47 protein-coding genes (2 of these 47 only partly in view) are annotated in these 57,671 nt (G+C 57.7%); 19 read left to right on the forward strand and 28 right to left on the reverse strand.

Annotation, left to right across the window (positions count from 1 at the left end; translation table 11 throughout):
- From QN399_RS06710 to QN399_RS06745, 8 genes are all read right to left on the reverse strand, one after another.
- Positions 1-548, reverse strand: the 5' portion of a protein-coding gene (locus QN399_RS06710) for an SDR family oxidoreductase (protein WP_219060158.1). 199 nt of this gene lie to the left of the window's left edge; 548 of the gene's 747 nt are visible here — the first part of the coding sequence; its start codon is at positions 546-548; its stop codon lies beyond the left edge, outside the window.
- 80 nt (positions 549-628) lie between these two features.
- Positions 629-2,731, reverse strand: coding sequence for an EAL domain-containing protein (locus QN399_RS06715; RefSeq protein ID WP_322216028.1), 2,103 nt, complete (start codon positions 2,729-2,731; stop codon positions 629-631).
- A gap of 180 nt (positions 2,732-2,911) precedes the next feature.
- Positions 2,912-4,381, reverse strand: coding sequence for an efflux transporter outer membrane subunit (locus tag QN399_RS06720; protein ID WP_323568949.1), 1,470 nt, complete (start codon positions 4,379-4,381; stop codon positions 2,912-2,914).
- A complete protein-coding gene (locus tag QN399_RS06725) occupies positions 4,378-7,485 on the reverse strand; it encodes an efflux RND transporter permease subunit (protein WP_322179405.1) in 3,108 nt (1,035 codons plus the stop codon). Before QN399_RS06725 ends, QN399_RS06720 begins: the two co-directional genes overlap by 4 nt.
- The gene (locus QN399_RS06730) at positions 7,482-10,592 is read right to left on the reverse strand and encodes an MdtB/MuxB family multidrug efflux RND transporter permease subunit (protein ID WP_330200735.1); all 3,111 of its coding nucleotides are present in this window, start codon (positions 10,590-10,592) and stop codon (positions 7,482-7,484) included. Before QN399_RS06730 ends, QN399_RS06725 begins: the two co-directional genes overlap by 4 nt.
- A complete protein-coding gene (locus QN399_RS06735; RefSeq protein ID WP_330200736.1) occupies positions 10,589-11,893 on the reverse strand; it encodes an MdtA/MuxA family multidrug efflux RND transporter periplasmic adaptor subunit in 1,305 nt (434 codons plus the stop codon). Before QN399_RS06735 ends, QN399_RS06730 begins: the two co-directional genes overlap by 4 nt.
- Before the next feature lie 161 nt (positions 11,894-12,054).
- The gene (tpx, locus tag QN399_RS06740; RefSeq protein WP_322216020.1) at positions 12,055-12,555 is read right to left on the reverse strand and encodes a thiol peroxidase; all 501 of its coding nucleotides are present in this window, start codon (positions 12,553-12,555) and stop codon (positions 12,055-12,057) included.
- A gap of 65 nt (positions 12,556-12,620) precedes the next feature.
- Positions 12,621-13,544, reverse strand: a complete 924-nt coding sequence (locus QN399_RS06745) for a LysR family transcriptional regulator (protein ID WP_322216018.1) — start codon at positions 13,542-13,544, stop codon at positions 12,621-12,623.
- A gap of 155 nt (positions 13,545-13,699) precedes the next feature.
- Here QN399_RS06745 and QN399_RS06750 point away from each other — a divergent pair, with 155 nt between their 5' ends.
- Positions 13,700-14,695 carry an aldo/keto reductase gene (locus QN399_RS06750; protein ID WP_322179410.1) on the forward strand — a complete coding sequence of 332 codons (996 nt, stop codon included), beginning with the start codon at positions 13,700-13,702 and terminating at the stop codon, positions 14,693-14,695.
- Between the two features lie 59 nt (positions 14,696-14,754).
- Here QN399_RS06750 and QN399_RS06755 read toward each other — a convergent pair whose 3' ends face one another.
- The 3 genes from QN399_RS06755 to QN399_RS06765 form a co-directional block, all read right to left on the reverse strand.
- Complete coding sequence (locus tag QN399_RS06755) at positions 14,755-18,426, reverse strand: translocation/assembly module TamB domain-containing protein (RefSeq protein ID WP_330200737.1); 3,672 nt, start codon at positions 18,424-18,426, stop codon at positions 14,755-14,757.
- A 14-nt stretch (positions 18,427-18,440) separates the two neighbouring features.
- A complete protein-coding gene (locus tag QN399_RS06760; protein ID WP_330200738.1) occupies positions 18,441-20,180 on the reverse strand; it encodes an autotransporter assembly complex family protein in 1,740 nt (579 codons plus the stop codon).
- A 66-nt stretch (positions 20,181-20,246) separates the two neighbouring features.
- A complete protein-coding gene (locus QN399_RS06765) occupies positions 20,247-20,897 on the reverse strand; it encodes an N-acetyltransferase (protein ID WP_219060168.1) in 651 nt (216 codons plus the stop codon).
- 199 nt (positions 20,898-21,096) lie between these two features.
- Here QN399_RS06765 and xthA point away from each other — a divergent pair, with 199 nt between their 5' ends.
- Together xthA and QN399_RS06775 are read left to right on the forward strand one after the other, a co-directional pair.
- A complete protein-coding gene (gene xthA / locus QN399_RS06770) occupies positions 21,097-21,909 on the forward strand; it encodes an exodeoxyribonuclease III (RefSeq protein WP_330200739.1) in 813 nt (270 codons plus the stop codon).
- A gap of 99 nt (positions 21,910-22,008) precedes the next feature.
- Positions 22,009-23,379, forward strand: coding sequence for a phosphate ABC transporter substrate-binding/OmpA family protein (locus tag QN399_RS06775; protein WP_322179414.1), 1,371 nt, complete (start codon positions 22,009-22,011; stop codon positions 23,377-23,379).
- Positions 23,380-23,427: 48 nt separating this feature from the next.
- On the opposite strand, the gene QN399_RS06780 is transcribed toward QN399_RS06775, so the two are convergent.
- On the reverse strand, positions 23,428-24,660 hold the full coding sequence (locus QN399_RS06780) for an acyl-CoA dehydrogenase (RefSeq protein WP_322179415.1): 1,233 nt from the start codon (positions 24,658-24,660) through the stop codon (positions 23,428-23,430).
- Between the two features lie 161 nt (positions 24,661-24,821).
- On the opposite strand from QN399_RS06780, the gene QN399_RS06785 reads away from it, so the two are divergent.
- The 3 genes from QN399_RS06785 (at position 24,822) to QN399_RS06795 (ending at position 27,281) form a co-directional block, all read left to right on the forward strand.
- Positions 24,822-25,769: a LysR family transcriptional regulator gene (locus QN399_RS06785; RefSeq protein ID WP_322216010.1), complete on the forward strand. Its 948-nt coding sequence runs from the start codon at positions 24,822-24,824 to the stop codon at positions 25,767-25,769.
- A gap of 166 nt (positions 25,770-25,935) precedes the next feature.
- Complete coding sequence (locus QN399_RS06790; RefSeq protein ID WP_219060173.1) at positions 25,936-26,337, forward strand: MerR family DNA-binding transcriptional regulator; 402 nt, start codon at positions 25,936-25,938, stop codon at positions 26,335-26,337.
- A gap of 26 nt (positions 26,338-26,363) precedes the next feature.
- Positions 26,364-27,281, forward strand: coding sequence for a hydroxymethylglutaryl-CoA lyase (locus tag QN399_RS06795; RefSeq protein WP_330200740.1), 918 nt, complete (start codon positions 26,364-26,366; stop codon positions 27,279-27,281).
- Between the two features lie 535 nt (positions 27,282-27,816).
- Here the strand turns inward: QN399_RS06795 and QN399_RS06800 are convergent.
- Positions 27,817-29,496 (reverse strand): AMP-binding protein, encoded by a 1,680-nt coding sequence (locus tag QN399_RS06800; RefSeq protein WP_322179418.1) that lies wholly within the window; start codon positions 29,494-29,496, stop codon positions 27,817-27,819.
- Between the two features lie 271 nt (positions 29,497-29,767).
- On the opposite strand from QN399_RS06800, the gene QN399_RS06805 reads away from it, so the two are divergent.
- The 5 genes from QN399_RS06805 (at position 29,768) to QN399_RS06825 (ending at position 36,752) form a co-directional block, all read left to right on the forward strand.
- Positions 29,768-30,931, forward strand: coding sequence for an isovaleryl-CoA dehydrogenase (locus tag QN399_RS06805; protein ID WP_322179419.1), 1,164 nt, complete (start codon positions 29,768-29,770; stop codon positions 30,929-30,931).
- A gap of 26 nt (positions 30,932-30,957) precedes the next feature.
- Entirely contained in the window at positions 30,958-32,565 is a 1,608-nt protein-coding gene (locus QN399_RS06810) for a carboxyl transferase domain-containing protein (RefSeq protein WP_322179420.1), read from the forward strand.
- A 24-nt stretch (positions 32,566-32,589) separates the two neighbouring features.
- A complete protein-coding gene (locus tag QN399_RS06815) occupies positions 32,590-33,426 on the forward strand; it encodes a gamma-carboxygeranoyl-CoA hydratase (RefSeq protein WP_322179421.1) in 837 nt (278 codons plus the stop codon).
- The gene (locus QN399_RS06820) at positions 33,423-35,396 is read left to right on the forward strand and encodes an acetyl/propionyl/methylcrotonyl-CoA carboxylase subunit alpha (protein WP_330200741.1); all 1,974 of its coding nucleotides are present in this window, start codon (positions 33,423-33,425) and stop codon (positions 35,394-35,396) included. The genes QN399_RS06815 and QN399_RS06820 overlap by 4 nt, the downstream gene beginning before the upstream one ends.
- 204 nt (positions 35,397-35,600) lie before the next feature.
- A complete protein-coding gene (locus QN399_RS06825; protein ID WP_322217754.1) occupies positions 35,601-36,752 on the forward strand; it encodes a M14-type cytosolic carboxypeptidase in 1,152 nt (383 codons plus the stop codon).
- A 36-nt stretch (positions 36,753-36,788) separates the two neighbouring features.
- On the opposite strand, the gene QN399_RS06830 is transcribed toward QN399_RS06825, so the two are convergent.
- Together QN399_RS06830 and QN399_RS06835 are read right to left on the reverse strand one after the other, a co-directional pair.
- Complete coding sequence (locus tag QN399_RS06830; RefSeq protein WP_330200742.1) at positions 36,789-38,681, reverse strand: propionyl-CoA synthetase; 1,893 nt, start codon at positions 38,679-38,681, stop codon at positions 36,789-36,791.
- 105 nt (positions 38,682-38,786) lie between these two features.
- Entirely contained in the window at positions 38,787-40,001 is a 1,215-nt protein-coding gene (locus QN399_RS06835) for an MFS transporter (protein ID WP_330200743.1), read from the reverse strand.
- A gap of 105 nt (positions 40,002-40,106) precedes the next feature.
- On the opposite strand from QN399_RS06835, the gene QN399_RS06840 reads away from it, so the two are divergent.
- Both QN399_RS06840 and QN399_RS06845 read left to right on the forward strand, forming a co-directional pair.
- Positions 40,107-40,664 (forward strand): TetR/AcrR family transcriptional regulator, encoded by a 558-nt coding sequence (locus QN399_RS06840; protein ID WP_322179425.1) that lies wholly within the window; start codon positions 40,107-40,109, stop codon positions 40,662-40,664.
- 2 nt (positions 40,665-40,666) lie between these two features.
- Positions 40,667-41,977 carry a leucine-rich repeat-containing protein kinase family protein gene (locus tag QN399_RS06845; RefSeq protein WP_322179426.1) on the forward strand — a complete coding sequence of 437 codons (1,311 nt, stop codon included), beginning with the start codon at positions 40,667-40,669 and terminating at the stop codon, positions 41,975-41,977.
- 27 nt (positions 41,978-42,004) lie between these two features.
- Here the strand turns inward: QN399_RS06845 and QN399_RS06850 are convergent, their stop codons facing one another.
- The 4 genes from QN399_RS06850 to QN399_RS06865 all read right to left on the reverse strand — a co-directional run bounded on the left by QN399_RS06850 (position 42,005) and on the right by QN399_RS06865 (position 46,328).
- Entirely contained in the window at positions 42,005-42,925 is a 921-nt protein-coding gene (locus QN399_RS06850; protein ID WP_322179427.1) for a LysR substrate-binding domain-containing protein, read from the reverse strand.
- Between the two features lie 114 nt (positions 42,926-43,039).
- Complete coding sequence (locus tag QN399_RS06855) at positions 43,040-44,359, reverse strand: OprD family porin (protein ID WP_322179428.1); 1,320 nt, start codon at positions 44,357-44,359, stop codon at positions 43,040-43,042.
- 635 nt (positions 44,360-44,994) lie between these two features.
- On the reverse strand, positions 44,995-46,035 hold the full coding sequence (locus QN399_RS06860; RefSeq protein ID WP_330200744.1) for an Ldh family oxidoreductase: 1,041 nt from the start codon (positions 46,033-46,035) through the stop codon (positions 44,995-44,997).
- Positions 46,036-46,139: 104 nt separating this feature from the next.
- Positions 46,140-46,328 carry a hypothetical protein gene (locus tag QN399_RS06865; RefSeq protein ID WP_219060186.1) on the reverse strand — a complete coding sequence of 63 codons (189 nt, stop codon included), beginning with the start codon at positions 46,326-46,328 and terminating at the stop codon, positions 46,140-46,142.
- 288 nt (positions 46,329-46,616) lie between these two features.
- On the opposite strand from QN399_RS06865, the gene QN399_RS06870 reads away from it, so the two are divergent.
- Complete coding sequence (locus tag QN399_RS06870) at positions 46,617-48,425, forward strand: monovalent cation:proton antiporter-2 (CPA2) family protein (protein ID WP_330200745.1); 1,809 nt, start codon at positions 46,617-46,619, stop codon at positions 48,423-48,425.
- A gap of 311 nt (positions 48,426-48,736) precedes the next feature.
- Positions 48,737-48,943, forward strand: coding sequence for a hypothetical protein (locus QN399_RS06875; RefSeq protein ID WP_322179431.1), 207 nt, complete (start codon positions 48,737-48,739; stop codon positions 48,941-48,943).
- 143 nt (positions 48,944-49,086) lie between these two features.
- On the opposite strand, the gene glp is transcribed toward QN399_RS06875, so the two are convergent.
- A complete protein-coding gene (glp, locus tag QN399_RS06880) occupies positions 49,087-50,301 on the reverse strand; it encodes a gephyrin-like molybdotransferase Glp (protein ID WP_322179432.1) in 1,215 nt (404 codons plus the stop codon).
- A 6-nt stretch (positions 50,302-50,307) separates the two neighbouring features.
- Positions 50,308-50,847: a molybdenum cofactor biosynthesis protein B gene (moaB, locus tag QN399_RS06885; protein ID WP_322179433.1), complete on the reverse strand. Its 540-nt coding sequence runs from the start codon at positions 50,845-50,847 to the stop codon at positions 50,308-50,310.
- Between the two features lie 175 nt (positions 50,848-51,022).
- On the opposite strand from moaB, the gene QN399_RS06890 reads away from it, so the two are divergent.
- On the forward strand, positions 51,023-51,247 hold the full coding sequence (locus QN399_RS06890) for a YgdI/YgdR family lipoprotein (protein WP_322179434.1): 225 nt from the start codon (positions 51,023-51,025) through the stop codon (positions 51,245-51,247).
- Positions 51,248-51,339: 92 nt separating this feature from the next.
- On the opposite strand, the gene QN399_RS06895 is transcribed toward QN399_RS06890, so the two are convergent.
- Positions 51,340-52,230 carry a pseudouridine synthase gene (locus QN399_RS06895; RefSeq protein ID WP_322179435.1) on the reverse strand — a complete coding sequence of 297 codons (891 nt, stop codon included), beginning with the start codon at positions 52,228-52,230 and terminating at the stop codon, positions 51,340-51,342.
- Positions 52,231-52,647: 417 nt separating this feature from the next.
- On the opposite strand from QN399_RS06895, the gene QN399_RS06900 reads away from it, so the two are divergent.
- From QN399_RS06900 to QN399_RS06910, 3 genes are all read left to right on the forward strand, one after another.
- Positions 52,648-53,280 carry a c-type cytochrome gene (locus QN399_RS06900; RefSeq protein ID WP_322215979.1) on the forward strand — a complete coding sequence of 211 codons (633 nt, stop codon included), beginning with the start codon at positions 52,648-52,650 and terminating at the stop codon, positions 53,278-53,280.
- Between the two features lie 10 nt (positions 53,281-53,290).
- Positions 53,291-54,208, forward strand: coding sequence for a c-type cytochrome (locus QN399_RS06905; RefSeq protein ID WP_330200746.1), 918 nt, complete (start codon positions 53,291-53,293; stop codon positions 54,206-54,208).
- A gap of 167 nt (positions 54,209-54,375) precedes the next feature.
- Complete coding sequence (locus QN399_RS06910; protein ID WP_322179438.1) at positions 54,376-54,696, forward strand: hypothetical protein; 321 nt, start codon at positions 54,376-54,378, stop codon at positions 54,694-54,696.
- A 231-nt stretch (positions 54,697-54,927) separates the two neighbouring features.
- Here QN399_RS06910 and QN399_RS06915 read toward each other — a convergent pair whose 3' ends face one another.
- From QN399_RS06915 to QN399_RS06940, 6 genes are all read right to left on the reverse strand, one after another.
- Complete coding sequence (locus QN399_RS06915; protein WP_322182706.1) at positions 54,928-55,308, reverse strand: rhodanese-like domain-containing protein; 381 nt, start codon at positions 55,306-55,308, stop codon at positions 54,928-54,930.
- 211 nt (positions 55,309-55,519) lie between these two features.
- Positions 55,520-55,960 (reverse strand): group II truncated hemoglobin, encoded by a 441-nt coding sequence (locus QN399_RS06920; RefSeq protein ID WP_322215973.1) that lies wholly within the window; start codon positions 55,958-55,960, stop codon positions 55,520-55,522.
- Between the two features lie 11 nt (positions 55,961-55,971).
- Positions 55,972-56,259 carry a cyd operon YbgE family protein gene (locus QN399_RS06925; RefSeq protein ID WP_322179440.1) on the reverse strand — a complete coding sequence of 96 codons (288 nt, stop codon included), beginning with the start codon at positions 56,257-56,259 and terminating at the stop codon, positions 55,972-55,974.
- A complete protein-coding gene (cydX, locus tag QN399_RS06930) occupies positions 56,256-56,378 on the reverse strand; it encodes a cytochrome bd-I oxidase subunit CydX (RefSeq protein ID WP_322179441.1) in 123 nt (40 codons plus the stop codon). Before cydX ends, QN399_RS06925 begins: the two co-directional genes overlap by 4 nt.
- A gap of 22 nt (positions 56,379-56,400) precedes the next feature.
- Positions 56,401-57,537 (reverse strand): cytochrome d ubiquinol oxidase subunit II, encoded by a 1,137-nt coding sequence (gene cydB / locus QN399_RS06935; RefSeq protein WP_322215970.1) that lies wholly within the window; start codon positions 57,535-57,537, stop codon positions 56,401-56,403.
- Positions 57,530-57,671 carry the 3' portion of a cytochrome ubiquinol oxidase subunit I gene (locus QN399_RS06940; protein ID WP_322179443.1) on the reverse strand. The gene runs 1,430 nt beyond the window's last position, so the window shows 142 of its 1,572 coding nt (coding positions 1,431-1,572); its start codon lies off the right edge, out of view — the gene reads right to left on this strand; the stop codon is at positions 57,530-57,532. The genes cydB and QN399_RS06940 overlap by 8 nt, the downstream gene beginning before the upstream one ends.

A 57,671-nucleotide genomic window follows, 5' to 3' on the forward strand; every position in this document is an offset into this window, starting at 1 on the left:
TTGACCCGAATCCCTTCACCCGCCACTTCCCGCGCCAGGCCTAGGGTAAACGTATCCAGCGCGCCTTTGGAGGCGGCATAGTCGACGTATTCCCCGGAAGCCCCAAGCCGGGCCGCGACCGAAGAAACGTTGACGATGCTGCCACCTTTGCCACCATGACGTGGCGACATACGCAGCAAGGCGTGCTTGGCGCACAGCATCGGTCCGACCACGTTGGTTTTCATCATTCGGAGCATGCGGAACTCGGACATCTCTTCGACCCGGGAGGCCTCCGCGACGGTGCCCGCATTGTTGACCAGCGCCGTCACAGGCCCCAACTCCGCGTCGATCCGGGCGAACAATCCGATAATTTCATCTTCATCGCTGACATCTGCCTGCACTGCCATCACCTGCGCCCCGAGTTTGCGAATGTGTGCGCACACCCGCTCGGCCGCTTGATGGTCGGACAGATAATTGATGCAAATACGATACCCCTGCTCTGCGGCAAGCAAAGCAGTTGCAGCCCCGATGCCACGAGAGCTGCCGGTGATGAGAAGAACTTTTTCCATGGGTGAGCTTCCGATCAATCGCTAATGGTGGTCAGCCTAGCGCAGGCTTGGGGCGAGAGAAAGCCATGATCCGACACAGATCACGCTTCATCAAGCACGCGCTTAACCTCCTCTTTCCGCTTCGCACGACTGATATCCGCCATAAAGCGTTCCGCCGGCAACGGATGACCTAAAAGAAAACCCTGCAGGGAGTTGCAGCCGAGTTCGGTCAGGAAGTTTTGCTGCTTATCGGTTTCAACGCCCTCGGCGACGATGCGTAATCCAAGCGCCTGGCCCAGGGCGACGATTGCCGAGACGATCGCCGCGTCGTCGCTGTCGTGCTCCAGGTCGCGAACAAAGCCCCGGTCGATCTTCAGCTCGTTAGCGGGCAGGCGTTTGAGGTACATCAGGCTGGAATAGCCGGTACCGAAGTCGTCGATGGACAGGTCCACGCCCATATCTGACAGTTGCTGCAACACGGTCATGCTGACGTCAGCGTCACTCATGGCGGTGGTTTCGGTAATTTCCAGGGTCAGGCTGTTCGCTGGCAGACGGTGCAGCGCCAAGGCCCTGGCGACACTGGTGACCAAATCGTTGTGGCAGAACTGCAACGCCGAGAGGTTCACCGCAATCCGCCAGTGGCTGTAGCCCTGCTCATGCCAGACGCGCATTTGCCGGCAGGCTTCGTTGAGCACCCATTCACCAATCGGAATAATCAACCCGGTCTTTTCCGCAAGCCCAATGAACGTGTCCGGCAGCAGCAAACCCAGCTGTGGATGGTGCCAGCGCAGCAAGGCCTCCGCGCCTAATGGCAGGCCACTACCGGCATCGAATTTTGGTTGGTAATGCAAGCAAAACTGCTCTTGTTTGAGCGCCCGACGCAAGTCCTGCAACAGTTGCAACTGGTTGCGCGCATTGGTGTTCATCGACGCATCGAAAAAACAGTAGCCGTTTTTCCCCGCACCTTTGGCGTGGTACATCGCGGCGTCGGCGTTCATCAGCAGCTCATGCTGGGTCTGGCCATTGCCGGGGTACAGGGCTATGCCAATGCTGGCGGAGACTTGCAAACTATGATCGGTGACCATAAAGGGCTGGGCGATCAAAGCCACCTGACGAGCTGCGACGCTCGACGCGTCTTCTGTCTCGCTCAGTTCGACCAGCAGGACAAACTCATCACCACCGATACGTGCCAGGGTATTTTTGCCGTGCAGGTCTTCCCGCAGCCGCAGCGCGACCTGGCGCAACAACAAGTCGCCCATATGGTGACCAAACGCATCGTTGACGGGTTTGAATCCATCCAGGTCCATGAACATCAGTGCAAAACAGCCGCCATGCTCGTCGACCTTGCCCATGGCGTGTTCGATACGGTCCGCCAGCAACACCCGATTGGGCAGGCCGGTCAGCGTGTCGTGCAGAGCCAGTTGGGTCAATTCTCGATTGGCCACGCTCAGCGAGTTGGACAGCTCGGCAGTGCGATCCTCCATGCGAGCATCAAGGATCGACGTCAGCAAGGCAATCGTCAGAACCGCAAGGCTGGTGACCAGCACGAGCGTGTCCAGGCCATCAACCCGCAACCCACTGCCGACCGCACCACAGAAACTGCCATCGGCAAAACCTGCCGCCGCCATACCGGTGTAATGCATGCCGACAATGGCCATGCCCATGAATACTGCGGCCCCGCCTCTAGCCAAGCGCACATAGGGCGTTTGCCGACGCAGCCGAAAGGTAATCCATAATGCTGCCGCTGAAGCACTGACCGCGATCACCAGGGAACCCACAAACAACGAGGGGGCGTATTCAATGCCCGGCTGCATCCGCAACGCCGCCATGCCGCAATAGTGCATGGCGCTGATTCCGGCGCCCATGACCAGCGCGCCAAAGCTCAGTTGCAGGGCTGGCAGTTGCGGTTGGCTGACCAGCCACAGGGCAAAACCGCAGGACAAAATAGCGAGTGCCAGCGACAGCAAGGTAATCGGCAAGTCGTAGCCGAGTTCGACTGGCAGATGGAACGCAAGCATCCCGATGAAATGCATGGACCAGACGCCAATGCCCATCGCCAACGCCCCGCCACCCATCCATAGATAAACCGCGCGGCCCTTGGCCGTGACAATACGCCCTGCAAGGTCCAGCGCCGTATAAGACGCCAGGATTGCGACGAAAATCGAGATCAGAACCAGCGAGGGTGTGTAACTGCCAATAAGCATGAGCGTTCTCGTGACCGTGGCAGATGATGAGCATTCATGCTGCTGAAAGGCCGAGAATTGTACTCAACTTGTACAAAAAATCGCAGTTTGTTTAATTGTTTTTTTCGTGCCCGTTACAGCCTGGATCCAGTGTAGGAGCGAGCTGCCTGCAATAGCGCCAGCTCTGGTGCATTATGTCGATCACTCTTGAATATTCAATCCGCTCTCGGCATTCCAGCCACCACCCAACGCCGCGATCAGTTGCACACTGGCGATCAGCCGACTTTGCAGCAGGGTCAGCACGCTTCGTTCGTTACTTAGGGCAGTGGTTTGCACGTTGACCACATCCAGATAAGCAATAAGGCCGGCTTTATATTGGTTGTTGGTCAAGCGCAAGGACTCACGCGCCGACATCAAGGCCTCGGTGCGCACGCCAGCCTCATCTTCGTAGACCTTGAGCTGCACCAGATAATTTTCCACTTCCTGAAAACCGTTCAACACGGTTTGACGGTATTGGGCTACGGTCTGGTCGTAAACCGCTTCAGTGCGATCGACTTCCGCCGAGCGTTGGCCGCCATCGAACAGGGTCATCGCCAGTTGCGGTCCGACAGACCAGAAACGGTTCGGCAAGCTGATCCAGTTAGTGAACGTGGAGCTGCTATAACCGCCCTTCATACTCAACGTGAGGTCGGGGTAGTACGCGGCTTTGGCGACACCGATATTGGCGTTGGCCGCCATTACTGAGCGTTCGGCCGCAGCGATGTCCGGGCGACGTTCGAGCAACTGCGAAGGCAACTCCAGCGGGATCTGCGGCAACGCAGGAATGACGGTCGTGGCCGCCAGATTGAAGTCCGCCGGGGCTTGGCCCATCAGCACGGCGATTGCGTTCTCGAACTGAGCACGCTGCCAGATCAAATCGATCAAATCAGCCTGGGTGGTTTTTAGCTGGGTCTGCGCCTGCGCCACCGCATCTTTGCCGGAGATACCGGCACGGTACTGGTTCTGCGTCATGGTCAGCGAGCGCTGGTAAGCGTCGACCGTCGATTCGAGAAGGCGTTTTTGTTCGTCGATCACCCGCAGTTGCAGGTAGTTCTGCACCAATTCCGACTGCAAACTCAGCTGCATCGACGCCAGATCGGCAAGGCTGGCCTGAGCGCTGGCCTTGTCGGCCTCCAGACCACGACGCAGCTTGCCCCAGACATCGGCCTCCCAACTGACACCCAGCTGAGTGCTGTAAGTGTCGCGGATACCACTGCTGGAACTGGTCAGGCTCGAACTGCTGCTTCCGGTCCCCTGACTGGAGCGATTCTTACTCGCACTGAGATCAAGCGTCGGAAAGAACGCACCGCGAGCACTGCGCACCAAGGCCTTGGCCTGCCGGTACTGCGCTTCAAACTGAGCGACGGTCTGGTTTGAGCTGTTGAGTTTTTCCACCAGTCCGTTGAGTTGTGCATCGCCATACAACTCCCACCAAGCGCCCCGGGCCAGCGCATCGCTGGGCGCAGCCTGACGCCAGCCTTCGGCTTGTTTGAACTGCGCGGGCGTGGTCATTTCCGGCTTTTTATAGTCAGGACCGACCGCGCAGGCACTCAGGAACACGGCACAAAGCCCCAGACCGAGCCAACGCACAGGCCGCTGTAAAACGGGTTTGATTTGCAGGCGGTCGGTCATAGCGGAGTTTCCAAAGCAGCATCGGTGCGCACGCCACGCCATTGGTTGACGCGACGGCGCAAACGGTCGAGATAGAGGTAAACAACGGGGGTGGTGTACAGGGTCAGGATCTGGCTAAAAATCAGGCCGCCGATAATCGTCAACCCCAGCGGGTGACGCATCTCCGCCCCTTCGGCACTGCTCAGCAGCAAGGGCAAGGCGCCAAGAATAGCGGCCAGCGTCGTCATCAATATCGGTCGTAGACGTTGCAGGCACGCGCTGCGGATTGACTCCAGTGGCGTCATCCCGGACTCACGTTCCAATTGCAGCGCGAGGTCGATCATCAGAATGGCGTTTTTCTTCACCACCCCGATCAACAGAAACAGCCCGAGCAACGAGATCAGGCTGAACTGGCCACCCAGCAGATAGATCGACAGCAACGCGCCGACCCCCGCCGATGGCAAGGTCGAGAGAATGGTCAGCGGGTGAATGTAGCTTTCATAGAGGATCCCAAGCACCAGATACACCACCACCAGCGCTCCCAGAATCATCCACGGCTGGCTTTTCTGGGCGGCGGCGAACGTGTCGGCTGTCCCCGCCATTTTGGCGATGACATCGGTGGGCAAACCCACTTTGGCCACGGCGTGCTCAATGGCAGTAGAGGCTTGTTCAAGCGTCACGCCCTCCGCCAGGTCGAAGGAAATATCTTCGGAAGCGAACTGACCGTCATGGGTCACCCGGTCATTTTCCAGGCTGCGTTCGTAATGGGTGAAACTCGACAACGGAATGCGCTCGCCTGCGGCCGTGATCACCTGAACCTGCTCAAGTGTGACCGGGTCCTGAGCGTATTTCGGGTTGACCTCCATCACCACCTGATACTGGTTGAGGCTGTCATAGATGGTGGAAACCTGCCGCTGACTGTAAGCGTTGTTCAGCACTGCCGTGACCATGTTCATGTCAACGCCCAGTCGTTTGGCGGTATCACGGTCCACTTGCAGGGTAACTTGTTGCGCGCCACGACCTTCACGCCCATCGATAGCGGTCAGTTCCGGCAATGACTTGAGCGCCGCCAGCACTTTCGGGTACCAGAGACGCAGGCTGGTCAAATCGCCGCTTTGCAGGATGTATTGGTATTGCGAGGTGGTCTGCTCGCGTCCACCGCCGAATTGCAGGTCTTGATCGGCCATCAGAAACAAACGGCCACCGGGAACTTGCGGCATATTTTTACGCAAACGCTCAATGACTTTATCGGCGGCAATATTGCGTTCCTTGATGGGCTTGAGCCGCACAATCATCGTGGCATTGTTGGAGCCACCGTTGCCGCCAATAAAGCCGGCTACGCTGTCGACGGCGGGATCAGCCAGCACAGCCTTGCGGTAAATTTCCATCTTGGGCTGCATCACTGAAAACGAAAGGCCGTTGTCGCCCCGGATAAAGCCGATCAGTTGACCGGTGTCCTGTTGCGGCATGAACGTCTTGGGCACTACCACATACAGCGCGATGTTGACGCCGATGGTCAGCAGCAGGCTCAACAGGGTCAATCTTCGATGACGCAACGCCCAGCCAAGGCTGCGGTCGTAGCCCGCGACCATCCGCTCGTTGAGTCGACGACTCCAGCGTTGCAACGAATTTTCCCGATCCGGATCATGGGGTTTGAGCCAGCGGGCGCACAACATCGGGGTCAGGGTCAGGGACACCACGAGCGAGACGACAATCGATACCGCCAACGTGATGGAAAACTCGCGGAACAGGCTGGCAATAATACCGCCCATAAACAGGATCGACAGGAAGACCGCCACCAGCGATACGTTCATCGACAGCAAGGTGAAGCCTACTTCCTTGGCGCCCAGGTACGCGGCCTGCATCGGCGGCACGCCTTTGTCGATGTGCCGGGATATGTTCTCCAGCACTACGATAGCATCGTCCACCACCAGGCCAGTGGCGAGGATCAACGCCATCAGCGACAAGTTGTTCAGGGAAAAACCGGACAAGTACATGACGGCAAACGTACCCACCAGCGACACCGGGACCGCCAGCGTCGGGATCAACGAAGCGCGGAAGTTGCCAAGGAAAAAGAACACCACCAGGATCACCAGAGTCACGGCGATTAACAGCGTCATTTCTGCTTCGTGCAAGGTCGCCTTGATCACTGGTGAGCGGTCCATGGCCAGGTCCAGATTGACGCTGGCTGGCAGCACTGCCTGCAAGGCCGGTAATTGCGCCTTGATCTGCGCCACGGTCTCGATGATGTTGGCACCGGCCTGACGGTTGATGACCAACAACACCGCCTGCTTGTCGTTGAAAAAACCGGCGTTATAGCGGTCCTCCACTGCGTCACTGACTTTCGCCACGTGACTCAGGCGCAGGGCCGCACCGTCCTGATAGCGGATGATCAGCGGTTCGTAATCCTTGGCTTTTTCCAGCTGGTCGTTCGCCTGCACCTGCCAGTTGTGGTCGGCGTCCTCCACCGACCCTTTAGGTTTGCGCACGTTGGCATTGGCAATCGTAGTGCGGACTTCATCCAGCGACACACCATACTGATTGAGTAGTTGCGGCTCGAGTTCGACCCGTACGGCAGGCAGCGAGCTGCCGCCGATCTGCACTTCGCCGACGCCGTTCACCTGAGACAGGCTTTGCGAGAGGATCGTCGACGCCAGGTCGTACAGCTGGCCCTTCTCCAGCACGTCGGACGTCAGCGACAGGACCATGATCGGTGCCTGGGACGGGTTGACCTTTTTGTAGGTGGGCATGCTGCGCATACCACTGGGCAGCAGATTGCGCGAGGCATTGATCGCCGCCTGCACTTCCCGCGCTGCACCGTTGATGTCTCGATCCAGGTCGAACTGCAGAATCACCCGGGTCGAACCCTGGCTCGAACGGCTGCTCATGGTGCTGATCCCGGCAATCGTGCCCAGGGAGCGCTCCAGTGGCGTCGCCACGGTGGAGGCCATGACCTCGGGGCTGGCGCCCGGCAAGCTGGCCGAGACCACAATCACCGGGAAGTCCATGTTCGGCAGGGGCGACACCGGCAGCAGACCGAAGCTGACACCGCCCAGCAAGATGATCGCCAGGCTCAGGAGCATGGTTGCAACCGGCCGACGGATGAAGGGCCCTGACAGGTTCATACGTCGGCCTGCTCCAGGCTCGCGGGCGCACTCGGTGTGTGCCCCCATCGCCGAGCCAGACGGTCGAAATACAGATAGATCACCGGCGTGGTAAACAGCGTCAGTACCTGACTGAGCATAAGGCCGCCGACCATCACCAAGCCCAGCGGCTGACGCAATTCAGCGCCGGAACCACTGGCGAGCATTAACGGCACGGCACCGAACAGTGCGGCCATGGTGGTCATCAGGATCGGCCGAAAGCGCAGCAGCGCCGCTTCGTAAATCGCCGTTTCCGGATCGACGCCCCGATTGCGCTCCGCGTCCAGCGCGAAGTCGATCATCATGATCGCGTTCTTCTTGACGATACCGATCAACAAAATGATGCCGATGATCGCGATCATTCCCAGGTCATTGCCACTGATCAGCAGCGCCAGCAGCGCGCCGACTGCAGCAGACGGCAATGTCGAGAGAATGGTGATGGGATGAATGTAGCTCTCGTACAGCACGCCAAGCACGATATACATCGTCACCACTGCGGCCAGAATCAGCAGCAAGGTGCTCGACAATGACGCCTCGAACGCCTGGGCTGCACCCTGGAATTGAGTCTGCACGCCGATCGGCATGCCAATGTCTTTCTGCACCTGATTGATCACTTCCACCGCGCTGCCCAATGCCACGCCCGGGGCCAGGTTGAACGACATCATGACCGACGGGAATTGACCGATGTGGGCGATGGCCAACTGCGCCTGGCGCTGTTCGACCCGTGCCAGACTCGACAGTTTGACCTGAGTACCGGCAGTGGTCTTGACGTGAATCTGATCCAGAGCCTGCGGCCCGAGATCGCTGCCGGAAACCGCCTGCAACACCACACGGTATTGGCTGGCCTGGGTGTAAATGGTGGAAATCTGGCGCTGACCGAAGGCGTCGTAGAGCGCATCGGTGATGTTCGCCACGCTGACACCGAGGCGGCTGGCAGCGTCACGGTCGATCAACAAATAGACCTGCAAACCCTTGTCTTGCAAATCGCTGGCGACATCGGTCAATTCTGCTCGTTTACTCAAGGCCTGAGACAGCTTGCCGCTCCACTCGGCCAACAGATCGGAGTCCGGCGACGACAGACTGAATTGATACTGGGTACGGCTGACCCGATCTTCGACGGTCAGGTCCTGCACCGGCTGCATGAACAAACGGATGCCCGACAGCGTGTCGAGTTGCGGTTGCAAACGTTGAATGATTTGCGTGGCGCTCAGGTCGCGTTCGCTGTGAGGCTTGAGGTTGATCAACAAGCGTCCGCTGTTGAGTGTCGCGTTATCACCGTCCACGCCGATATAGGAAGACAGGCTCGCCACCGCCGGATCTTGCAGGATGATTTTCGCCAACGACTGTTGCCGCTCGCTCATGGCGGCGAAGGACACCGATTGCGGCGCTTCGGAAATGCCCTGAATCACCCCCGTGTCCTGCACCGGGAAAAAGCCTTTAGGCACGATCATGTACAGGAACACCGTCAGGCCCAGGGTGGCAATGGCCACCAGCAAGGTCAGCGGTTGATGCTTGAGCACCCAGCGCAACTTACGTCCGTAGGCCGCAATCATCCAATCGATCCAGGCCCCACTGGCGCGATAAAAACGGCCCTGTTCCCCTGCCTTGGGCTCACGCTTGAGCAACCTGGCGCACATCATCGGCGTGAGAGTCAGGGACACCACGAGGGAAATCAGGATCGCCACCGCCAGGGTGATCGCAAACTCACGGAACAGCCGACCGACTACATCAGCCATGAACAACAATGGAATCAACACGGCGATCAGCGAAATCGTCAGTGAGATCAGGGTAAAACCGATCTGCCGCGCGCCTTTGAGTGCGGCTTGCAGTGGCGTGTCGCCCTCCTCCAGGTGTCGCGAGATGTTCTCCAGCATCACGATGGCGTCATCCACCACAAAGCCAGCGGCGATGGTCATCGCCATCAACGTCAGGTTGTTGACCGAGAACCCGGCCAGGTACATCACACCAAACGTGCCGACCAGCGACAGCGGTACGGCAATCGACGGAATGATCGTGGCACTGACCCGACGCAAGAACAGAAACGTAACCAGGACCACCAGCGCGATGGCTATCAGCAACTCGTGCTGCACGTCAGTGACCGACGCACGAATGGTTTGCGTGCGGTCAGTCAGGACAGTGACATCAAGCCCGGCGGGCAGGTTATCAGTGATACTGGGCAGCAGCGCTTTGATCCGGTCGACCACCTCAATGACGTTGGCACCGGGCTGGCGCTGAATATTGAGCAGCACAGCCTGGTTCTCGTTGGCCCAGGCTGCCAGCCGTTCATTCTCCGCCCCGTCGATGACCTGAGCCACGTCCTTCAGACGCAAAGGCGCGCCATTTTTGTAGGCGAGAATGAGTTCCGCGTATTCCTCCGGCGACTTCAACTGGTCGTTGGCATCCAGCATCGATACCCGCGTCGGGCCATCGAAGTTACCCTTAGGCTGGTTGACGTTGGACGCACCGATCAGCGTGCGCACATCCGCGAGATTCAGGCCATTGGCGGCCAGCGCTTCAGGGTTGACCTTGATCCGTACCGCCTGACGTTGTCCGCCAGCAATACTGACCATGCCCACACCGCTAATCTGGGCGATTTTCTGCGCCATACGCGTATCGACCAGGTCGTTAAGCTTGGGCAGCAGCATGGTTTTGGAGGTAATTGCCAGGGTCAGTACCGGGGTGTCGGCCGGGTTGACCTTGTTGTACACCGGCGGTGCTGGCAGATCCGTGGGTAAAAGATTGGTCGCACCGTTGATCGCGGCCTGCACTTCCTGCTCAGCGACGTCCATATTGAGGTCGAGGCTGAAACGCAGGGTGATCACCGAGGCACCACCGGAACTGGTCGAGGCCATTTGCGTGAGCCCTGGCATCTGCCCGAACTGCCTCTCCAAAGGCGCGGTCACTGCGCTGGTCATCACTTGCGGACTGGCGCCGGGGTAAAGCGTCAGCACGCGAATCGTCGGGTAATCCACCTGAGGCAAGGCCGAGACCGGCAGCAAGGTATAAGCAATCAGGCCGGCCAGAACGATGGCCAGCATGCTCAGGGTGGTCGCTACCGGACGCAGGATGAACAGCCGGGAGATGTTCATACGCGGCTTTTTTCCGCCTTATTGGCTACAACCGATTCATCAGTACCCTTTGAAGGTTGACCCTGCAACTTTTGCACCGGCGCGGCGGGGACGTCCTTGCTATCGTTGACCACTTCCACCTCACTGCCATCGCGCAAGCGATCGGTACCCTCGAGCACGACGCGCTCGCCTTCGGCCAGGCCGCTGGTGATAACGGTGGCTTTTTCGTCGCTCGCTCCGGTCTGCAATTGGCGAATCTTGACCTTCTTGTCGCCATCCATCACGTAGGCGAATGTCCCGTTGGTACCGAACTGGATCGCTGCAGAAGGCACCAGCACTGCGTGTTTAAGGGTGTCGGCACGCAGGCGCAGGTTGACGAACTGATTGGGAAACAGCAGTTCGTCCTGGTTATCGAAACGGGCCTTGAACTTCAATGTGCCCGTGGTGATGTCGATCTGGTTGTCCAGGCTGTACAGCACGCCGGTGGCTTGCAGTTTTTCGTCACCCCGGTCCCAGGCTTCCGCCAGCAGCTTGTCGCCACTGCGAAAACGCGCAATGACCACTGATAAGTCTTTCTCGGGCAGGGTGAAATTGACGGTGATGGGTTTGGTCTGGGTGATGACCACCAGCGCTGTGGTGTCATTGGCCGCCACCAAGTTGCCTACATCCAGTTGGCGCAGCCCGGTACGCCCTGCGATAGGCGCACGAATTTTGGTGAACTCCAGATTGAGTTTAGCGTTTCCCACCGCAGCCTGATTGGTCTTGATCGTGCCCTGATACTGACCCACCAGTGACGCAGCGGTGTCCAGTGTTTGCTTGGCAATGCTGTCTTCGGCATACAGGCCGCGATAGCGCTCCAGATCAATCTGCGCGTTTTTGAGCAACGCCTGATTGGTCAGCAATGTACCTTCGGCCTGCTCCAGCGCAATCTGGTAACTGCGTGGATCAATCTCGGCCAGCAGGTCACCCGCCTTGACCATCTGCCCTTCCTGGAAGTTAAGTTTGACCAACTGCCCCGCTACCTGGCTGCGAACGTTGATCGTGTTCATCGCCGTCACGGTACCCAGCGCTTTGTAGTAAATCGGGAAGTCACCCACGGTGGCAGGCGCCACACGTACAGGTACCGGCCCGGTTGCGCCGCCAAAGCCCGGACGAGGCGTACCGCTCGTAGACTTTGGATGGGTGGCTGCCGCGCTTTTGTGTGTGGCTGAAGACGGCCACCACCACCAGCACAGGCCGATGATAATCAACAGGACTGCCAGGCTGATCAGCCAGCGACGGGAACTACGGGGGCCAGAGGATTGCATGAATAAATCAACCATTGTGCGCGTGGGCTTCTACGGGAGGCTGAACAATAAGCACAGTTGGGGCCCAAGCAAAGCGCCTTTACCGGCAATTTACTTAGCGCTTACTTTCGATAAGACCCTGAAGCACAAATAAAAACGGCCTGGACGAGGCCAGGCCGTTAATGTTTTACAACGTGTTACTTCAGAACAGCCAGAACAGCGTCGTAATTCGGTTCGTGGCCGATTTCAGAGACCAGCTCGCTGTGCAGTACTTTATCGTGTTCGTCGAGTACAACCACGGCACGCGCGGTCAGACCTACCAGCGGGCCTTCGGCAATTGCCACGCCGTAGTTTTCCAGGAACTCGCGGCCGCGCATGGTGGACAGGTTCTTGACGTTTGTCAGGCCTTCGGCACCGCAGAATCGGGCTTGGGCGAACGGCAAGTCGGCGGAAATGCACAGCACTACGGTGTTGCTCAGGTCATTGGCCTGGGCATTGAACTTGCGTACGGAGGTCGCGCAGGTCGGGGTGTCTACGCTTGGAAAAATGTTCAGCACTTTACGTTTCCCAGCGAAGGTGGCCAGGGTAGCGTCAGACAAGTCGCCAGCCACCAGCGTGAACGCAGGTGCGGAGTTGCCAACCTTTGGCAGTTCGCCGTTGACTTGAATAGGGTTGCCTTTCTGGGTCACTTGAGCCATGAGCTGAGTCCTTTTTAAAGGGTTTCTGGAAGAGCCGGAAGTTAAACACGAAAGTGCGTAGGGACCTATGGGCCTGACTGGATTTTGTCTAACCGATTGTTCCGGGCGCACAATTCCACCAACCAGTCGACGAACACCCGCACCCGCCGCGACATCTGCCGATGCGGCGGGTACAAAGCCGTCAAGGCCATCGGCGGCGGGCGAAACGTATTTAGCACCTCTACCAGCGACCCACTGCGCAGCTGTTCGACGATATGGTAGTACGGCGTCTGCACCAATCCGTACCCGGCTTCGCATGCAGCCAGGTAGCCGTCTGCGCTGTTTATTGACATCGCCTTGGTCAGACTGAAATCACGCACCTGACCGTCAATCAAGAACTCCAGGCCGTACCGTTTGTTGGAGCTGGCCGAGAAATACTCGATCACTTTGTGCTGCGACAAATCTTCCAGTGTCAACGGCGCGCCATGACGCTGTAGGTACTCGCGACTCGCGCAGGTCACTTGCGTCATATTCGCCAGCGGCCTTGCCACTAGCGACTCATCCAGCGACGGCCCTGCCCGCACCACGCAATCCACGCCCTCACGAATCAACTGCACAGGACGATCACTCATGCCGATTTCCAGTTCGATCATCGGGTAACGGTCGGTGAACTGCGGCAATGCGGGGATAACGATCAAGCGACCGAAACCCACCGGAATATCAATGCGCAATACGCCTTGTGGCGCCTTGCTCGCCGATGAAAACGCCGCTTCGGTGTCTTCCAGATCGGTCAGCAGACTGACACAACGCTGGTAATACGCCTGGCCGTCCAGGGTCGGACTGACGTGGCGGGTGGTGCGTTGCAGCAACTGCACCCCCAAATGCGCTTCAAGTTGTTTGATCAGAATTGTCGCCGAAGCCCGCGGCATATGCAGGCTGTCAGCGGCTTTGGCAAACCCGCCCAGTTCGACGATACGGGTGAACACGCGCATGGCGTTGAATCGATCCATGGGGCGACGACCTTGTAGGTGAAGTGAGGTCAGGGAGGCAATTTTAGGCGCCACTGTTTAGATTTTCTAAACAGTGAAAGCATTTTAAGCCGGTTTATCTCTGTTCTGTCGAGCGTAACAATGGAAGTCACCTTTAAATCGGCAGGAGTTTATCCATGCAAACCCGTCAACTTGGTAAAAACGGCCCGCAGGTTTCCGCCATCGGTCTCGGCTGCATGGGCATGACCGACTTCTATACCACTGGCACTGACACCAAAGAAGCCATAGCGACCCTCCATCGCGCCCTGGAGCTGGGTATCACGCTGTTGGACACTGCCGATATGTATGGCCCGCACACCAACGAAGAACTGATCGGCCAGGCCATTCGCGGCAAGCGTGATCAAGTCTTTATCGCCAGCAAGTTCGGCTTTGTCCGCGATGCTAGCGACCCCACTGCCCGGGGGGTAAACGGCAGCCCGGAATATATTCGCAGCGCCATCGACGGCACGCTCAAACGCTTGGGCATCGAAACCCTGGACCTGTATTACCAGCACAGGATCGACCCACAAATCCCGGTCGAAGAATCCGTGGGCGCCATGGCCGAGCTGGTCAAGGCCGGCAAGGTTCGTTACCTCGGTTTGAGCGAAGCTTCTGCCAGTACGCTGGAGCGGGCGCATAAAGTGCATCCGATCAGCGCGCTGCAAACCGAATACTCGCTGTGGAGCCGAGAGCCGGAAGAGAATGGCAGCCTCGAAACCTGTCGCCGTCTGGGTATTGCTTTTGTACCCTACAGCCCTCTGGGGCGCGGATTCCTGACCGGCACGCTGAAAAGCCCTGACGACTTTGCAGCTGACGATTACCGTCGATCGAGCCCGCGTTTTCAGGGCGAAAACTTCGCGAAAAACCTGCTGCTCGTGGAGAAGGTACAAAAACTTGCCGCTGAAAAAGGCGTCAGTGCCGGCCAGTTGGCCTTGGCTTGGGTGCTTGCCCAAGGCAATGACATCGTGCCGATTCCGGGGACCAAGCGACGCAAATACCTGGAAGAAAACGTCGCCGCATTAGCGATAAAACTAACCCCGAACGAACTGCAGACCCTCAAAGACCTGTTTCCCATTGAGGCCATCGCCGGAAAGCGTTACAGCGACAGCTCGTTAAAACTGGTTAACCAGTAACAGCGGCCCGATTGTGGGAGCACATGAATTCGCTCCCACAACATTCATGAGTGCACTGCTCAAAAGTCCCGTTTATAGAACAGATCCAGTGAGCTGGCGATTCCGCTGGCGGCTTCCAGATAGAGCTTTTTGCTCAACATATAACGCAAGGCGATGGTGTTGGCCGGTTCGAACACGCCGACGCCATAGCGCAGGCTCAACTTGTCAGTAATCTTGCCACTGGCGACGACACTGGTCGTATTGCCGCTGCCTGACGTGTCCAGCTCGAAATCCTTGATACCAAGATCCTTGGCGAGCGTACCCGTGACTGAAGAGCTCCCGGCCAGGCCCAATGCCAACGCTGCCTGGGCCATCATGTTGCTGTCTTCGCCGGTGGTGCTCAACGGGCGCCCCATGATCAGATAGGACAACGCCTGCTCCTGGCTCATGGCCGGCTCTGAGAACACGACAGTGGTCGGCTGTTCGGCGCTGCCGGTCAGGCGAATACCGGCAACCACGTCGTCGGTTTTGCGAATTGCTTCGATATCAAGGTACGGCTGGTCGATGGGGCCAGCGAATAAAAGCCGTGCTCGGCGAATGGTCAAACGCTGACCATAAGCCCGATAACGCCCATCGTTGAGGGTCAGCTCGCCCCGAGCGTCGAGGTTGTCACCGATATGCACATGCCCGGCCAGATTCGCGGTCAGCCCAAAACCGCTGAAGCTGAGTGTTTCCTGACCTACTTCAACGTCGATATCCATGGCCATGACCAACGGCGGCGCGCCCTGTTCGGTCTGATGGCCGACGATCACGGTGTCACCCGACAGTTTGACTGTCGAGGGCGGCAGTTCACGAATCGTAATCGCGCCTTTGGGGATCAGCACCTTGCCGGAAATCGCCAGCTTACCGCCCTTCATGGTGATGTTTAGATTCGGTGCCACTTCCAGCAGGGCATAAGGTTCCACCGTGAGCGGCAGGTGCGCGCCTTTCAGATTGAGGTCCACCGCAAGCGCTTCGCCCCAGGATATCTGCCCATTCAACGTACCTTTTCCAGACTCGCCACTGTTCCAGCCGCCGTCCAGGCGCAAGCTTTCGCCAGCGATCAGGGCCTGAACCGTCAGGTCATGCAGGCTGACGGGCAGTTCCGGCCCAGTCACTTCGCCGTCGCTGAGGGTGACGCTGCCATTAACCTGCGGTGCCAGCAGCCCCCCAGACAAACGCCCACTGCCATTGAGCCTGCCGGTGAGTTTTTCGACCATCGGCACGAAAGGCCGGGCAATGGATATATCCACCCCACTGAGGTTGAACGCTCCGGACAGCGGTTTGTTTTTCGCCAGCGGATCAATCTGCACTGTCACTGACAGCGTGCCCAGTTTTCCACCGCGAAAGTCCAGCTGGGAGTCGATGCGTTTCGGGTTCAGGATGCTGCTGATCTTGAGGCTTTCATAAGGGAAATCCAGCCATTGGTCCTTCTCGCGAATGCTCAAAGTACCACCGCTGGTCTCCACCGAAACCTGGCCATTAGGGCCGGAAGTCGGGAGATCGAGTTGCACGTTGCCGTTGAGCAGGCCTTTCCAGGCAAAGTCCTTGGGCAACCACTGAGCCAGGCTTTCGAGGGGGAATTGCTTAAGGTGATAACGCAAGCGCGGCTCGGGCATCAGCCGCTGATCCTCACCGCACAAACTTGCCTGCCCCGAAATCCAGCAGTGAGCGGCAAAATTGACTTTGCCATCAGCCAGTCGTTCGAGCCTGGTCGGCTGCTGCAAGCGCCAATCCTGGCCCCCTGTTTGCACATCGCCACTGACCAGCCTGCCCCGCCAGTCACCTTTGCTCAGGTCGCCGTCGAGTGCCAACCCCAGCTTCAATAATGGGCCTTGCAGGTCGAGCGCCAATTGTTGATGTTTGATATCCCCCTGGCCGTTGACCTTCAGCGTGCCCAGTTGCGTGTCGCCCAGTTGAATACCACCACCCTTGAGGTCAATGGATGCACGCTGAGCCGTGTCCAGTTTTGCTGCCAGGGCCAGGCTTCGCAGGCGGTTGTCTGCCATCGCCAGTTGCCCGCCTTGCAGTGCCAGTTGACCTTGCGGCGCTTGCAGTGTGCCCGCCAGGTCCAGGCGCCCTTTGACTTGACCCTGCAAACGCGGCCACAGCTGGCCCAGACGCGGCAAATTGATGTCCATTTGGCCAAGCAGACGTTGCTGCAAGCTGCCTTTGCCTTGAATGCGGTTATCGCCCAGGCGAACATCCAGCGAGCCGAGCGTCCACTTATCACCGGCGCCATCGACCTTGGCCTGCAGCACGGCCGGCTGCCCCCGCAACCGACCTTTGAGGTCGAGGTCGACGTTCAGGCTCAGTCGCTCGTTTTTGTATTCCCCGGTGCTGCGCAACGGTCCAGCCAAGGTACCCGGCAATTCTCCCAGCCAATACGCCGGGTTGATCGCACTCAGATCCAGCGCCGTATCCCAGCCTATGCCATCGGCGAATTGCAGTTTCAGGTGCCCATCAGCCTTGCCCTTGCCCGCAGCCAGCTCTAACTGAGGCAGAAAGATCTGCTTGAGATCACCGCTGAACGGACTGCTCAGGCTGAACGCCCCGGCGGGTCCATCGAAAGCACCGCTGAAATTGCCCAGGTATTTGCCATCGGTGTAGGAGACTTCGCCGCTGAAGGTGCGCAAAGCCACCTGCGGTTCATCAATCGCCGGATAAAGCCGATGCCACGGAAAGTTCAGCCAATCGATTTTTGCGTCGGCGCTGAAGCCCTGGCGCCAGTCCAGCCGACCGCTGAGCTTCAGTGATTGTTCTGCACTGGCCGTCAGATCAAGCGCCGCGATGTCCGCACCTTGAGCATCGACCCTGCCTTGCAGCGCCAGCGCGACCGGACCTTGCTCGGCAGGCAGACTGGCGTTGCCAGAGACCCGATAACCGTGCTTCAAATCGCCCTGAGCTGCCAGCTCAATCCGATTGAGTTGCAGGGTGTCCGGCAGATCGGCGCTGGCCTTGAAGCCATCCGCCGTGACGTTCACCTGTGCGGGCAGATTCTCCACCAGCGGTTGCAGTTGCCCGCTCAATTGACCTTGCAGATAACCACTGCTATCCGCCTTGAGCTGCAAAGTCTTGAGCAGATTGCCCTGAATGTTCAAGGCCAGCGTCCAAGGCTGATCACCCGGTGCCGGCAGCTTCAGCTGACCTTGGGCTGTCAGCGGCCAGTCGCCGTTTGGCTGCAATAACCCGGACAGATCAAGCACCAGATCATCCCGTTGCAGATGCGCAGCATTGATCTGCAGGCCGTTGGCCGTCCACTCCGCTGCCAGTTGCAGAGCGCGTAATTGTTCGCTGCCATTAAGCATCAGGCTGCCGATGCGCACGTCACCCAAGCGGATCGCCAGCGGCAGCTTCAGATCCGGCAGACTCATGGGGCCACTGCTTTGGTCGGCACCGGAAGGGAACTGTAGACCGACGCGCTCGGCCTGCAATTGATCGACACAGAGCGTCATCTTCGCCAGACACAAAGGCGACCAGACAAAGACTGGCGCATCGACCTCGACGCGGCTATCGCCCTGTACCCACAGCAGATGATCGGCCCGCCATTGACCGGCCAGATGACCGCTGAAGTTTTCGATTTTCAGCCCCGGCACCAGCCCCAGCGCCCAACGGCTGCCCGCTTGCGTGCCCAGGATCAGGCACAGACTCAGGATCAGCAACACGGGTAACGCGATCAGGCTCAGGCCGGTAATTTTTATTGCGCGACGCACCGTTCAGGCACTCCTCATAATTCAGGGCCCATGGAAAAGTGCACACGAAACCCACCATCGCCATCCAGCGCATGAGCCAGATCCAGGCGCAACGGCCCGACCGGCGAGACCCAGCGCACGCCGATACCGACACCGGTTTTCAAGCGTGGCAGTTGCAATGTATTGAAGGAGTTGCCTTGATCGACAAACGTCGCCACACGCCACTTTTCAGCGATTGAATATTGATATTCGGCGCTGCCAGCGACCATGTACCGTCCGCCAATACGATCACCGTCGGAGTTCGTCGGTGATAGGGTCTGGTAGTCATAGCCGCGCACGCTTTGATCGCCGCCAGCAAAAAAACGCAAGGAGGGAGGGATCGATTGATAGCCGTTGGTCGCGCTGCCACCAAACTGCACGCGCCCAAGAAAACGGTGGTTTTGCCACACGGTCGTCAAGCCTTTAAGCAGTACAGTGCCGCGCAACACATTGGTGTCTGACGCCAGCCCCTCCTTGGCGACTTGCCCATCGAACTGCAGGCGATAACCGTTATGCGGGTCGATACGGTTGTCACTGCGCAAAAGTGAATAGCTGATACCCGGCATCAGCAACGTACTTAGCCCGGAATCATCGCCCAGACGATATTCCTCGCGCTGCCACTTCAATGAAATCACCCGATCCCAACCGCTGGACAGCCGACTGTGCCACTCAGGGCCGACGGTCAACAGCTTGCTCACGGTGTCGGTGCCCGCGATCTCTTCGTACTGGTAACCGCCAGCGAACCGCAGTTTGTCGGTCAGTGGCGGGGTCAGAGGTATGTCGTACCACAGGCCCACGTTTTGGCGCGGTGCGGACAGCTCCATCTCGGCACCATAGCTGTGCCCCTGAGGATTGACCCAATGGCGCGTCCAGTTAGCCTTGCCGCGCACACCGACGTCGGTGGAAAAGCCAAGGCCGAGCCCCATCGTGCGGGGCTTGCGGGTTTGTAGCTGGACCGCCACCGGAATCACCTGATCCACTGCTGCCGTGGGCGCCGCGTCCACCCGCACACCCTCGAAATAGCCGCTCGACTGCAAGGCCTGATTGAGTTCAGCGATCAGTTCCGAGTCATAAGGGGTGTAGGCTTTGAATGGCACCATGCGTTGCATCAAGTCGTCATCAAATGGCGCATCGCCGCTGAAGCTGACTTTACCTAGCACGTAGCGCGGGCCACTCTCATAAATCAGTTCTATATCGGCAACACCGGCCTTTGGGTCGATACTCAGGCGCTGGCTGCTGAAGTGCCCACTAAAAAAGCCATAGCGCGACGCCTGATTCTGGATCAGGCGCTTGGCGTCTTCGTAGTAGCCATGATTGAGTACAGCGCCCGTTTTCAACCTGTCGCTTTTCGGCACTCGAAACGCCTTGAGCGAGGCGGCTGGGCCTTCAATCCGTACGGTGACACTGCGCAGATGCACCGGCTCGCCAGGCACCACGTTGATCACCAGTCGCAGGTCCTTGCCGGTTTTTACTGTGCTGTCGATCTGCGCCTGGTAATAGCCCAAGGCTTGCGCCGCTTTTTGCGCCTGCTCTTCAGCCCCCAGACTGAAACGTTGCAGGGCCTCTTCATCGCGCTCGCCAAGGCTGCCCACATACCCTTCGATATTGGCTTTAAGTGCGTCGTTGAAGGGTTCGATCCTGATATCCAGTTGCGCCGCCGCGAACACCGAAAAAGTGCTGAACTGGACAATAAACAGCAGAACCAAACCGCTGGTGAATCTACCGGAAAACTTCATAGCGGCGGATGCTATCACGCGCGGCGAGTCGTACTGGAGCGCGTCTGACAGCGAAAGCCTGGGACTTTATGCCTGGGCTTTGAGCAATACCTGAGGATTGGGGTGGAAAAACACATGTTCCCGGATTGGTCCTACAGCAATCTCACCGATTTCCTCATAGCCCTGTCGCTTATAAAACTCCAGATATCGCGGATTGCCCGTGTCGAGCACCACGCCCTGTGAAGTTTCATCGACGGCGCACCATTGATGCAGCGCCGTGAGCAACTGCTCACCAAAGTGACGACCCTGAAATTGTGGGTGGACCCCCAGCAATGGCAAAACGTGCACAGCGTCAGAAGGCAGGCAGGCCAGCACCGCCTGGTGATACTCCAGATAGCGCTGGGTACAGCGCAACCCTGCACTGAGGACCATGCGCAAACGCCATGCCCAGCTTTCGGTAATATCGAGACGGCGTTGCGGTGGGGCAATCAGAGCGATGCCCACCAGCCGATCCTCGACGAACAACCCCAGCGCTGGCAGGTCCTGCAAGAAGTGCTGTTTGACCAGTTCACGCACGGTGGCCCTGACCCGATGCTCATAGCCCGGCCTGTCCGACTCAAACAAGTAAGCGAAGCTCGGTTCGTGGCGATAGGCGTGATACAGCAGCGAGCGCGCCTCGCGGGAGTAACCACTGTCCAGCTGGCGGACTTCAGCCACGGCTGTTGAAGTTTCAGGCATTCGGTTGACCTCATAGGTACAGCGCTGCTCGAACGACAGCGTTTGTGATGCGAAAGCTTCGAGTAACAGGTACGCATTACAGTTCCGACATTTTCGACTCTGCTACCCGACCCTAGCATTGGATCAGACAATCCGCCACGCTGGCCGTGAGTCGACAGGTCAGCTAGCATCGCTTTTTTGTTTGCCAGGATTGCCGCCCATGAAAATCGTCTCGTTCAACATTAACGGCCTGCGCGCCAGACCTCATCAGTTGGCGGCGCTGATTGAGAAACATCAGCCGGACGTGATCGGCCTGCAGGAAACCAAAGTCTCGGACGAGCAATTCCCCCACGCTGAAATCGAAGCCTTGGGGTATCACGTGCACTTCCACGGGCAAAAAGGCCACTACGGTGTCGCTCTGCTCTCGCGCCAGGCGCCACTCACCCTGCACAAGGGTTTCGACACCGATGACGAAGAATCCCAAAAGCGCTTTATCTGGGGCACGTTCGCCGACACAAAGGGCGAGCCTGTGACCATCATGAACGGCTACTTCCCGCAGGGTGAAAGCCGCGACCATCCGACCAAATTCCCGGCCAAGGAGCGTTTCTACAACGACCTCCAGCTGTTGCTGGAAAGCCAGTTCAAAAACGATCAGCCATTGGTGGTGATGGGCGACGTGAATATTTCCCCGGAAGACTGCGACATCGGCATCGGCCCGGATAACGCCAAACGCTGGCTCAGGACTGGCAAATGCAGTTTCTTGCCTGAAGAGCGCGAGTGGATGGCGCGCCTGAAAAACTGGGGCCTGATAGACAGCTTCCGTCATCTTCATCCCGAGGTGATAGACCGCTTCAGCTGGTTCGACTACCGCAGCCGGGGCTTCGAAGATGAGCCCAAGCGCGGTTTGCGGATCGACGTGATTATGGCCTCCCATGGATTGCAGTCACGCATCAAGGCCGCTGGCGTGGACTACGACCTGCGCGCCATGGAGAAACCGTCTGACCATGCGCCGATCTGGCTGGAGTTGAGCTAGAACCGGCCCCGCAGACGCCCTTTTAGGCATGACTGTCATATTTCAGCAATCATTCTGACTTAATCTCCCGGCACTTTCTGTCTCTATAAGGTGCCGCACATGCTGCGCGCTCTGTTCACTGGTACTGCCCGACACCGCGCAGCCTGGCTATTCGGTTTTATCTGCAGCACCCTGCCCGGTGTGGTTTTCGCGGCACTGCCGATCCCTGCCGAAGGCATCCCGGCGTTACGCATCCAAGGCTCCAATACCATTGGCGCCGCGTTGGGCCCAGCGCTGGTCGAAGGCTTGCTGCACGCCCAAGGTCTGCAAAATGTGCGTATCGAAGCGGGCGCCCATGAGAACGAACAACGTGTGCTCGGCCAGACGCCTGCCGGACGCACGGTACTAATCGAGGTGGCGGCCCACGGTTCTGGGACGGGGTTCACTGCATTGAAGGCCGACAAGGCCGACCTGGCAGCCTCCTCACGGCCGATCAAGGACAGCGAACTGGCGAACCTGGCCTCGCTGGGCGACCTGAAAAGCCGTAAGGCCGAACAAGTCATTGCCATCGACGGCGTGGCGGTGATCCTCCATCCGGCCAATCCCTTGCATCAGTTGAACACTGAACAACTCGCGCAAATATTCTCGGGTGAAGTCCACGACTGGGAAGATCTCGGCGGTACCGGTGGCGCGATTCACCTGTATGCCCGCGATGATCACTCCGGCACCTTCGACACGTTCAATGAGCTGGTACTGCTCAAGTACGGCAAAACCCTGGCGCACAACACCAAGCGATTCGAATCCAGTGAGCAGCTGTCTGATGAAGTCAGCCAGGACCGTGGAGGCATTGGCTTTATCGGTTTGCCTTACGTGCGCAGGGCCCACGCTGTCGCGATTGCCGATGGCGATTCGAAACCGATGCTGCCGACCGTCAGCCTGATTGCCACCGAGGATTACCCTCTGTCGCGGCGCCTGTATTTCTACCTGCCACCTCAGGGCCTCCAACCATGGGCCGAAGCACTGGTGCAGTTCGCACAAAGCAGCAAAGGCCAGGCCATCGTTGCCAACAGCGGCTTCATCGCCCAGACGGTACAGGCGATCAAGGTCCAGGCCTCAGCAGGGCTGCCTGCGGACTATCAAGCCATCGTCAAGCAAGCACAGCGTCTGTCGGTGAATTTTCGCTTTGCCCAAGGCAGTGCGACCCTGGATAACAAGGCGCAACTCGACCTGCAGCGGGTCGTTGACTACCTCAAGACACACGACAAATTGAACGGCCACGTCACGCTGGTAGGGTTTGGCGATGCCAAGAGCGATCCAGCGCGGGCAGCGTTATTGTCCAAACTCCGGGCCATGGCGGTGCGGCGAGAGCTGGTCAAGGCGGGCGTGGTCTTGCGCGACATTCGCGGTTTGGGTGATGAGATGCCGGTGGCGGCCAACAACGCCGATGAAGGCCGGATCAAAAATCGGCGGGTAGAGGTTTGGGTGTATTGAGTATCTGGGTGGGAGGCGAATAAATCCGCCCCCCACCGCTACTCGCGGTCAGTGATGCTCGCTGCGCAGCATTTCCTTCGGCATATACTTACCGATCTCGAACTTGCCTATCGCCGCGCGGTGCACTTCATCCGGGCCGTCGGCCAGGCGCAACGTGCGCTGCATTGCGTACATGTAGGCCAACGGGAAATCGTTGGAAACCCCAGCGCCGCCGTGCATCTGGATCGCCCGGTCAATCACGCGCAATGCCACGTTCGGCGCCACGACCTTGATCTGGGCGATTTCGCTTTTCGCGACTTTGTTGCCGACGGTGTCCATCATGTACGCAGCCTTTAGTGTCAGCAGGCGCGCCATGTCGATTTCCATCCGCGAATCAGCAATTTTGTCGATGTTACCGCCCAGTCGCGCCAACGGACGACCGAATGCAGTGCGGCTGATCGAACGCTTGCACATCAGTTCCAATGCCCGTTCAGCCATGCCGATAGAGCGCATGCAGTGGTGAATCCGTCCAGGCCCGAGTCGACCTTGAGCGATTTCAAAGCCGCGCCCCTCACCCAACAGGACGTTCTCGTAAGGCACGCGAACGTTCTCAAACAGCACTTCAGCATGACCGTGGGGGGCATCGTCGTAGCCAAATACTGGCAGCGAGCGGACGATTTTCACCCCAGGGGCATCGGTCGGCACCAGAATCATTGAGTGTTGCTGATGGCGCGGACCTTCGGGATTGCTCAGGCCCATGAAAATCATGATTTTGCAACGCGGGTCGCAGGCGCCAGAGGTCCACCACTTACGGCCGTTGATCACCCATTCGTCACCGTCACGTTCAGCGCGGGCGGCCATGTTGGTGGCATCGGAGGACGCGACGTCCGGCTCGGTCATGGCGAACGCTGAACGAATTTCGCCGCGCAGCATCGGTTCAAGCCACTGCTGCTTCTGGGCTTCGTTGGCATAGCGCACCAGCACTTCCATGTTGCCGGTGTCTGGCGCCGAACAGTTGAACGGCTCTGGCCCTAGCAACGAACGGCCCATGATTTCAGCCAACGGAGCGTACTCGAGGTTGGTCAGGCCCGCACCGAGCTTCGACTCTGGCAGGAACAGGTTCCACAACCCCTCAGCCTTGGCCTTGAGTTTGAGCTCTTCCATGATCGCAGTGGGCTGCCAGCGATCGCCCTCGGCGACCTGACGTTCGAACACAGGCTCTGCCGGGTAGACATAAGCATCCATGAACGCAGTGACGCGCTCACGCAGTTCCTGAACCTTTGGGGAGTACGCGAAATCCATGAGCAGCTACCTTCTGAAGGAGGTGGGTGAGTGCATGAATTGGATGCTAGATCAGCGATGAAAATTTATCTAACCTATTCTCAACGTGTATAAACATTCATAACCGATATATGATCGGCCTTCGTAACGTCTCAATAAAAACAACATGAGAGCGCAATGGAATGAATCTGAGCAAGGTCGACCTCAACCTCTTTATTGTCTTTGATGCCATCTATACCGAAGCCAATCTGACCCGTGCCGGACAGATTGTCGGCATCACCCAGCCTGCGGTCTCGAACGCTCTGGCCCGCCTGCGGGAGACCTTCAACGACCCACTTTTCGTACGGACCGCGCAAGGCATGGTGCCCACGCCCATGGCCCAGAACATCATCGGGCCGGTGCGCAACGCCCTGACATTGCTGCGCGTCTCGGTGCAGGAAAGCCGGATTTTCAATCCGTTGCAGGCAAACAAGACCTACCGCATCAGCATGACCGACTTGACCGAAGCGGTGATCCTCCCTGCGTTGTTTCAACGTCTGCGTCGACTGGCCCCGGCGGTGATTATCGAGAGCTTTTTGTCCAAGCGTCGCGAGACCACCAAGGAGCTGGCAGCCGGGCGGCTGGACTTCGCCGTCGATGCGCCCCTCAATACCGACCCGCAAGTGCGTCACGTCAAGCTCATGGAAGACAAATACGTGTGTGCCATGCGCAAGGGGCATCCCTTGGCGACCAAAGAAAAATTCAGCCTGGAAGACTACCTGTCCCTGACGCACATCCACATTTCCAGCCGCCGCAGCGGCCTGGGACATGTTGACCTGGCACTGGGCAAGATGGGCATTCAGCGCAAAATCGCCCTGCGCTCGCAGCACTACTTGATGGCTTCGCAAGTGCTACAACAGACCGATATGGTCATGACCGTGCCGGAGCGCTTCGCCAGACGCCATGATCTGCACTATGTCAATTTGCCGGTCAACGATGTGCCGCCGGTGGAAACCCACCTTTACTGGCACGAAAGCACTGATCAGGACCCGGCTAACCGCTGGATGCGGGAGCAGATAATCGAACTCTGCCAACTGGTGACAGCGCAAGAAAAGAAGCTAGATAAAGCTTTAGATATCAATCCCAAGTAATTGATTATAAAGTGTTAATTTTAATAACTTAAAGTCATTTCTAGGTTAAATGGTCGTGATTTGCGCATGGATGAGGCAGCAAAAGTGAATGAAGGCGCGGCAGGCAGCTTGACGTATACGTCAAGCACGCCGTAGGTTAGCCACACGTTTAACCGTGAGTCCCTTCATGAGCAGTCAGACCTACAGCATTTCCGACCTCGCCCGCGAGCTCGACATTACCACCCGCGCTATTCGCTTCTACGAGGAACAAGGCCTGCTCGCTCCCGAGCGGCGGGGCCTTGAGCGTGTCTACTCAGGCCGCGACAAGGTGAGTCTGAAACTCATTCTGCGTGGCAAGCGCATCGGCTTCTCCCTGGCAGAATGCCGGGAACTGATCGAGCTGTACGACCCTCGCGGCGACAATCGAAAACAGTTGAATACCATGCTCGGTAAAATCAGTGACCGTCGTACTCAGCTTGAACAGCAACTGCTGGACATCCAGCAAATGCAGCTGGAGCTGGACACTGCTGAAGAGCGTTGCTTGGCTGCACTTGAAAGAACAGTTACAGATCATGATGTTACTGAGTAAACCTCAAATAAATATAAGGTGATGCCATGCCCCTGCCTCAACATGTTCGCCTGGTGGAAGTCGGCCCTCGCGACGGCCTGCAAAATGAAGCCCAGCCCATTAGCGTCGCGGACAAGGTGCGGTTGGTCGATGAACTGACCGCCGCAGGCCTGAGTTATATCGAAGTCGGCAGTTTTGTCTCGCCCAAATGGGTCCCACAAATGGCCGGGTCCGATGAAGTCTTCGCTCAGATCCAGCGCAAGCCCGACGTGACCTATGCGGCGCTGGCGCCCAACTTCAGGGGGTTTGAAGACGCCCTCGCCGCTGGCGTGACAGAAGTCGCGGTATTCGCCGCCGCGTCCGAAGCGTTCTCCCAGCGCAACATCAATTGTTCGATCAGCGAAAGCCTGGAGCGTTTCGTCCCGATCATGGAGGCCGCCCGCCTGCACGGCATCAGTGTGCGCGGGTATGTCTCCTGTGTGCTCGGCTGTCCATACGAAGGCCAGGTCGCACCACAGCAGGTGGCCTCGGTCGCCAACGAACTGTTCGCCATGGGCTGTTATGAGGTGTCCTTGGGCGACACTATCGGCACCGGTACACCGGGCGCGACTCGCACCTTGTTCGACGTTGTCGCCGGGCAGATCCCGCGGGGCAAACTGGCGGGCCATTTCCATGACACCTATGGGCAAGCGCTGGCCAATATCTACGCCAGCCTGCTTGAGGGGATTCAGGTGTTCGACAGTTCTATCGCTGGGCTCGGCGGTTGCCCCTATGCCAAAGGCGCCAGCGGTAACGTCGCGACCGAAGATGTGCTGTACATGCTCAACGGTCTGGGGATTGATACCGGCATCGATATGGATCGCTTGATTGCAGCCGGTCAGCGGATCTGTGACGTGCTGGGGCGCCCTACCGGTTCACGGGTCGCGAAGGCGCGTTTGGCGACCGGAGTGTTACCGCGCCAATAAAAGGTGGGGAGGAAACGGGTAACACGGAAACAATTACTGATAATTTTTCTCGGCGACTTTGGCAGGTATTTTTTCAAGCCATTGATTTTAAAGGACTTGATTAAGTTGGCACGGCTTCTGCTATAGGTTCCGTACAACAAAAATAAAAAATAATGCAGTACCCAATAAAAACAATACGTATCGGCTCTGACATAACAAGAACAACACGGACAGAGACGCAGCTAATAGATTTTTTTGGAGTGGATAGCTTTTCAGGGGTTTCGACCCCGCGACCGGGCAGAGAACAATAAAACTACCTCAGGTAGCTCCCGAACTGGTTGGATCACGCAGGTGATGAAAGCGAGTCAGCGCTCAAAAAAATACGTTTGCTCTTGATCCTGAATGGGATCGACTAAAACAGCGGTAAAAGGGAACGGTCGCCAAAAACAACAACAGGCCACCCTAAAACAATAAAAAAAGAGCATGCATAAAACCTTGAAGGGGAGCCCAGGCTCCCCTTCGTGCTATCTGGCGTTTGCCAAACCCCATCAAGCCCCTACTCAACCGCCTTCAGCAATTCCTCGACACTGATTTCCCGCATGCGAAATTTCTGAACCTTGCCCGTTACGGTCATGGGGAATTCGTCGACGAATTTGAAATGGCGCGGGGTTTTGTAATGGGCGATCCGGTCTTTGCACCAGCCTTGCAATTCGAGCGCACTGACGACGTGCCCCGGGTGCAGCTTTATCCAGGCGACGATCTCTTCGCCATACCTGGTATCCGGGATGCCGATCACCTGGACGTCCGCCACTGCGGGATGGGTGAAAAAGAACTCCTCCAGCTCGCGGGGATACACGTTCTCGCCGCCACGGATGATCATGTCCTTGTTGCGCCCGGCGATGCACACGTAACCATTGTCGTCCATCGACGCCAGGTCGCCGGTGTGCATCCAGCCCGCTTGATCCAGCGCCTCGGCGGTGCCTTGCGGGTTATTCCAATAGCCGAGCATCACACTGTAACCACGGGTGCATAACTCGCCTATCTGGCCGCGCGGGACGACACAACCGGTTTCGTCGATGATTTTGTTCTCGAGTTGCGGCTGAGTGCGGCCCACGGTCGTTACCCGCAGCTCAATGCCATCCTCAGGCCCGGTCTGCAGCGACACCGGACTGGTTTCAGTCATGCCATAGGCGATCTGCACCTCCTTCATGTGCATCTCGCTGATCACTTTGCGCATGACTTCTATCGGGCAGGTCGCGCCAGCCATAATCCCGGTGCGCAGGCTGGACAGGTCAAATGCCTTGAGTTGCGGATGATCGAGCATGGCGATGAACATGGTTGGCACGCCATACAGCGCAGTGGCTCGCTCCTCAGCCACGACGCGAAGGGTGAGCAAAGGGTCGAAACCGTCATTCGGGTAGATCATCGTTGCGCCGTGGGTCATGCAACCTAGGTTACCCATGACCATGCCGAAGCAATGATACAGCGGCACCGGGATCACGACGCGGTCAGCCGCGCTCAAGCTAAGGCTTTCACCAACCATGTAACCGTTATTGAGGATGTTGTAGTGGCTGAGGGTCGCACCTTTGGGGAAGCCGGTGGTGCCCGAGGTGTACTGGATATTGACGGGGTGATCAAATTGCAGACAGCGCTGTCGCTCGTTCAGTTGCTCGACACTGACCTCGACTGCCAAAGACGCCAACGCACTCCATGGAAGAAAGCCTGCTGGCGGCTGCTCGTCGAGGCTAATCACCCCACGCAACTCCGGCAGGGACTCACTGCGCAGCTGTCCTGCCGGGTAGTCACACAATTCAGGAACCAGCGTGGCACACATGGCGTGGTAGTTCGAGGTCTTGAACGCTCCGGCGCAAATCAACCACTGACAGCCAGACTGCTTGAGCACGTACTCCAGCTCACTGGTGCGATAGGCGGGATTGATATTGACCAGAATCACGCCCAGTTTCGCGCTGGCGAACTGGGTAATGCACCACTGCGCGCAGTTCGGGGCCCAAACCCCCAGGCGGTCGCCCGTCCGCAAGCCCAGCGCCATCAGCGCCCGCGCATGCAGGTCTACCGCTTCGCCCAACTGCGCCCAGCTATAGCGCAGTTGCTGATGGCGCACGACCAATGCCTCGCCAAGAGGGAATTTGGCGACAGTCTCGTCAAATGCCTGACCGATGGTCTGCGCCAACAGCGCTTTGTCCTGCCGACCGCGAGAATAGCTAGGTTGAATCATGGACCGTCCCTTTTTATGTTTGTTTTGGGATCACAGCCGTATCGTCGTTTCGCCAGACACAGCCATCATAGAGGCCTTACTCTTCGAACACGTCTACTTTGGCGCAAATTGACGTTAACGTAAAGGTCATGCCTATGAACGGATGTTGACAGGCAAAGCCCGACAGGTTTACGTTAACGTAAAGGTGAATACAGCATTCACCATAGCACTCATTATTTTCAAGACCCCAACCCAGGGTTTGCACCCAACAATAATAGGAAAGGTAAAAAGCATGAGCTACCCGAGCCTGAACTTCGCCCTCGGCGAAACCATCGACATGCTGCGCGACCAGGTTCAGGCCTTTGTCGCGGCAGAAATTTCGCCCCGTGCGGCGCAAATCGATAAAGACAATCTGTTCCCTGCTGACATGTGGCGCAAGTTCGGTGACATGGGTTTGCTCGGCATCACGGTCTCTGAGGAATACGGCGGCGCGGGCATGGGCTACCTGGCTCACGTTGTGGCGATGGAAGAAATCAGCCGTGGCTCGGCTTCAGTCGCCCTCTCCTACGGCGCTCACTCCAATCTGTGCGTGAACCAGATCAACCGCAACGGCAACCCCGAGCAGAAAGCCAAATACCTGCCCAAGCTGATCAGTGGCGAGCATGTGGGTGCCTTAGCCATGAGCGAACCCAATGCCGGTTCCGATGTGGTGTCGATGAAACTGCGCGCCGACAAGCGCGGCGATCATTACGTTCTCAATGGCAGTAAAACCTGGATCACCAACGGCCCGGATGCCAACACGTATGTGATCTACGCCAAGACTGACCTGGAAAAAGGCGCTCATGGCATCAGCGCTTTCATCGTCGAGCGCGACTGGAAAGGATTTTCCCGCAGCAATAAATTCGACAAGCTCGGCATGCGTGGCTCCAACACCTGCGAGCTGTTTTTCGATGACGTCGAAGTGCCGGAAGAGAACCTGCTCGGGGTGCTGAACAGCGGCGTCAAAGTCTTGATGAGCGGCCTCGACTACGAGCGCGTCGTGCTTTCGGGTGGCCCTACCGGGATCATGCAGGCCTGTATGGACGTGGTGGTGCCCTACATTCACGACCGTAAACAGTTCGGCCAGAGCATCGGCGAATTCCAGCTGATTCAAGGCAAGGTCGCCGACATGTACACCCAACTCAATGCCAGCCGCGCGTACCTGTATGCCGTGGCTCAAGCCTGTGAGCGCGGCGAAACCACGCGCAAGGATGCTGCCGGGGTGATCTTGTACAGCGCAGAACGCGCCACACAAATGGCTCTGGACACCATCCAGATCCTCGGCGGCAACGGCTATATCAATGAGTTTCCGGCCGGACGCCTGTTGCGTGACGCCAAGCTGTATGAGATCGGCGCGGGCACCAGTGAAATCCGCCGCATGCTGATCGGTCGCGAGCTGTTCAACGAAACGCGCTGAGCCTATTTGATCTTTTGGAGTGCCTCATGGCCATCCTGCACACCCAAATCAACACGCGCTCGCCCGAATTCGCACTCAACGGCGCAGCGATGCTGGAACACGTCAAAGGCTTGCGAAAGTTGCTCGCCCAGGTTCATCAGGGCGGCGGGCCTAAAGCCCAAGAGCGCCACACGTCGCGCGGCAAACTGCTGCCCCGCGAACGGATCAACCGTTTGCTCGATGCCGGTTCGCCTTTCCTTGAAATCGGCCAGTTGACGGCTTACGAGGTGTATGGCGAAGACGTACCCGCGGCAGGTTTGATCGTCGGCATTGGCCGGGTCGAGGGCGTCGAATGCATGATCGTCGCCAACGACGCCACAGTAAAAGGCGGCTCTTACTATCCGCTGACGGTGAAAAAACACCTGCGAGCGCAAACTATCGCTCAGCAAAATCGCTTGCCGTGCATCTATCTGGTCGATTCCGGTGGCGCCAACCTGCCGCGTCAGGATGAAGTGTTCCCGGACCGCGAGCACTTCGGGCGAATTTTCTTCAACCAAGCGAACATGAGCGCCGTGGGCATCCCGCAGATCGCCGTGGTCATGGGCTCGTGCACCGCGGGCGGTGCTTACGTGCCGGCCATGGCCGATGAAGCAATCATGGTTCGCCAACAGGCGACGATTTTCCTCGCTGGCCCACCGTTGGTGAAAGCCGCGACCGGTGAAGTGGTGAGCGCCGAGGACCTGGGCGGTGCCGATGTGCACTGCAAGATCTCTGGGGTTGCCGACCATTACGCCGAAAGTGATGAACATGCCCTGGCCTTGGCCCGACGCAGCATCGCCAACCTCAACTGGCGTAAACAGGGTGAACTCAACGCCCTGACCCCCATTGCCCCGCTGTATGGCGCCGACGAGTTGTACGGGGTGATCCCGGCTGACGCGAAGCAACCCTTCGATGTGCGCGAAGTGGTTGCGCGCCTGGTGGACGGCTCCGTGTTCGATGAATTCAAGGCCTTGTTCGGGACCACGCTGGTCTGTGGCTTTGCCCATCTGCACGGCTATCCCATCGCGATCCTGGCCAATAACGGCATCCTGTTCGCTGAATCGGCGCAAAAAGGCGCGCACTTCATTGAGCTGGCCTGTCAGCGCGGCATCCCGTTGTTGTTTCTGCAGAACATCACCGGGTTCATGGTCGGCCAGAAGTACGAAGCTGGCGGCATCGCCAAGCACGGCGCCAAGCTGGTCACCGCCGTAGCCTGCGCCAAGGTGCCGAAGTTCACGGTCATCATTGGCGGCAGTTTCGGCGCCGGTAACTACGGCATGTGCGGCCGCGCCTACGACCCGCGTTTTCTCTGGATGTGGCCCAACGCCCGGATCGGCGTAATGGGTGGCGAACAAGCTGCTGGCGTGCTGGTGCAGGTCAAGCGCGAGCAAGCCGAACGCAGCGGTCACACGTTCAGCGCTGAGCAGGAAGCCGAGATCAAGCAACCGATTCTCGATCAGTATGAGCACCAGGGTCATCCTTATTACTCCAGCGCCCGTTTGTGGGACGACGGTGTAATCGACCCCGCGCAAACCCGGGACATCCTTGCCCTGGCCTTGTCCGCATCGCTGAATGCGCCTATCGAGCCAAGCACATTCGGTGTGTTCCGGATGTAACCGGGCCGCGCCCACGGAGTGAACATGACCGATTTACACACAGTTGAATTGCACACCGATCCCCGGGGGTTCGCCACGCTCTGGCTGAACCGCGCGGACAAGAACAACGCTTTCAACGCCCAAATGATTCGCGAGCTGATCATCGCCCTGGATGATGTGCAAGCCGACACCCGTCTGCGCTTCATGGTGATCCGTGGCCGGGGCAAGCACTTTAGCGCTGGCGCCGACCTGGCCTGGATGCAGCAATCGGCGAACCTGGATTACAACACCAACCTCGACGATGCCCGCGAACTGGCCGAGTTGATGTACAACCTGGCCAAATTGAAGATCCCCACTTTGGCGGTCGTGCAAGGCGCGGCCTATGGCGGCGCATTGGGTCTGATCAGTTGCTGTGACATGGCCATCGGTACCGAAGATGCGCAGTTTTGCCTGTCGGAAGTGCGCATCGGCCTGGCCCCGGCGGTGATCAGCCCCTTCGTGGTGCAAGCCATCGGTGAGCGTGCGGCGCGTCGTTACGCCCTGACGGCCGAGCGCTTCAGTGGCCTGCGCGCACGGGAAATCGGTTTGCTTGCCGAGTGTTACCCAGCCGCCGAGTTCGAGCAGCAGATCGATCAGTGGATCGACACCTTGCTGCTCAACAGCCCACAAGCAATGCGTGCGAGTAAAGACCTGCTGCGTGAAGTAGGTAACGGTGCACTGACCCCTGCCCTGCGTCGTTATTGCGAAAACGCCATTGCCCGTATCCGCGTCAGCCCTGAAGGCCAGGAAGGCTTGCGCGCCTTTCTGGAAAAACGCGCACCGGCCTGGCAGTCCGAGCAGGCTGACGCCGCTCAATCCAATAAAAAGGAGCCGCGCCCATGAGCGCCTCGCAGCCCCCTACACCACCGCTGACCCGAATTCTGGTCGCCAACCGGGGCGAAATTGCGTGCCGCATCATGCGCACCGCCAAGGCGCTTGGGCTGACTACCGTTGCCGTGCACAGCGCCACCGATCACGATGCTCGACACAGCCGCGAGGCTGACATCCGAGTCGATCTGGGTGGGAGCAAGGCGGCCGACAGCTACTTGCTGATCGACAAATTGATCGCTGCGGCCAAGGCCAGCGGCGCCCAGGCGATCCATCCTGGTTATGGCTTTTTATCTGAAAACGCAGGGTTTGCCCGCGCCATCGAAAACGCTGGATTGATTTTCCTCGGTCCACCCGCCTCTGCCATCGACGCCATGGGCAGCAAATCCGCCGCCAAGGCCCTGATGGAAGACGCGGGCGTACCTCTGGTACCGGGTTATCACGGCGAAGCACAAGACGTCGCAACCTTCAGCGCCGCCGCTGAACGCATCGGTTACCCGGTGTTGCTCAAAGCCACGGCAGGCGGTGGCGGCAAAGGCATGAAGGTGGTGGAACAGGTCAGTGAAATGGCCGAAGCGCTGGCCTCGGCTCAGCGTGAAGCACAGTCATCGTTCGGTGATTCGCGGATGCTGGTGGAGAAATACCTGCTCAAGCCGCGTCACGTCGAAATCCAAGTGTTTGCCGATCAGCACGGCAACTGCCTATACCTTAATGAGCGCGACTGCTCGATTCAGCGCCGCCATCAAAAAGTCGTCGAAGAAGCACCTGCCCCCGGTCTCAGCCCAGAGCTGCGCCGTGCCATGGGTGAATCGGCGGTGCGTGCTGCTCAAGCCATTGGTTATGTCGGCGCAGGCACGGTGGAGTTTCTGCTGGACTCTCGCGGCGAATTCTTCTTTATGGAGATGAACACTCGCCTGCAAGTCGAACACCCGGTCACCGAAGCGATCACCGGGCTGGACCTGGTGGCCTGGCAGATTCGCGTGGCCCAAGGCGAGGCGTTGCCAATTACTCAAGCGCAGGTACCGCTGATTGGCCATGCCATCGAAGTGCGGCTGTACGCCGAAGACCCCGCCAACGATTTCTTGCCGGCCACCGGCACGCTGGACATCTACCGCGAACCTGCTGCCGGCCCCGGTCGACGCGTGGACAGCGGCGTAGCCGAGGGTGACAGCGTGTCGCCGTTCTACGACCCGATGCTCGGCAAACTGATCGCCTGGGGCGAGAACCGTGAGCAGGCACGTCTGCGTTTGCTGGCCATGCTTGATGAGTTCGCCATCGGCGGGCTGAAAACCAACCTGGCGTTCCTGCGCCGCATCGTCGCTCATCCTGCGTTCGCAGCGGCGGAACTTGATACCGGATTTATTCCACGCTATCAGGAACAGTTGCTGCCACCCGCCGGAGAATTATCGGCAGAGTTCTGGCAAGCCGCTGGCGAGGCCTTCAGCCAAAGCCAGCCAGCCACGGTTCGTCAGGACGACCTTTATTCACCGTGGGCCAGCCACAACGGTCTGCGTGCCGGGCTGCCGACAGAAATCGACCTGCACTTGATCTGCAATGGCCAGAAGCAGGTGATCCAGCTGCGCAACAGCAGCGCCTCGCTGGCCGAGCTGAGGGGCGAGCAACTGCTGATTGAACACGATGGCGTGCGCCGTCAGCATCTGGCGATCCGCCGGGGCGATACCTTATATCTGCATTGGCAAGGCGAGCTGCACACCATCAAACGCCTCGATCCGATTGCCGAGATTGAAGCCAGCCACAGCCATCAGGGCGGCCTGACCGCTCCAATGAACGGCAGCATCGTGCGGGTGCTGGTCGAGGTCGGTCAAAGCGTCGACGCGGGTGCGCAGTTGGTGGTGCTGGAGGCCATGAAGATGGAGCACAGCATCCGCGCACCCCATGCTGGAGTAGTCAAGGCGCTGTATTGCGTCGAAGGCGAGATGGTCAGCGAAGGCACGGCACTGGTGGAACTGGATGAAGCAAAATAAACTTTGACACGCGAATGATAATTGTTATTATTGGCGCCGTTGATCGCAAGATCAACCCGATAACCCAGAAGCCTCAGGTCGGCTTCCGGGTTATCTCCTCATCAGGCTAATCACGGTTTTGACCCGGCTTTTTGCCGGGTCTTTTTTTTGTTTCTTTCCGATGGGTGTACAGTACCGGCACGAATTGGTACCGCCGTACAGGAAATAACCGTGACTCAGACCCCTCTCAAAATCAGCGCTGATTTCGACAGCGGCAATATTGAAGTACTCGACGCCAGCAACCCTTCTAACGTAAGACTGGCGATCCGTCCCGACACGAACAGCCCCCATCTTCAGTGGTTTCACTTCAAGGTCGAACACTTGGACGTGGGCCAAAAACACGCCTTCAGCCTGACCAACGCCAGCCAGTCCAGCTACAACCGCGCCTGGAACGGTTACCAGGCCGTGGCCTCTTACGATCATGAACACTGGTTTCGTGTACCGACAACATTCGACGGCACGGCCCTGAATTTCAGCCTTGCGCCAACCGAGTCGCAGGTGTATTTCGCCTACTTTGAACCCTATAGCCGCGCACGTCATGACTGGCTGATCGAACAGGCTATCAACAAAGCCGGCACCGAGCTGATTGCCATCGGCAAAAGCGTCGAAGGTCGCGACATCCAACTGTTGCGCAAAGGCGACGGTGCTGTCGGCAAGCGCAAGGTCTGGATCATCGCCCAGCAACACCCGGGCGAACACATGGCCGAATGGTTCATGGAAGGCCTGATCGAACGCTTGCAGGAAAAACACGACCCGGTCATGGCGCAACTGCTGGCTGCCGCCGATCTGTACCTGGTGCCGCACATGAACCCTGACGGCTCATTCCACGGTCATCTGCGCACCAACGCCAAGGGTAAAGACCTGAATCGGGCTTGGCAGGATTCCAGCCGGGAACTGAGCCCGGAAGTGTTTTTCGTCCAGCAGCAGATGGAGAAATACGGCGTAGATCTGTTCCTCGATATCCACGGCGATGAAGAAATCCCCTACGTGTTTGCCGCCGCGTGTGAAGGCAATCCCGGCTACACCCCGCACCAGCAGCAACTGGAAGAGCACTTCCGCCGCCGCTTGAGCGAAATCACCCAGGATTTCCAGACCCGCTACGGTTACCCGCGCAGCAACCCCGGCCAAGCCAACATGAACCTGGCCTGCAACAGCGTCGGCGAGCGTTTCCAATGCCTGGCATTGACCCTGGAAATGCCGTTCAAGGACAACGATGACGCGCCTGACGTCGTCACCGGCTGGTCCGGCAAACGCTCGAAACAACTGGCCAAGGATGTCCTGACCACCGTGTCGGAAATGGTCTCGGTCCTGCGCTGAGTCAACGGCCCCTTCAGGCAAATCCGCTCTTGGGGTTTATGTTGCTTTCAACGCAGCAGCAATCTCCCCGAGAATCGCTGGATCATCAATCGTCGACGGCGGAGTGAAGTCCTCGCCGTCGGCGATTTTTCGTAGAACACCGCGCAGTATTTTGCCGGAGCGGGTTTTGGGCAGGCGCTTGACCACGACCACACGCTGCAAGCACGCCAGCGCACCGATTCTCTCGCGCACCAACGCCACCATTTCGCTACGCAACTGCTCGGCACTTTCGCTGACGCCGTCCTTGAGCACGATCATGCCCAGCGGCACCTGCCCCTTGATCTCGTCATGCACGCCGATCACCGCACACTCGGCCACGGCGGGATGTTGGCTGACCAGGTCTTCCATCTCCCCGGTGGACAGCCTATGACCCGCGACGTTAATCACATCATCCGTGCGGCCCATGATGTACACGAAACCATTTTCGTCCACATACCCCCCATCACCCGTGTGGTAATAGCCGGGAAAGGTCTGCAGATAAGCTTCCAGGTAACGTGTATGGTCATTCCAAAGCGTCTGGCTGCACCCAGGCGGCAATGGCAAGGCGATGACGATAGAACCTTGCTGACCAGGCGCGAGCAACCGGCCCTCCTCATCCACCACCTTCACGTTGTAACCCGGTACTGCACGGTTGCTTGAACCGGGGGCCGGGCTGTGGCCTTCAAGACCTACGCACGGTGCAGTCACCGGCCAACCGGTTTCGGTCTGCCACCAATGATCGAGTACCGGCTTGCCAGTCAGTTGTTCCAGCCAGTGATGCGTGCTGGAGTCGAGTTTTTCCCCCGCCAGAAACAACTGTCGCAGCGAACTCAGGTCGCGGTTCTTGATCAACTCGCCGTCAGGATCTTCCTTGCGAATCGCGCGCATGGCAGTGGGAGCACAGAACAACGCGTTGACCTTATATTCTTCGATCACCCGCCAATACGCGCCGGCATCTGGCGTACGGATCGGCTTGCCCTCATACAGGATAGTGGTGCAACCGCACATCAGCGGTCCGTAGACAATCAGGGTGTGGCCTACCACCCAGCCAACATCGGAGATGCCCCACCAGACATCGCCCGGCTGCATCCCGTAGATATGGCTCATGGTGAAGGTCAGCGCGACTGCGTTGCCGCCGTTTTCGCGAACGATGCCTTTGGGTCGGCCGGTGGTGCCCGAGGTGTACATGATGTAAAGCGGGTCGGTGCTGGCGACGGGCACCGGATCGACCGGCTGCACACCGACCAAGGCTGCGCTCCAGTCCAGGTCGCGGCCCTTTTGCAACTGTGCCTGAACCTGCGGACGTTGCAGTACCAGAACATGGCTCGGCTGATGGCGAGCCAGTTCAAGGGCTTTGTCCACCAAGGGTTTGTATTCAATAACCCGGTCGAACTCCAACCCGCACGAAGCCGTCAGCAGCAGCTTGGGTTTGGAATCGTCGATGCGCAGTGCCAGTTCATGGGCTGCAAAACCGCCGAACACCACGGAGTGGATTGCGCCGAGTCGGGCGCAGGCCAGCATCGCCATGGCCGCCTGCGGGACCATCGGCATATAGATGATTACGCCGTCGCCCTTCTCCACGCCCAATTGGCGGAGCAAACCCGCCAACCGCGCCACTTCGTCACGCAGTTCGTTGTAGCTGTAGCGCACCTTGCTGTGGCTGACGGGCGAGTCGTAGATCAGTGCCGTCTGCTCGCCACGGCCCTGCTCGATCTGATAATCGAGTGCCAGATAGCTGCTATTGAGCTGACCGTCGGCGAACCAGCGATGCGTGCCGTCAGCCAGGGTTTGCAGAGTCTGTCGAGGTGCCTGATACCACGCCACGTTGCGCGCCTGTAGCGCCCAGAAGGCCTCTGGATCGGCGATGGAATGGTCGTAATGCTGCTGATAATGCTTCTGTTGCTGGCTCATCGGTGTCCCTGTGCTTGTTCTTATTGAGGGCTTGGCGAGAAAGACTTACACCCATGAACGTAGCAGATGCACAGAGAAAAACAGCTACGACTTTTGTCGGCCGCTTTAGCCCTGAGCCATCGCACGGGCATTGGCCGAACGCTGGGTCAGCACACCCAGGAGAGCCAGCAATGCCAAGGCGATGACCACCAGGCCATAGACGTTGGTGGTCGCGATCAGCCCGAAGCTGTGTGCCGAGAGCCCGGCAACCAATGCAGGCACACAAAATGCCAGGTAACTGAGCACATAAAATGTCGACATCAGCCCGGCGCGTTCATGGGCGTGAGCCAGTGGCAATAATAAGCGCATGGCCCCAAGGAACCCGGCGCCGAACCCGCACCCGGCAAACACCGTCCCTACGAAAAACAGCCATAGCCAACCGCTGTTGACGGCCGCCAGAATCACCGCGACGCCTACGCCCATAAAGCTGGCACCCACGAACAAGGCCAGGCGGGGTGTACGTTTGCGCAGGTTCAGAATCGCCACCGCGCCACTTAGGGTTAATGCCGCCACGGCCAGCCCGCCATTGAGAACCGACGTCGAGCCGGTTGCTGCGGTTAATAATGATGGGCTCAGCGACAGATAGAATCCGCCCAACGCCCAAGCCGCTATATCCACTGGCAGCACCAGCCACAGCGTGCGTCTCGCCTGAGGTGGTACGTGCAACGAAAGCTTTAGCGACGCCCAGACACCCGGTTGTGGGCTGACCGTTTCCGGCAGACGCCACAGGTACAGAGCCTGCAACACAAAAGCGATCAATAGCACGACAAACGCCATCAACAGCGGCAAGGGCGCGAACGTCACCAGAACACTGGTGCCCAGCGCGCCCGCGGCCATGCCCAGCATCGGTGCGACACTGTTGATCAACGGCCCCTGTGTCTGATCACAATCAAGCAAGGCAGCGCCCAATGCGCTGGCAGCCATGCCCGTGGCGAAACCTTGCAGCACCCGTGCAATGATTAGCCAGGTCACATCGGTGGCGGCGATAAACAATACCATCGACAAAATCTCAAGCACCAGCGCGGCAAAAATGACCGGGCGTCTGCCCAAGTAGTCGGACAATGAGCCGACCAACAACAAGGCCCCCAGTAAACTCAGGGCATACACTGCAAAAATCAGGGTCAGTATCGCCGACGAGAAGCCCCAGCTTTGCTGATACAGGTGATAAAGAGGGGTGGGCGCGCTGGACGCAGCAAAAAAGCACAACACCGTGACGGCAAGAAACCCCAGTGCTCCACGACTACGAACGGTCGGGTCCGGGTTCTGCAAAGGATGAGACATGAGTACACTCTCCGATAAAGCAAACCGTTAAAGCAATAATTTAGCTTTTTCGAGTGTGCAACGCGATCCCGCTTAAAGCAAATTCTTTGTGTTAAGGTCTGCCGCATGGCTATTAAAGAAGGTATTCGCACGGGAGGCCGCAGCGCCCGTGTTCAAGAATCGATCCACGCGGCTATCCGTGACCTGTTGCTCGAGCACGATCGTGCAGCCCTCAGCGTCCCACTGATTGCTGCCCGTGCTGGTGTCACGCCCTCAACCATTTACCGACGCTGGGGTGACCTGACCACGCTGCTTGCAGACGCAGCGGTGGAACGTTTGCGTCCGGACATCCCGGTCAATTGCGGCAACCTGCGCGAAGACCTGCAAACGTGGACCGAGCAATACCTGGACGAAATGAGTTCAGCCCCGGGGCGGGAACTGATGCGTGACGTCGTGGCCAGTAGCGCGGCAACCTGCTCTGGAAAATGCTCTGCCATCGTTCGTGACCAATTACAAATCATCATCGGGCGCGCGCTCGCCCGAGGTGAGACTGCTCCACCGGCCGAAGAATTGATGGACGCCATCGTTGCGCCAATGGTGTATCGCATCCTCTACGCGGAAGCACCACCGAGCCTGGAACGCATGCATCGATTAATCGACATCTGCCTCGCGCGGCAGGATTAATGATGACGATCGACAATCAAACTCATACCCTTGAGCGTCTGCGCGCTGGCAAGCTTGCGGGCATCACACGGCTTGATCTGTCCTGCGGGCTAACCGAGTTTCCTGCGGAAATTTTCGACCTCGCGGACTCGCTGGAGGTGCTCAATCTGACCGGCAATGCGTTGAGCCGCCTGCCGGAAGATCTGCACCGTCTGAAACACCTGCGCGTGTTGTTCTGCTCGGAAAACAGGTTCACCGAGCTGCCAGCCAGTATAGGTCAGTGCCTGCAGTTGCAAATCGTCGGGTTCAAGGCCAATCAGATCCGCTACGTTCCTGCTCAGGCACTGCCGCCCTTGTTGCGCTGGCTAATCCTGACGGACAACTGCATTGAGGCCCTGCCCGACGCACTTGGCGCCTGCAGTGCCTTGCAAAAATTGATGCTGGCGGGTAATCGCTTGCAGAAGTTGCCTGAGAGTCTGGCGACCTGCACGCAACTTGAACTGGTGCGTATTGCGGCCAACCGCCTGACTGAATTGCCCGACTGGTTGTTGAAACTGCCCACGCTTGCCTGGCTGGCCTACGCCGGAAACCCGCTGACCGTAAGTCCCGCTGAAACGCCCATCCGCCAGATCCCGTGGGAGCATCTGCAGGTACAACAGCAACTGGGCGAAGGCGCTTCCGGGGTGATCCAACAAGCCCTGTGGCAACGTCAGGAGAACCAATCCACGCCTGTGGCGATCAAGCTCTACAAGGGCAGCATCACCAGTGACGGCTCCCCGCTCAACGAAATGTCTGCCTGCATTGCTGCGGGGGCTCACCCACAGCTGATCGAAGTCCAGGGGCAGATCGCTGAACACCCACAGGCACAGGTTGGTCTGGTGATGCAATTGATCGCCCCCAGCTTCAGCAACCTCGCTGGCCCGCCCAGCCTGGACTCCTGCACCCGAGACATCTATGCCTCAGGCACCCGGTTTTCGCTGGACGTCGCCCTGCGCCTGGCCTGCGGCATCGCCTCGGTTGCCGAGCATCTGCATGCAGGCGGTATCTGCCATGGCGACCTGTACGGGCACAATATCTTGTGGGACGAGGACGGCGATTGCCTGCTCGGCGATTTTGGCGCAGCGTCGTTTTATCCGACAGCCAACACCGCTCAAGCACAGGCACTGGAACGCGTTGAAGTCAGGGCTTTCGGGATCCTGCTGGGTGAATTGCTGACGCGTTGCGATCCAGCACCTGCCGAGTGGCTACTTAACCTGAAAAGCCGATGCACGCATCCCGACGTACTGGCAAGGCCGTCGTTTGCACAGGTTCATGGCGAGTTACGGCGCCTGTGACACGATGCAGTGCATTCACCCCTGGAGCTACTGGTCATACCCATGCCGGGCGAGCCCCCGCGCCGCCTCGGCAAAACACTCGCTCACCCAATCGACGAACACCCTAACTCGCGGGGACATGTGGCGGTTGTGCGGATACAGGACCGACACGGGCATCGGTGGCGGCGGGCATTGAGGCAACACTTCACGCAACACATCTTCGGATAGTTGCTGAGCAACCCGATAGCGCGGCACCTGAATGATGCCAATGCCGGCAACCGCCGACGCGGCGTAGATTTCAGCGCCAAACACCGCGACGCGACCCTCGAGCAGGACCTCCTGGCATTGCCCATCCACCATAAACTCGAAGGGGTAAGGTTTGCCGGTGGTTCTGGAGACATAGTTCACGCCCGTGTGAGTCGCAAGGTCCCTCACCTGTTTCGGCACCCCGTATTTGCGCAGGTACGCCGGGCTTGCACAGGTCACCTGCTCCAGCATCGCGATACGACGGCCGACCAACGATGAATCGCTGAGGTTGCCGGCCCGCACCACGCAATCCACGCCCTCCTGAACCAGGTCCACCAATCGATCAGCTTCGCTCAGGGTCAGTTGAATATCAGGATAACGCGCCATGAAGTCCGGCAAGGCTGGCACCACGAAGTACCTGGCCAACGTGCCGTGCAGGTTGATCCGCAGCATGCCTTTGGGCGCGACGCTGCGGAACGCATGTTCGGCATCTTCCAGTTCCGCCAGTAAATGGATGCATCGCGCGTAGTAGGCCTCACCGTCAAGGGTAGGTTTGACCCTGCGCGTGCTGCGCTCCAGCAAGCGCGTGCCGAGCCAGGCTTCCAGTTGGTTGAGGCTGTGAGTCAGCGTCGCACGCGGCAGGGTCAAGTCTTCAGCAGCCAACGTGAAGCTGCTGCGCTCATAGATACGCACGAAAATTTTCATCGCCTTGACCTGATCCATCACGGCCCTCGTCAATTGTTGGCGTTTTTTGAACAGTCCTGCGAATTTAGCATGAGCCCGCCTTGTCCTGTCGAAGTGGCTGGGCAAGGCGGCGTCGAAGCCGAAGACAATGCCTTATATAAGAGGAATGCTGTAGCTGACGATAAAGCGGTTTTCGTCTTTGTCGGCCACATCGTTGCCTCGAAGCACCGCACTGCGCCACGTAAAACCCAGCCCCTTGAGGCTACCTTGAGGGATCACATAGTCGATACGGAAGTCATGCTCCCATTCGCTATTCTGCTTGTTGAGCGCTTGAATATGCTGACCATTCCAGTAGGTATAACTTGTCTTTAAACCCGGTAAGCCGAGGGTTGAAAAGTCGTAGGCATACGCGGCCATTGTCGTGTCTTCGCCTGCATTGACGAAGCGCAGAACCTGCGAATTGGTGATCAAGTAAGGAGAGCGACCCTGGTCCTGGTTAATATGAGGGAAGTCACTACGCCCGCTCGTTTGCTGATAGCCAACACTGATGGAGTGGCCTTGCAGGCTATACGTGAACAGGCTGCTCCATAGACGGTTATCTACTTCGCCCTTGCCAATACCTTGACCATAATAGCCCGCACTGACATAACCTTGATCACGGCCCGAAGCGCTGGCATTTTCACCGCCTGAGGTGCTATAGAAATAACGCAAGTCTGTTTTCAGCTGACCGACGGGCAGTTGCCACTGGTGAACCAACCCAAGAAAGTGCTGCTGATAAAAATCTTTCAAGCCGCCATAGTAGTATTGCAGTTGCAATTGCGGAGTGGCTTGATAATCAACCCCACCGTAATAGAACTGATTACTGAATTTCCCGGTGTCCGGGTTGTTTGCGCCCGCAATCGACATCCCCTGGGTATTTGAGGAGTTACGATCAGCCACCTGTTTTATATCACCCACGATAAAGTTTAAATGCTCAAACTCTTTTGATTCTACTTGCCACCCCTCAAAGGTTTCCGGCAATAAGCGCCCGTCGTTGTACGTCAAAACAGGCAGTTTCGGGAGCAACGTGCCGACCTTTAGCTGAGTCTGGGAAACACGAAACTTAGCGGTGGCCCCCAGCCGGCCATAATCATTAACCGCTTCTCCGTTGCTGTCCAAAGGAAATACACTTCCCGGGGTGTGATCCTCTTCCTTCTTACCCACGCGCCCTGCGGCGTCTAACCGCAGGCCATACAAGCCCAGCACATCCAAACCAACCCCTATCGGTCCCTGAGTGAAACCTGACTGGTAATTAAGAATGAAGCCCTGGCCCCACTCACGGTCAGAAGGTGCCTTTGCATTACGCGTGTCTTGGTTGAAGTAAAAGTTACGCAGGTCAAGTGAGGCTTTGCTGTCCTCAATGAAACCAGCGGCATGCGCTTGCTGTGCGACACCAAGGGCCATGACCAGCGTGAGGTAAGTTTTATTGCGCATCGTTGTCTCCGATCGGCAGTGCTAATTCAGGGCTAACGGCCGTCCTAGAGCGGTTGCGGCGTTGAGTGGCGGCAATTTAAAGGATTTTATTTATTCTTTATAAGAATGAATTATTATTTTTTTATCTGCTTTTGGAATATATAAATCCCTAAATCGTTAACCTTTCCATGAGGATGTCTGCACGAACTCATTCCTCGCGGACGCTTGGCAGCGCCACACCATGGTTCCTGACAACAAGGGTAATCGTCACGCCCATTGGGGCTGCGCCCCTTTATAACCGGGGTTTCGAGGGGTCAGATCGGGGATTGAACAACGCTGATCGCTACGCGTTAACGGGGCGTATTTGTCGTGAAGTGGCCCGCTAGATACTGGCTCTAAATGAGGGCATTACAGACTTTAGAAAAAAAGAGTTGCTCTTCATATCTACGTGTCAAGACTACAAAAGTTACAGCCATTCAAGATGACACCAACGGTCGCTGATACCTCTTCCTCTGCGGTAACCATCATCCTGCAGGCCTGCAACTAGAGCCGGACTTTATTCGGTGCCCATTACAGACTCGCCTGATAATGGACTCGCGCGGTGTATCTGACGCGAGCCTCTACAAGCAAGCCTGCCGCAGGTTTAGGGTTTAACCCTACACGCCAGCCAACTCTCGCAATCGCGCCAGTTCAGCCACGGGAATATCGATGCCATGGGCCAGCGCCTTGGCGCGCTGCAGGTAGCGGCGGTCACCGGGCATGCGCTCCTGACCGACGTCATGCATCCGCCGGACCAGTTCCTCACTGCGCTCGGCAAAGTTCTGCCCGGAACCCTTGTTCGGATCAATGACGATAAACAACTGACCCGTCCAGGGGGTCTGTGCACCGGGATGCTTTGACCAGTCGAACTCGAACGAAAAATTACCGCCCGTGAGCCCCGCGGCGAGCAATTCGACCATCATCGACAAGGCTGAGCCCTTATAGCCACCAAAGGGCAGCAACGCACCACCATCAAGGATCGCCTTGGGATCCTCGGTCGGCAGCCCGGCGCGGTCCACACCCATGCCCGGCGGCAACATCGCGCCCTTGCGAGCAGCGATCTGCACGTCACCGTTGGCAATAGCACTGGTGGCCAGATCGAACACAATCGGGTCACCACCCGCCCTGGGTGCGGCAAATGCAATTGGATTGGTGCCGAAAAGCGGTCGCTGTGCACCATGGGGCACCACGCACGTCATGCTGTTGACCACGCTCAACGCCACCAGCCCCTCACGAGCGAACGGCTCGACATCGGGCCACAGCGCCGCGAAATGGTGCGAGCTGCGAATCGCCAGAATGGCAATCCCCGCGCTCTTGGCTTTCTCTACCAGCAACGGTCTGGCAACCGCCAATGCCGGTTGAGCGAAGCCGTTAGCCGCATCGACCCGAATAAATGCCGCGCCGACATCCTCGACTTTTGGCACTGCTTTGCCGTCGACCCAGCCGCTGGCCAGGGACGAAAGGTAACCGGGAATTCTGAAAATTCCGTGACTATGGGAACCGTCACGCTCAGCGCTGGCACAGTTTTCAGCCAACACACTTGCCACTTCCGGCGAGGTGCCGTTGCGCAGGAAGACCTGACGCAGCAACTCGACCAACTCAGGAAAAGAAATGTTTTGCGTCTCGACGTGGGCCGCGGTATCGCTGGATGCAGACATTTTAAGCTCCGGTATATTTTTTTTGAGGGAGGTAATGGCGTTCTTCATTGATCCCGCACGCTTGCTCAAGCAGGGATTGAGCAAGCCTGAGCGTCACCTTGTCATCAGGGCTTGACCTTGCGCCGCATGAACCCGTTGATGATCACCACCAACACCGCGACCGAGATGGCAATGTACTGAAAGGTCTTCTCGGTGATCACGCCGATGTTCTGCAAGTGTGACAAGCCCAACATGATCCCAAGCACCACCAGGGCGATCAGAATCGAATACGTCAAACGCTGTTTGTTAGTCATTACGGCTTCCTGAATACCTGTAGAAATCATTTGCTCTGCGCAACTCCGGGCCCATGGTACCGCTGATGACTCGCAGACGGCAGCCTGGCATACAAATCCCCGGTACTGGCCGCCGGGTTACCCGATAGAGGCTTCGACACTGATCCTGTGACCCTGATCAGAACAAAATGAACGCCAATGAGATAAACATCACATGTTTTAATGCCGCCCTATTCAAGACGGTTGCCGCCAAGCTTCCGCTCTCGCGCTTTAGCAGTGATCGAACAGCGATACATCAAGGAGTTCACTATGCCCAACGAAGGCAATCTACTGCAGGCCGCAGTCGTATTTCTGCTGGCCGCAGTATTGACCGTACCCTTGGCCAAGCGCCTGCAACTAGGCGCAGTGCTCGGGTATCTGTTTGCCGGGGTGATCATCGGCCCTTCAGTGCTGGGCCTGATCGGCAACCCGCAAAGTGTCAGCCATATTTCCGAATTGGGCGTGGTGCTGCTGTTGTTCATCATCGGCCTCGAGTTGTCGCCGCGACGTTTGTGGGTGATGCGCAAGGCCGTGTTTGGTGTTGGGCTTGCCCAAGTACTGCTCACCGGGGTGGCTATCGGCAGCGTCGCCCTGCTCGCCTTCGATCAGTCGTTTAACAGTGCGGTTGTGTTGGGGCTGGGTTTAGCACTGTCGTCCACCGCCTTCGGCCTGCAAAGTCTGGCCGAGCGCAAGGAGCTTAACAGTCCACACGGACGGCTGGCCTTCGCCGTATTGTTGTTCCAGGACATCGCCGCGATCCCATTGATTGCCATGGTGCCGTTTCTAGCGGGGGTGGATCATAACGCCAGCACCTCAGACCACCTGACTCATGGTCTACGGGTGGTGGGCAGCATCGCTATTGTGGTGATCGGCGGGCGCTATCTGCTGCGCCCGGTATTTCGGATCGTAGCCAAGACCGGTCTACAGGAAGTCTCGACCGCGACTGCATTGTTGGTGGTGATCGGCACAGCCTGGCTGATGGACCTGGCGGGGCTATCGATGGCCATGGGGGCGTTTCTGGCAGGCCTGCTATTGGCTGACTCCGAATATCGCCACGAACTGGAATCACAAATCGAGCCCTTCAAAGGATTGCTGCTTGGGCTGTTTTTTATCAGCGTCGGCATGGGTACCAATATTGGCCTGCTGGCCAGCGCACCGCTGACCGTGCTGGGGCTGACAGTGCTGCTGATTCTAATCAAACTGCCCTTGCTGTTTAGCATCGGCCGTCTGGTCGGCGGCCTGGACCAGCACAGCGCCTTGCGCTTGGGCGTCGTGCTGGCAGCGGGTGGTGAATTTGCCTTCGTGGTGTTCAAGATCGGCCGCGACCAAGGGCTGTTCGAAGCGCGGCTGTACGACATTCTGGTGCTGACCATCACCCTGTCCATGGCCATGACGCCGCTGCTGTTACTCCTGATTTCGCGACTGCTCAAACCCAAAGTCACGCCGCAGATCGTGCCGGACGAGTACCGCGATATCGCCAGCGATTCGCCCAGGGTGGTCATCGCGGGTATGGGCCGTATGGGGCAAATCGTTGCGCGGATTCTGCGGGCACAAAAAATCTCCTTCGTGGCATTGGATAACGCCGTGGAGTCCATTGAGTTTTCCCGCAGCTCCGGCCATCTGCCGGTGTTCTACGGCAATCCACTACGCCCGGAAATTTTGCGTGCGGCCAAGGTTGATCAGGCAGAGTTTTTCATCATCGCCACTGATGACCCGGACACCAACATCAAGACTGCCGAGTTGGTGCGCAAGCTTTATCCGCACATAAAAATCATCGCACGGGCACGCAACCGTCAACATGTGCACCGGCTGATGGACGTAGGTGCTCAGGCGGTACGTGAAACGTTCTACTCCAGCCTGGAGATGAGCAGGCGTACGTTGGTGGGGCTGGGTCTGAGCCAGGCTCAGGCCGATGCCCGGGTCAGTCGTTTCAAGCGTCACGATGAACAAGTGCTGAATGCCCAACATTTGGTGTATGACGATGACGCCAAAGTCCTGCAAACCGCCCGAGAAGCGAGAACGGAACTGGAGCAATTGTTTGAAGCCGACCGTCTGGAGGAAGAGTCCGCCAAAGACTGACAATATTCAGGCGCTCAACTCAGCTAATCAAACCTGGAACACACCCCATCGAACAAGCCTGAAGGAGCCTTCTCTTCGGACTTGCTCGATTGTTAGACAAACCCATCTATATTCAGGATAGTTTCAGCGGCCATATATAAACTTCCTACATAAAATTTAAAACTGTAGAAATACCCTACACGATTTTCCGCAACATTCACCCCGCCAAGCTATTTACCCCGACACCCGAAACTGTAAAAATTCGTTTGCAGCATTGCGCCTGGCAACTAACAAATACCACCTCCACTGAATAACTATAAGAGCTGATCTATATGAACCCGAACACTGCGACTGCTATCGACCTGTCGCTACCTGTCGCTGCCCCCCACACAACCAAGGCTTTTGGCCTGGAAAACCTCATGGCCCTGCGGGACGCGCTGATTGTTCTGAAAGGACCATTGGGCAATATTCCAGCCTTGCGCACCCGCATTCAGGACAGCGTATTTAATCACGCGGCGCAAGACCGCCTATTACGATAACGAACGCCTGAATCAACGCCGTCCAAATAACGGCCCCGGCTCGATCACCGGGCGGCCATAAGCCACGCTGACCAAAACGATTGGATCGACGTTGAGATGTAAGCGCCAGGTTTATAACCGCACCCACCACATGAGTCCGGTCGCTAGCCCAGCACCTCACTTAAAGGAATGAAGTTCAGCCAGTCACCTTCGGCGACCGTGGTCCCTTCGCGCACTTCAATCAGGCCTTCGGCCCACGCTGCGCTGCGCAGGACGCCCGAGCTCTGGTTGCTGTAGAGCACGGCGCGGCCTTGTTCGAATCGCCCGCGCAGATATTCGCGGCGGTCCCCGGCCTTGTTCCAGGTGAAACCGGCAGGCACCGGAAACTGCAGCGGCGCGACATCGGCGACACCCTGACGGCGCAACAGATAGGGCCGGGCGAGTAATGCGAAGGTCACCAGAGTCGAGGCTGGATTGCCCGGTAAACCAATCACCGGCACACCACGAAAATGGCCAAACGTCAGCGGCTTCCCAGGCTTGATGGCCAGCTTCCACAATGACAACTCGCCGTCCTCGCGCAGGGCATGTCCGAGAAAATCTGCCTCGCCCACCGATACACCACCGGTGGAAAGAATTAAATCGACGTGCCCCAGAGCGCCCAACGCGTTACGGGTTTTTTCCAGATCGTCTGGCAAAATCCCGGCGTCGTACACCTCGCAGCCCAACCGCTGTAACCAACTGCACAGCAACACCCGATTGCTGTTGTAAATCTGCCCAGGGCCCAGCGGTTGGCCCGGCTCGATCAACTCATCGCCGGTGGACAACACAGCAACACGCACGCGCCGCACGACATTAAGCCCGGCCAGGCCCAACGATGCTGTCAGGCCCAGTTCAATGGGCCCCATACGCGTACCGACGGCCAATACTTGCTCGCCAATCGTTGTTTCCTGGCCCTGGGGACGAATGTTTTGCCCGACTCTCATCGGCTCAATGAAGCGCACCCGCTGATCGACGAGTACCTCGGCGTTTTCCTGCATTTCTACGCAATCGGCGCCCGCCGGCACGGGCGCGCCGGTGAAGATCCGGGCACAGGTTCCAGGCGTCAATGGTTCGGGGGCTTGCCCGGCAAATATGCGCTGACTGACCTCCATTGGCTCACCCTTCCAGTCCGCCAGACACAAGGCGTAACCGTCCATGGCGCTATTGGGCCAAGGCGGCAGATCCAGGGTTGCAATCAACTCCTCGGCCAGAACCCGACCTTGCGCATCGGCCAGTACGACCCGCTCACGCTCAAGGATCGGCGTCGCCTCGGCCATCTCCAACAAGCGCGCCAGCGCCACTTCTACAGGCATCAACGATCGCGCTTTAGTGCGGCTCATATCAGTTTATCCGCGGGTTTCGCAGGGCTCGGCCTGCTTGAGGTGGGCGACGAAGTTACACGGACGGTGACGTGAATCCAGCTGTTCGGCAAGAATACCGTCCCAACCGGTACGACAGGCATTGGTCGAACCCGGCAGGCAGCAGACCAATGTGCCGTTGGCCATACCCGCCAGCGCGCGGGACTGCACGGTAGAGGTACCAATATCCGCCACGGAAATCTGCCGGAACAGCTCACCAAACCCATCGACCTGCTTGTCCAGCAAGCAGATCACCGCTTCAGGTGTACTGTCGCGACCGGTAAAACCTGTGCCGCCAGTGATCAGTACAACCTGCACGTCATCGTCGGCAATCCAAGTGGCAACCTGAGCACGGATTTTGTACAGATCGTCCTTGAGCAGCACGCGCTCGATCAGGCTATGACCTGCGGCGGTCAAGCGGTCAACGAAGACTTGCCCAGACGTATCGGTTTCAAAGGTACGGGTGTCGCTGACGGTCAATACGGCAATATTCAATGGCACGAAAGGTGTTTCAGCCTTCGCTTTCATAGGCTCGATCCAAAGAGAGGGGGAACAGCCTGTTGTTATATCACAGCCCCCTTTTCACTCACCCTTCGTTGATCTGAGTCAGCGATTGCGACAAGCCACTACTGTCCATGGAACTTGCGGATGATGTATACGTCTCAACCTCAATAATCAAAGCATTCCCTGACGGAGACACACCATGACTCAACGGACCTTACCCGCCGCCTTCCTGCTGGCTCTGAGCCTCGCAAGTCTCGCCGGCTGTGCTTCGCCCACAGTCATCACTCTCAACGACGGGCGCGAAATCCAGGCTGTTGATACGCCCAAGTATGATGAAGAATCGGGTTTCTACGAATTCAAACAGCTTGATGGCAAAGAAACTCGCGTCAACAAAGACCAGGTGAGTACGGTTAAGGATCTCTGATCCTTCACAACATCGCTTGCGATTTTGTTCAAAAGCCCGCCCTGCGCGGGGTTTTTGTATGCGGAGCACATTCATCCATCGCGAGAAACAACCTACCAGTCGAGCGCCAGTTGCGTCTCGAATTGCCTGTCTTCCCCGGACAGCGGGTCAATGAAACGCAGACTCTGAGCTAACAGCTTCAGCGGCTGAGTATAGTCATCCACCGCATCTTTGAGCACGTCGGGATAAAACGGATCATTGCAGATCGCCGCGCCCAGAGCCGCCATGTGCACCCTTAACTGGTGTTTTTTGCCCGTCACGGGGTACAAGCCGTACCGCCAATATTCGCCATTGCGTTCACTGACTTCGATGCGCGTTTCTGTGTTGCTGATACCTGGCCCTTCCTGCATCCGAAAGAAGGGTTCGCCCGCGACCAGCCGGCTTTTATGCACACGAGGGAATTGCACTTCGGGCAACGCACGGGCAATGGCCTCATAGCGCTTGTCGATCTGACGCGTAGGAAACAGCGACTGATACGCCGAACGACTCTCCTTGTTTGCCGAGAACAACACCAAGCCTGCCGTGTGCCGGTCAATTCGGTGCAGTGGTACCAGGTCCGGATTATCCAGACGACGGATCAAGCGTCGGAGCAAGGTCTGCTCGACGTACTCACCGGCAGGAGTGACCGGTAAAAAATGCGGTTTGTCCGCCACCACCAGATGCTCGTCCGCATACAGGATCGTCTCTAGCACCGGTATCGGCGTTTCGTTCGGAACCTCGCGAAAGTAGTGGACACGCAAGCCTTCCCGGTAAGGCAACTCGACAGCTATGGCCACACCCTCCGCATCCAGAACCCGTCCCCTGGCTATTCGGTCCAGCCATTGCTCCCGGCTAATGGCGGAAAAATGCGCGCACAGACAATCGAGAACCGTTGCCCATGGCCCTGCTGGCAGGTACAGGGTGCTTGCTTGGCTCTGCGCGGGAGAAAAAACGGGCTCGGACATGGGTAGGCTCAAATCTCGGAACGCCTTGACTGGCTGGCTGCGCATTATCGCGCAAGGGCTGGGCAGAACCTAATGGCACCCGCTCATCCCGGCGCGTGGTGTAACAGCGGCTGCGCACTTCGCTGCCCATGCCCCCATTTAGGCGTGACGGACACCCTGGCTAACCGTAGGTGATGCATGCCTGCCACCGCGGTGAGGGGCCATCGAGAACGCCTAAACCGCGATGCTTTCTAGGCTCTCTGACTGTCTACGAACTCAAAAATGCGCACCGGCCCTTGGAATATTGGGTGAATGCCGGGGCTGCGAACAATTCGCTGTTGATACAGGGACCAAGGGATTATTTCTGCTCTACTCGCTACGATGGATGGGCACGGAAAAGAGGCACCTGATGAAAAGCCAATAATAATGAGGCTACTGATGGAAATTTCTCGATGGGCATTAGTTGGTCTGGGCAGCATGCTCGTTAGCCCAGGGTTTGCTGCGGACGCGCAAGAAATATTTACCCGAGGTGGCTCTCACCCTGGAGTCATCGCCTGTTCAGCCTGCCATGGCGCAGACGGCCTTGGGATGCCTGCGCCAGGTTTCCCAAGGCTAGCGGGCCTACCTGCTGAATATTTGGCAAAGCAGATTTCGGATTTCAGCTCTGGATCCAGGGCAAATGCCATCATGTATCCAATTGCCAAAGCATTGAGCCATGACGAATCAAAAGTCATCGCCGCCATGCTAGCCAAAATGCCAAGCCCGGAGGTTACACACGTAAATCGCGCGCACACAGCACAAGGATCTGGCGAGGTCCTTGCCTTGAGAGGCGCTTGGGACAGAAATATCCCTGAGTGCGTGGCTTGTCATGGTCCCAGTGGCGTCGGGGTAGGAGGCCTCGTCCCTCCGCTATCAGGCCAGTCAACGCAGTACCTGACCTCACAACTCAATGCCTGGCGACAGGGTACCCGAAACAATGATCCGAATGACCTCATGGGCCATATCGCTCGCTCATTGACCGATGACGAGGTTGAAGCAGTGTCAAAATATTTTGCTGAACTCAGTAAATAGAGGCCGGATCATGAAGTTAACAATTACAGCATTTATCAGCCTCAGCATAATGTCGTCAACTTACGCAGCAGAAACGGTGGTCTCGACTTCTGAGGCCAACATCCTCGACGGCACTCAAAAATCAGCACCGTCCTTTGTGCCCCCAGCCGAGGATACTCTGCCCGATAATGCTTACGGTCGCTTGGTGCTGCAAGGCCATGCGATATTTGTCGACACTAAAGCGAATGCGCCTGAGTTCGTCGGTAACGGATTGAACTGTACAAATTGCCATCTTGAGCAGGGTCGAAAAGCCAACTCGGCGCCCCTTTGGGCGGCTTACACGATGTACCCGGCTTATCGAAAAAAGAACGACAAGGTCAATACGTATGCTGAGCGTCTACAAGGGTGCTTTCAGTTCAGCATGAATGGTAAACCGCCTCCATCTGACAACGCGGTGATAGCAGCGTTGACGGCATACTCATATTGGCTGGCGACTGGAGCGCCCACCGGCAAAGAGCTACCGGGACGCTCCTATCCCGAGATTCCCCAGCCCACTGGAGGTTTCGATTTAGCTAAGGGCAAAACAATTTATGTTGAGCAATGCGCCCTATGTCACGGCGATGAAGGCCAAGGACAGAAGGCTAGCTCGGACTACGTACTCCCGCCATTATGGGGCAAGGACTCGTTCAACTGGGGAGCTGGGATGCATCGAATCAATACTGCTGCCGGCTTCATCAAAGCGAATATGCCTCTGGGCAAGGGTGGAACACTTTCCACAGAGGAGGCTTGGCATGTTGCAGCCTATATGAATAGTCACGAGCGCCCCCAAGACCCAAGGTTCATCGACGGTTCGATCGAGCAAACGAGGGTGAAATTTCATGCCAATGATGGGGTTAATCTTTATGGCCAGAAAGTAGATGGCGTCTTGATAGGTCAGGGGACAAAGTAGTTTCCAACCCGATCGCCATTTAGATTTCGATGCTCACCCCTGCTTTGGGCGCATGGCCCCATACAGCTTTCTATTGAAAAATGTCATGCAGCACTCACTATATCCCGTTGACGCCTCTGAAAAGAGGCGTTATCCACCACATTAATCGACCTTGAAGGCCTTGAATAATGGATCTCAGCGAAATCGATAACCTTCATGTTGTGCTGCATGCTCCGACTCCCGATGCTTTGGCACGCGCCCGCAACAATGCAGTGAACCTATTGAAAGATGCTCCTCAGGCAAACGTCAGGATCATAGTCAATTCAAAGGCTGTTGCGGCGACCCTTGATGATCCAAATAGTGAAACGGACGCGATAACCTGGGTATGTCCAAACACGCTGAAAAATCTTGATCGTTGCGTGTCGGCGCCACTGAGAGTGTTGGCGCAAGGTGCCGTTTCTGAGCTTGTCAAAATGCAATCAGAAGGTTGGTTCTATATTCGGGCATAACGTTACTTACCGCTGCCGCTTTTTTAACGTCTACCAGTTAGTACTGGGCAGGTCCTGCTACCCAGCCAGTTCGATGGACCAATGTCTGGCAGCACCGCGATAAATACAGCGTTTTGTCGCCACGCCTACCCGCTGAGGGCATTGCGCCCTTCCCCATCAATGGACGATCCACCTTAGAGCCAGACGTGCTGCACACAGAATCTTACTGGATCGTCCATAGAACCCAAGGTGCTACTCGAAGATGGGTAAATGTGGACCCACGATCGGCTTTTCTGCACTAACCCAGGCGTCGAATCCACCTGTGATTGATTTGACATGCAGGTAGCCCATGTCATGCAGCGATGCGGCGGCGAGCGCTGCACGACCGCTCGTTTTGCAGTACAGCACAATCTTAAGGTCCCGCGAACTGAGCTTGGAATCGTTGGTCAGTTTGAACTCCAGCATGCCGCGCGACGCGTGTATCGCGCCAGCGAGATGGCCGGCAGCATACTCGTCAGCTTCACGCACATCGATAAGTACATCCGCATCCTGGATAGCCTGATCAACGTCTTCGATGGCCACTTCTTCGATACGTGCTTTAGCGTCGGCTACCAGATCATGGGCAGTTTTAATCATGATGTTTTGGAAGACTCCAGTTGGGAGAAGTCAATGTTTTCTTGCTTAGCATAACCATATTGGATAACCCTCTACGCACGGGACTGCACGGGAGGGTTATTCAATCTGTTACAAGCAAGACGCCTAAAGAATTACAACGACTTGGTCGAGTGGTACCCATCCATTGTATCGAAACCTTCGGAGGCGCGGATTTCGGCACGCCGGATGTTCAGCCCGACACCGCAACACCTGTACTGCTCACATCGGTGTTAATCATGTGGTCGGCCATTTCTGAAAACATACGTTGCAGCTTCGCATTCAGGGCTGAGTCATCCACCTGCTCGTTGATCGCCTGGCGCATGCACAGCATCCATTCGTCGCGCTCGACAATACTGACCGCAAAGGGCGCGTGTCGCATACGCAAACGCGGGTGACCACGCTCCTGTTGAAATAGTGGCGGGCCGCCAAGCCAGCCACTCAGGAACTTAAATAGACTGTCCGCGCTGCCGGTGAGACTCGGCGGGTGCATCCCGCGCACTCTTCGTGCCTCGGATAGCACCTCCATCAGTTCGTAAAACCGGTCGACCAGTGCATGGATACCCGCCTCACCCCCTAACTGGAGATAAGCACTGGCATTGTTCTTGTGCTGGGCGCTCAATAGTTCAGTCATGTCATCAGCACTCAATGTAGGAACTTCATCCAACTGGCGAGCGCAAGCGCCGCAAGACAGGTCCAGCCTGAAAACAGCCAACGCCAGACGGGCATGCGCGGAACAAAACCCACACCTTTCACAAAGGCAACGCTCATGGCTGCGAACAGCGCGGTAGCGAGAGCATGGTCAGCTTTCCCATCGGGGGCTGCTATCAGTGGGGGATATAGCGTGCAAGCGAGCATGATCGCCACAGCGATAACCAAACTCAGCAAATGTATGCGTGAGGTCGGCGAGGCGTTAGCGACGCGGGCCATCATGACTCTGCCTCGTCACTGTCGATCATGGCTCGGCCAGCTTCGTTCTCGCCCCACATCGCATTCAATATAGCCAGCAACAATGCAAAGCCGACCCCCAGCATCCAGGCGAAATACCACATAATTTTTACTCCTTTGCTGGCACTAGTAGGCTGAATGGTCGTTGGCTTTGATATGCGCGATGGTCACCTTGCCCCGCATGACGCGGTACGCCCATGAGGTATAAAGAACAATCAGCGGCATGAAGATCAGCGCGGCCCAGAACATGATGGCAAGGCTAAGATGGCTTGAAACGCTGTCCCAAACTGTCAGGCTCGCAGCCGGCATTGACGACGACGGCATAATGAACGGAAACATCGATACACCCGCAGTGCCTATGACACTGACAACAGCAAGCGATGACGCCACAAATGCTGAGAGTGTACGGCGCGCCATCAGCAACATGGCCGCGCCCGCCGCGCCCGCCAATCCCATCGCAGGCAACAGCCACAGCAAAGGGTAACGGCTGTAATTAGCCATCCAGGCACCTGCTTCGCGCACTACAGACTTGCCGAGGATGTCGGGTAGTCCAGCAGTGTCAATCACCGACGTAATGCGATAGCCATCAATCGATTGCAGCCAGATCCCGGCGATTACGAACGAGCACACCAACACGATTGCCGCCCCAACCGAGCCCGTGATGGCTCTGGACTGGATGACACCTTCAGTGCGGTGTGCCAGATAGCTTCCGCCCTGCAGAGTGATCATTGCGCTGCTGACGACGCCCGTCAGTAGTGCGAAGGGATTTAGCAACTGCCAGAAGCTGCCTGTGTAGGTTGACACCAGATAGTCATTGAACTGGAACGGTACGCCTTGCAGCAAGTTGCCGAACGCGATCCCGAACACCAGTGGAGGTACTGTCCCCCCCACAAAAAGTCCCCAATCCCAAGTGCTGCGCCAGGTTGGATTGTGGATCTTGCTGCGATAATCGAAGCCCACCGGGCGGAAGAACAACGCCCAGAGAACCAGGATCATCGCCCAGTAGAATCCGCTGAACGCCGTCGCATAGACCACAGGCCATGCTGCGAACAATGCGCCGCCAGCGGTGATGAACCAGACCTGATTCCCATCCCAATGAGGACCGACGGTGTTTATAACGACGCGCCGCTCCATATCATTGCGGCCAACGAAAGGCAGCAAGGTGCCGACCCCCATATCGTGGCCGTCCATGATTGCGAAACCGATTAGCAGTACGCCGACCAGCGCCCACCAGATAATTTTCAGGGTGAAATAATCAAGCATGGTGGCTTTCCTTCAAATTAGCGTCGTAGGCATAACGGCCAGTTCCGAGACTGCCTGGACCTTGACGTGCGAACTTGACCATCAAGAACATCTCAACCACCAACAGCGCGGTGTAGAAGACGATGAATCCTGCT

Origin of the sequence: Pseudomonas sp. 10C3, assembly GCF_036346185.1 — a bacterium.
Classification (GTDB): Bacteria; Pseudomonadota; Gammaproteobacteria; order Pseudomonadales; family Pseudomonadaceae; genus Aquipseudomonas.

Excerpts from the sequence above, each read along its gene's own strand:
- QN399_RS06715 (WP_322216028.1), bottom strand. The coding sequence starts at position 2,731 with ATGCTTATTGGCAGTTACACACCCTCGCTGGTTCTGATCTCGATTTTC.
- QN399_RS06720 (WP_323568949.1), bottom strand. The coding sequence starts at position 4,381 with ATGACCGACCGCCTGCAAATCAAACCCGTTTTACAGCGGCCTGTGCGT.
- QN399_RS06725 (WP_322179405.1), bottom strand. The coding sequence starts at position 7,485 with ATGAACCTGTCAGGGCCCTTCATCCGTCGGCCGGTTGCAACCATGCTC.
- QN399_RS06730 (WP_330200735.1), bottom strand. The coding sequence starts at position 10,592 with ATGAACATCTCCCGGCTGTTCATCCTGCGTCCGGTAGCGACCACCCTG.
- QN399_RS06735 (WP_330200736.1), bottom strand. The coding sequence starts at position 11,893 with ATGGTTGATTTATTCATGCAATCCTCTGGCCCCCGTAGTTCCCGTCGC.
- tpx (WP_322216020.1), bottom strand. The coding sequence starts at position 12,555 with ATGGCTCAAGTGACCCAGAAAGGCAACCCTATTCAAGTCAACGGCGAA.
- QN399_RS06745 (WP_322216018.1), bottom strand. The coding sequence starts at position 13,544 with ATGGATCGATTCAACGCCATGCGCGTGTTCACCCGTATCGTCGAACTG.
- QN399_RS06750 (WP_322179410.1), top strand. The coding sequence starts at position 13,700 with ATGCAAACCCGTCAACTTGGTAAAAACGGCCCGCAGGTTTCCGCCATC.
- QN399_RS06760 (WP_330200738.1), bottom strand. The coding sequence starts at position 20,180 with ATGAAGTTTTCCGGTAGATTCACCAGCGGTTTGGTTCTGCTGTTTATT.
- QN399_RS06765 (WP_219060168.1), bottom strand. The coding sequence starts at position 20,897 with ATGCCTGAAACTTCAACAGCCGTGGCTGAAGTCCGCCAGCTGGACAGT.
- xthA (WP_330200739.1), top strand. The coding sequence starts at position 21,097 with ATGAAAATCGTCTCGTTCAACATTAACGGCCTGCGCGCCAGACCTCAT.
- QN399_RS06775 (WP_322179414.1), top strand. The coding sequence starts at position 22,009 with ATGCTGCGCGCTCTGTTCACTGGTACTGCCCGACACCGCGCAGCCTGG.
- QN399_RS06780 (WP_322179415.1), bottom strand. The coding sequence starts at position 24,660 with ATGGATTTCGCGTACTCCCCAAAGGTTCAGGAACTGCGTGAGCGCGTC.
- QN399_RS06785 (WP_322216010.1), top strand. The coding sequence starts at position 24,822 with ATGAATCTGAGCAAGGTCGACCTCAACCTCTTTATTGTCTTTGATGCC.
- QN399_RS06790 (WP_219060173.1), top strand. The coding sequence starts at position 25,936 with ATGAGCAGTCAGACCTACAGCATTTCCGACCTCGCCCGCGAGCTCGAC.
- QN399_RS06795 (WP_330200740.1), top strand. The coding sequence starts at position 26,364 with ATGCCCCTGCCTCAACATGTTCGCCTGGTGGAAGTCGGCCCTCGCGAC.
- QN399_RS06800 (WP_322179418.1), bottom strand. The coding sequence starts at position 29,496 with ATGATTCAACCTAGCTATTCTCGCGGTCGGCAGGACAAAGCGCTGTTG.
- QN399_RS06805 (WP_322179419.1), top strand. The coding sequence starts at position 29,768 with ATGAGCTACCCGAGCCTGAACTTCGCCCTCGGCGAAACCATCGACATG.
- QN399_RS06810 (WP_322179420.1), top strand. The coding sequence starts at position 30,958 with ATGGCCATCCTGCACACCCAAATCAACACGCGCTCGCCCGAATTCGCA.
- QN399_RS06815 (WP_322179421.1), top strand. The coding sequence starts at position 32,590 with ATGACCGATTTACACACAGTTGAATTGCACACCGATCCCCGGGGGTTC.
- QN399_RS06820 (WP_330200741.1), top strand. The coding sequence starts at position 33,423 with ATGAGCGCCTCGCAGCCCCCTACACCACCGCTGACCCGAATTCTGGTC.
- QN399_RS06830 (WP_330200742.1), bottom strand. The coding sequence starts at position 38,681 with ATGAGCCAGCAACAGAAGCATTATCAGCAGCATTACGACCATTCCATC.
- QN399_RS06835 (WP_330200743.1), bottom strand. The coding sequence starts at position 40,001 with ATGTCTCATCCTTTGCAGAACCCGGACCCGACCGTTCGTAGTCGTGGA.
- QN399_RS06840 (WP_322179425.1), top strand. The coding sequence starts at position 40,107 with ATGGCTATTAAAGAAGGTATTCGCACGGGAGGCCGCAGCGCCCGTGTT.
- QN399_RS06845 (WP_322179426.1), top strand. The coding sequence starts at position 40,667 with ATGACGATCGACAATCAAACTCATACCCTTGAGCGTCTGCGCGCTGGC.
- QN399_RS06850 (WP_322179427.1), bottom strand. The coding sequence starts at position 42,925 with ATGGATCAGGTCAAGGCGATGAAAATTTTCGTGCGTATCTATGAGCGC.
- QN399_RS06855 (WP_322179428.1), bottom strand. The coding sequence starts at position 44,359 with ATGCGCAATAAAACTTACCTCACGCTGGTCATGGCCCTTGGTGTCGCA.
- QN399_RS06860 (WP_330200744.1), bottom strand. The coding sequence starts at position 46,035 with ATGTCTGCATCCAGCGATACCGCGGCCCACGTCGAGACGCAAAACATT.
- QN399_RS06865 (WP_219060186.1), bottom strand. The coding sequence starts at position 46,328 with ATGACTAACAAACAGCGTTTGACGTATTCGATTCTGATCGCCCTGGTG.
- QN399_RS06870 (WP_330200745.1), top strand. The coding sequence starts at position 46,617 with ATGCCCAACGAAGGCAATCTACTGCAGGCCGCAGTCGTATTTCTGCTG.
- QN399_RS06875 (WP_322179431.1), top strand. The coding sequence starts at position 48,737 with ATGAACCCGAACACTGCGACTGCTATCGACCTGTCGCTACCTGTCGCT.
- glp (WP_322179432.1), bottom strand. The coding sequence starts at position 50,301 with ATGAGCCGCACTAAAGCGCGATCGTTGATGCCTGTAGAAGTGGCGCTG.
- moaB (WP_322179433.1), bottom strand. The coding sequence starts at position 50,847 with ATGAAAGCGAAGGCTGAAACACCTTTCGTGCCATTGAATATTGCCGTA.
- QN399_RS06890 (WP_322179434.1), top strand. The coding sequence starts at position 51,023 with ATGACTCAACGGACCTTACCCGCCGCCTTCCTGCTGGCTCTGAGCCTC.
- QN399_RS06895 (WP_322179435.1), bottom strand. The coding sequence starts at position 52,230 with ATGTCCGAGCCCGTTTTTTCTCCCGCGCAGAGCCAAGCAAGCACCCTG.
- QN399_RS06900 (WP_322215979.1), top strand. The coding sequence starts at position 52,648 with ATGGAAATTTCTCGATGGGCATTAGTTGGTCTGGGCAGCATGCTCGTT.
- QN399_RS06905 (WP_330200746.1), top strand. The coding sequence starts at position 53,291 with ATGAAGTTAACAATTACAGCATTTATCAGCCTCAGCATAATGTCGTCA.
- QN399_RS06910 (WP_322179438.1), top strand. The coding sequence starts at position 54,376 with ATGGATCTCAGCGAAATCGATAACCTTCATGTTGTGCTGCATGCTCCG.
- QN399_RS06920 (WP_322215973.1), bottom strand. The coding sequence starts at position 55,960 with ATGACTGAACTATTGAGCGCCCAGCACAAGAACAATGCCAGTGCTTAT.
- QN399_RS06925 (WP_322179440.1), bottom strand. The coding sequence starts at position 56,259 with ATGATGGCCCGCGTCGCTAACGCCTCGCCGACCTCACGCATACATTTG.
- cydX (WP_322179441.1), bottom strand. The coding sequence starts at position 56,378 with ATGTGGTATTTCGCCTGGATGCTGGGGGTCGGCTTTGCATTGTTGCTG.
- cydB (WP_322215970.1), bottom strand. The coding sequence starts at position 57,537 with ATGCTTGATTATTTCACCCTGAAAATTATCTGGTGGGCGCTGGTCGGC.